Here is a 57,671-nt window from a genome sequence, read left to right on the forward strand (position 1 = left end):
ACAGTGCCTTATTGGACCGATCAGATATGGGAGCCTTAACCCTGGATGAAGAGAAAAAACTTGCTCAATTGCGAGCAAGCATCCCCCAAACCATCCGTAGTGATTGGTTTAACCGCAGGGCTAGGAACCTGAATGTTACCAATCAATTAATAGGTCTTAACAAAAAGGGTATTGTCGACTACATGGCCCTTACTCGGGATGATTGTGCGGTTTATTGCGCCAGTCACCATGACTTCCGTAGGCTGCAGGACGCATTTAGGGGACTACCCCAAAGCCAATTTGTTACTTTCCCTGGGGCCGATGAACTGGGTATGGTATTGTTGACCCGGGTTACCAATGAATTGGCCAAGGTCACACCAAAAGTGTATATTCAATATGCACCGGGGGCTGGGGGCAACACTCTGCCTGGGTATGAAGACCAACCTTTATCTGCCACACTTCTGGATCACATTATTGCAGCCGGCGGCATTACTGTGGCAAATCCCTCCGAAGCAGACCTTATCCTAGGAGTTAATAGCCCGGAAAATGGTGTCACTGGAGAGGCGGATGCTGCCCACAATATTATTCAAAACAGGACCAGTACTGCCAAATTTGTGGCAATTCTTCAAGATTTTCTGCAGCAGAATAAAAATGTTGCCGTTGCTGATATTGCCTTTTCCAATGGGGCTGATAATACCCTCATGGACCTGCTGGAAAAAGAAAAAATGCTGCCCAATCTAAAAGCCTATTCCGGCTGGAATACCTGTAGTAACAGTGTTGGCTATGCCCTGGGCCAAGGTATGCTGGCTGATTATATGGATGTTGAGCTGCAGCAAAGGCTACTGTTCATTAGATATTTGGACGACTGGGCTTATCAAGCAGATATTCGTCAAGCCATTGAAAGAGAAATCCTTTTCCCCTTGGGCTATGACCGAAATAATTTAGGCCCACTGGAAGCTAAGGTAAAGGAAGAAATACAGACGCGGTTACAGACCTTTGCTGATAACCATAATTTTAATGTTAAGATACAAGAAACTTCTCTGCCCTGGCATCGTGCCTTTAATATTAAGATTGAGATAGAAACTTAAAACCTTGAGATCCTTGGCTATCGCTTAGAAGACAAAATTATAATAAAGGTACTTATATCATTAAACCTATCCCTAACATACATTTAAACAAAGGGAGTGTCGCTGGCTACTTAAAAGTAGTTCGCGACACTCCCTTCTTAATTTATCCCAAAACTAATCCGCACTCCTATTCAAAAAGGGTATTCCATTAACTAATTAATCGAAGCTTACGGTTCTTTATGGCACTACAGTTTGGCTGCTTGCACTTGCCGCTGCCATAGGGAGCAGACCAATGGCCAGTATAGCACCTTAATATATAAAAGTGGCAGATATGATCGTTCAATTGCAAATCTCGGAGCGTGTAACTCAAAGGGCCATTTGTTAGAATCAATATTCCTTTACTAAAGGTTTTTCCCGTCTTTCGTCTAAATAATAGTTAAATATAAACTTTGGAGGTGCTTTATGCGAAGAGACATCTATTCCTGATTTTTTGGGGTTTGTTAATAGCCCTTTTTCCCTTTATGTCATCCTATATTTTTTGCATTGTTAGATTGTCTATAAATAGAACAACTGTTTGATGAGGAAGTTTCGATATGATAGAATACCCGGATATGCGAAGAAAGCAATAGAAAAAGACAAAATAATCCTAGAGCTTTTGATATCAACTGCAAATGTTAGGACGAAAAATAGGGCTTGTTTCATTAAGTTTGTTTTAAGCACATTATTAAGTGAATTGGTTAATCATTAATACATAAAAAGGAGAAAATGTACTATGAAATTACATAAAATATTTGCATTACTCGTAGCTCTTATATTAATTACTTTAACTGGCTGCGGCAGTACGGAAACAGTAAAAAAGGAACAGGATGAAAGTACCAGCATCGTATTTGCAGACAAAATTTTTGAAAGTTACGCAAGGCAAATAATTGGCAAACTATCAGGTGATCTTACTAAAAAGGACTTTGAAGGCATTAAGCAAGTGGAATTTGGAATAGGGAATATAAGTATATCATATCATCCATACAACTCTGAAGCTGAGGCACCTTTCGATAAGATTGATCTTGGCCCGATTGATGAGATTGAACTTCCGAAGTCTTCAGAAGACTTTAAATATTTTACTAACATGGAGAAACTCAATGCTTCATTCATACCTACTAAAAATATAGAATTTGTAAGCCATATGCCTAATTTAAAATACTTAAAATTAACTGACGCTCCAAATGATTTATCGCCTCTCAAGGAATGTACTAAGCTTGAATATCTGTCTTTAGATTTTAGTCAGGTTACGGATTTTTCACCATTGAGTTCATTGGGCAATTTGAAGGCTATTGATATGATTGGCGGTACTAATGAGAGTGAAATAGAGGGTAAGATAAAAGCGGTAATCCCTAATGTTGAAATAAACTAACTCATGCTTCCCATTTTACTGATATCTTAAAAGCAAAAAATTTATCAGTATTTTAAGATTTATTAAACTAATTGATTGTCTGTATTATAGAGCATCATTTTATAAGGAGATGGGAGCATGATGGATTATTTAACACTTGTAAAAAGGGCCATTGAAAAAGACCAGGATGCCTGGAGTGAAATTTATAACAGAACCTCCAATATGATTTATTTTACTTCATATTCCATACTAAAAAACAAGGAAGATGCCCTCGATGTTATGCAAAGCAGTTACATAACTGCCTTCAGCAAAATAGGGCAGCTTAAAGAGGCCGCTTCTTTTGAAGCGTGGCTCAAAAGAATCACGGTAAATAACTGCAAAAATTTATATAAGAAAAAAATGCCCAATTTATTATGGACAAATGAAAATGACGCGATGACCTTAAACAACATGGAAGAGCAGCGCGAAGACTTTCTTCCGGAGGACTATATAGTAAATCAAACAAAGCGACAGCAGATAATGGAAATAATTAATAGACTGCCTGATGCACAGAGAATTACCGTCCTACTCTTTTACTATGACGAACTATCCGTTAAGGAAATCGCTCAAATAACGGAATGCAGTGAAAGTACTGTGACGAGCCGCATAAGCTACGCAAAAAAGCATATAAAAAGCGAGGTAGAAACACTGGAGAAAAGAGGAGATAAGTTATATGCAGCAGCCCCAGTACCTTTCCTGGCAAGGCTATTTGCAGAAGAAGCAAAAGCAACCCAGGTTTCTCTTCAAGACAGTGCATCTGTATGGCAACAAATCCTCTCTTCAATCCATGAAAGCAGTATCTCCGCTGCCTTACAATCGGGCGTTCAGTCAACCACCTCAGCCCAACAATCCATTTCTGGGATGAAAGGAAATCTTATTTCACGGATAGCCGGAGGTTTTGCCAAGCTGAGCGCACCTGCCAAAATAGTTTTAGTAGGAGCAGTATCTGTTGGAATTATGGTGGCCACTGTGGCCATGGCCTTGGGAGAAAAAGCTTCCAACCTTACAGCAGTTCAGGCAGTTGAGACGAAGGTCGAAGAGCATCAGCCTGCCCTTGGAGTTCTGGTAGACAAAGTTTATGACAATGCGGGATATTTTAGGGATGGTGTTTGTCCTGTAAATGTTCACGGCAAGTGGGGAGTTATTGACACTGTGGGCAAGTTTATAATGGAACCCCAATGGGACTACATGAGCCTTTGCTCCCAGGATGGTTACTTGATGGTCGGAAACTACCTTGGAGAGACCGAGTCTGGCGAAGGTACATATATAGAATGTGGATTTATCGATATAAAAGGCACTACGGTTGTTCCGATGCAAAAGTCTATAGTTGAGCCTGCCATGGTCTTTTTAATCGATGCAAAATACCTGGGAAATGATGCCTTTTCAATCTATACTTACGATAGAGGACTTATTTATTACGACAATGGCGGCAATGAAATCCCTCCTGTAACAACCGAATATGCCCCGGAACTTCAATATATCACTATAAAAGAGGAAAAAGGCGATGAACATCAGTGGGGTATTGCCGATAAAGAAGGTAATGTAATTATAAGGCCTCAGTACACCATGGCCTTCAGCATGGGCGGCGGCTTTTTTGTAGTCAACGAGGGCGGACCGGTCGGTGAGTTTGCACAGGGAGGTACCTGGAAAATTATCAATGAAAAAAATGAACTTGTAATGGATCTTGGGTCTGACAGCTTCTATTATGTCCAAGGTGAACCAGGACACGGATGGGGAGAATCTTTTCCTCTGCATACTCCCATGGGGACTTTAATCGTAGGAGCAGTTGAAAAGAAGAATGAAGGTGGGCAAAAACTTCTTGAACAGTACACCAACCTGACAAGGACTGAATTCCAATCAATTACGGCATCTTCCAGTCTTTCACCTGCCGCATCGCATACCTATGGGCCTCAAAATGTTGCCGACGGCAATGACTTAACTGCCTGGGTGGAAGGAGTTAAGGGAAATGGAGAAAACCAATGGCTTCAGCTTTCAGGCGATGGAAAAGCGCCAATTAAGACTATAGTTATCAGCAATGGGTACTGCAGCAACAAGGAGACTTACCTGAAAAACAGCCGTGTAAAGGAGATGGAACTGGAATTTTCCGATGGAACAAGCCATGTTGTAAAACTTCCAGACAGCATGTATGAATATACTCTCGTGAATCTTCCCCAGGAGGTGTCCACAACCTCAGTAAAATGTACCATTTTAAGCGTATACCCCGGAGAAAAATACACTGATACCTGCATTAATGAAATCGCCTTTTTTGGAGAGAAGGTGGCAGGGCGGGAGAACGGTGGGACTCATCCCCTTGCCAATAGTGCCCATTCGGATAGTAGGGGTACGCAGGCCAATGCAAAAGAGGGAAAAACCCCCACAGCAGCCCTAATGGGCGATCCAAAAATGTATGCAGCCTATTATGAAATACTACAAAAGAGAATCGATGAATACGGCACACTGCCGCCTGGTCTTTACGATGCTGGGGTCAACTTGGCTGCTATTAACGGTGTTGCCTTTGCTACTGTATTAAATTTTGATGAAAATAGTACCGAAGAACTACTTATTTTCTATAACAATAAAGAATCCAACGGCAGCCCCTATAGCTATGAGGTCTGGGGCTATAACGGGTCTGCGCATTTAATAGCAAAGGAACAAGTCAATGCTTATGGTGGAGGGCGAGATGAGTGGTGTCATCTTGAAGTATACAAACAAGCTAAGAATTCCTATGTTGTGAATGACTTGTTCCATAAAGTATATGAAGACAGATTTCAGGATAGGGACAGTTACCATGCGGAGAACCATTATACCTACAGTACTATAGTAAATAACAAGTGGATAACAAAAGAACTACATCATTCTAGTGAAAACTATTATTCTTGGAATGATAACGGATTAGAGGAGAAAAAACGTGATCCATCCGAGTATGAAAATAGACCTATTCCTTGGGAGGGGGCTGAGTGCATCTTTTCATTTGACGCATATTACTATTCTGATGAGTATGCGGAGCAATTGCAGAAGGTTTTGAATGAGCTGAAAAAGTATAAGTCATAATTACCGATAGTGATGTCAGCGAAACAAAAGAATAGCTATATGCGACGCATTCTTCTCATAATGCAACACTTGCAAACAGCTAACGCCAAAAATCAAAAGGCCCTTGTTCTTGCCAAATAGGCAAAACAAGGGCTAACATTAGCTATTAACTTTGCTTTTTTCCAGTAAACCATAGGCCATACTATCAGCCAAAGCTTGCCAACTTGCTTCTATAATATTGGTAGAAACCCCCACGGTACCCCAGTTCTTTTTGCCATTTCCGGTCTCGATAAGAACACGTACCTGGGCTTCGGTTCCGGCCTTTTCTTCCAGCACACGAACTTTATAGTCCAGAAGACGCATGCCGGCCACTTCTGGATAGATCGTTTCCAAAGCCTTTCTTAAAGCGTTATCCAGAGCATTTACTGGGCCATTGCCCTCGGCTGCAGTATGAACTATTTCTTCGCCTACCCTCAGCTTAATGACTGCCTCTGAATAAATGGGGTTCTGTTCCCTCATCTCTAGAATAAGCCTCATGCTTTCCATTTTGAAGGGTTCTTTATAGCCATTAATAGCCTTGCGGAGCATTAGTTCCAAGGATCCTTCTGCAGCTTCAAACTGGTAACCACGGTGTTCCATGTTCTTTAGCTGTTCCAGTACTTGCCGTCCTTCTGGGCTGCTTTTGTCCAGATGGAGTTCTTTATATTTGTAGAGGAGGTTGGAGATACCTGCCAGCTCAGACATCAGCACACGCCGCACATTACCCACCAGTTCAGGTGGCATATGTTCGTAGGTTCCGGGTTCCTTCATTAACGCACTAACATGGATACCACCCTTATGGGCAAAGGCGCTTTCACCCACAAAGGGTTGATTAGCAACTGGGTTTAAGTTGGCCAGTTCATATACATACCTAGAGAGTTCTGTCAGGTAGGCTAGGTTACCCGCTGGAATAGAAGTGTATCCCATTTTAAGGGTAAGGTTTGGGATGATGGAGCATAGATTGGCATTGCCACAACGCTCCCCTAAGCCATTGATGGTTCCTTGTACCTGTGTAACACCTGCTTGCACCGCCATGATGCTATTGGCCACAGCCATTTCCCCATCATTATGGGCATGTATACCCAGTTCCACTCCAGGCAATTCTTGGGCCACATGGCTTACGGCCTTGTAAATTTCCTGAGGCAGATTACCGCCATTGGTATCGCAGAGAATCACCGCCTCTGCTCCCCCTTGGACTGCCGCCTTCAAGACTGCTAAAGCATATTCCTCATTGGCCTTGTATCCATCAAAAAAGTGCTCACCATCAAAGAAAACAGTCATACCTTTACTCTTTAAGAATGCTACAGATTCTCTGACAATCCGCAGATTTTCTTCAAGGGTAGTATTTAGGGCCTTGGTCACGTGGAAATCCCAGGTTTTGCCGAAAATTGTTGCTACCTTTACGCCAGCTTCCAGTAATCCATTTAAATTGGCGTCTTCGCTTGGTTCCACACCGGGTTTACAAGTGCTGCCAAAGGCTGTAACCTGAGCATTCTTTAAGCTATGGTGTCGAATCCGATGAAAGAATTCCATATCTTTGGGATTGGACCCTGGCCAACCCCCTTCTATATAATGGAAGCCCAGTTCATCTAGCCTTAGGGCGATCTTAACCTTATCCTCTGCCGAAAGGCTTACCCCTTCACCCTGAGTACCATCTCGCAGGGTGGTGTCGTATATTTTAACTGTCCTTAAATCCCCAATTTCAACCACCTCATATTAGCTTATACTGTATTCTTTGGGTCGGCCATGGACCCAAGGCGCATGGCTTGACCCGATATTCTTAACCTATAGCCTTTATTATGGCATCGGTCATCTCAACGGTGCCTAACTTCGTTTTTCCTGGTTGCAGGATATCACCGGTACGGTATCCCTGGGCCAAAACCTGATCCACAGCCTGTTCAATGGCCGCTGCTTCTGTGTCTAAGCCAAAGGTTATACGCAGCATCATGGCAGCCGATAAAATAGTGGCAATTGGGTTGGCTAAATTTTTACCGGCGATATCTGGGGCTGAACCATGAATAGGCTCGTATAGGGCCACCTGCCCCCCCAGACTGGCAGAGGGCAACATGCCGATGGAACCAGTAAGCTGAGAAGCTAGGTCTGTGAGAATATCCCCAAACATGTTCTCGGTGACCATCACGTCAAACTGTTTAGGATTACGTACCAACTGCATGGCACAGTTATCAACATACATATGACTCAGCTCAACGTCGGGATACTCAGTGGCCAAACGTTCAACTACTTCACGCCATAGGCGGGAGCTCTCCAGAACATTGGCTTTATCCACAGACATCAATTTTTTATTTCTCTTTCTGGCCATTTCAAAGCCCAAGCGGGCTACCCGCTCAACTTCCGCAGTGGTATATTCCAAAGTTTCTACTGCTTTTTGTCCGCCATCGGGCAATTCTTCCCGGCGTTTCTCTCCGAAATAAAGGCCACCAGTTAATTCCCGGATAATTAAGACATCCAAGCCAGAAACCAATTCTTCCTTTAATGGTGAAGCCTCGGCTAAGGCCGGGTTTACCACCGCAGGCCGTACATTGGCATAGAGACCTAATTTTTTACGTAGGGGTAATAAGGCACCCCTTTCTGGTCTTAAATCCGGTTCCAGGTTATCCCATTTGGGGCCTCCCACTGCACCAAGTAAAATAGCATTGCTATTCCGGCAAACTTCTAGGGTTTCTTCCGGTAGAGGGTGCCCGGTGGCATCATAGGCAGCTCCGCCTATGAGGGCTGTTTGGAATTCAAACTGCCGCTGATACTTCTCCCCAATGACCTGTAAAACTCGTACTGCTTGAGGAACGATTTCCGGCCCGATACCATCACCGGGCAATAGAGCTATTTTATACATCTTGATTCACCCGTCCTTTAACATAGCTGATTAGTCCACCGGCATCGATGATTTTCCTCATAAAATCAGGAATAGGTACCGCTTGATAGGTCTTACCGGTGGTTTGGTTAGTAATGGCACCGGTTTCAACATTTACGGTAATAACATCTCCCTCATTTATTTCATCAATTGCCTCAGCACATTCAAAGATGGGTAATCCAATATTAAAGGAGTTTCTATAAAATATCCGCGCGAAGGATTTTGCAACCACACAGGAAACTCCTGCGGCTTTAATGGCGATAGGAGCATGTTCCCGGGAACTACCACAACCAAAGTTTTTACCAGCCAGCATAATATCGCCAGAACCTACTTTGGAGGCAAAGGTAGGATCGCCATCTTCCATGCAGTGTTTAGCCAGCTCAACCGGATCGGAGCTGTTTAAATAGCGTGCTGCAATAATTATATCGGTGTCTACGTCGTTGCCAAACTTCCATACTTTACCTTGTAGATTCATTTACAGCACCTCCTCAGGATGAGAAATATGACCAGTCACGGCACTGGCTGCAGCCACAGCTGGGTTAGACAAATAGACTTCACTTTCGGGATGACCCATACGACCTACAAAGTTACGGTTGGTGGTTGAAATGCAACGTTCACCCTTGGCCAGAATACCCATATGCCCTCCCAGGCAAGGTCCGCAGGTGGGTGTGCTTACCACAGCACCGGCATCCAAGAAGATTTCAAAGAGGCCTTCCCGCATAGCCTGACGGTAGATTTCTTGGGTTCCCGGGATAATAATTAATCTTACGCGTTTATTAACCTTTTTCCCCTTCAGTACTTCCGCTGCTATTCTCAGGTCTTCCATCCGACCGTTGGTGCAGGACCCAATCACTGACTGATCAATATCCACATGGCCAGCTTTACTTACAGGTCGTGCATTTTCTGGCAAATGGGGGAAAGCTACCTGAGGTTCAATATCTGCTACATTGAACTCAAAGACTTCTGAGTACTGAGCATCGGGGTCACTGGTGAAGAATCTATAGGGGCGTTTGGTGCGGCCTTCTACATATTGCCGGGTAATTTCATCCGGCTGGATAATACCGTTTTTACCTCCAGCTTCTATGGCCATGTTGCACATGGTTAGGCGACCATCCATGGATAACTGGCTAATGGCTTCCCCACAGAATTCCATGGCTTTGTACAAGGCACCATCCACACCGATTTTACCAATGGTATAAAGGATTAAATCCTTTCCACCAACATATTTGCTTAATTTACCGTTGAAAATAAACTTCATGGATTCAGGTACTTTGAACCAGGTCTCACCCAGGGCCATGGCAGCAGCCAAGTCGGTACTACCCACCCCAGTGGCAAAGGCTCCCAAAGCACCATAGGTGCAGGTGTGGGAATCAGCTCCGATAATGACATCACCAGGTCCCACTATACCCTGTTCCGGGAGTAAGCAATGTTCAATACCCATCCGACCAACTTCAAAGTAATTTGTTAGTTCCTGGTCATGGGCAAAGTCCCGTACCATCTTAGCCTGCTCGGCAGATTTAATATCTTTGTTCGGTGTAAAGTGGTCAGGTACCAGAGCCACCCTCTCTTTATCCCAAACTTTTCCCAGGCCAATCTTATTGAATTCTTTGATGGCTACTGGTGCGGTAATATCATTAGCTAAAACTAGATCGACCTTGGCATTAATTAGTTCTCCGGGTTTTACCCCTTCTTTGCCTGCTGCTGCTGCTAAAACTTTTTCTGTTATGGTCATTGGCACGGTACTTCACCCCTCTTGTTGATGATCTCTACTTCATGTCGTAGATTAATTTATTTACTGCATTTACATAGGCCTTAGCTGAGGCCTCTAGAATATCAGTGCTGATACCACGTCCGGTATATATCTTTTCATTTTCGCCACACCGAAGCTTTACTGTCACGTCGCCCAATGCATCTTTACCACCTGTAATGGCATTAAGGGCATAGTTTACTAAAACACAGGAAAGTCCGGTAATTTTGTCCACGGTTTTATAAATAGCATCCACAGGACCATCTCCACAGGCAGCCTCTTCTTTTAATTCCTCACCGCACCTAAGTCCCAAGGTAGCAGTAGGTACAACAGAAGTACCAGTGGAAATATGCAGGTATTCTAACACATAGGTATCTGGAATATGCTTTATCTCGTCTTCCACTATGGCCTGTAGATCTTGGTCAGCAATTTCCTTCTTTTTGTCAGCTAAAACCTTAAACCGACTAAAGGCAAGATTTAATTCTTCTTCATTTAAACTATAACCCAGTTCCGCCAAACGATCTTTGAAGGCATGTCGCCCAGAGTGTTTACCCAAAACCAGATTGTTCGCTATAATCCCCACCTGTTCGGGATTCATTATCTCATAGGTGGTTCTTTCCTTTAGTACACCATCCTGGTGAATACCGGATTCGTGAGCAAAGGCATTCTTCCCCACCACAGATTTGTTAGGTTGCACAGGCATACCAGTCAAGGAACTTACTAACCGACTGGTCCGATAAATCTCCTGTGTGTTTATGCCTGTTATTAAACCATAGTGATCTTTCCTAGTATGCAACCCCATAATCACTTCTTCCAGAGCAGCATTACCAGCCCTTTCTCCAATGCCGTTAATGGCACCTTCCACCTGTCTGGCACCGGCTCCCACTGCAGCCAACGAGTTTGCCACAGCCAAGCCCAAATCGTCATGGCAATGAACACTGACAGTGATCTTATCCATACCTGGGGTATTTTCTATGATGTATCTAATGAATTTGGCATATTCTTCAGGTGTGGTATAACCCACGGTATCCGGTATATTAATTACTGTTGCACCGGCCTTGATAACTTCTCCAAAAATTCTACAAAGGTAATTCTGATCTGAACGGGAGGCATCTTCCGCAGAAAACTCTACGTCGGAGGTGTACTTTTTGGCATGTTTTACAGCAGCCACAGCAGCCTCAATAACCTGTTCCCGATCCTTCCGCAATTTATATTTCAGATGAATATCAGATGTAGCAATAAAAGTATGAATGCGTGCTTGTTCTGCGTCTTTTAATGCTTCCCAAGCACGATCAATATCTTTAAAATTTGCCCGGGCCAAGCCTGCTACGGTAACTCCTCTTACTTCCTTGGCCACAGCCTGCACAGCAGCAAAGTCACCAGGGGAGGTAATGGGAAAACCAGCTTCAATTATATCTACGCCTAACCGTGCCAACTGCCTGGCTATTTGTAGTTTCTCATTTAAGTTTAAGCTGACCCCCGGAGATTGCTCGCCGTCTCTTAGGGTCGTATCAAAGATATACACCTGGTTGTTCAAACCATTCCCTCCCATATTTTATTATTCTATATCTACCGCATCACATATAGCTTTGCCAGCCATTACCATTGGCAGAACATTTTCATCGGGGTCAATGGAACAGTCCACCAAAACCGGCCCCTTTTCTCCAAAGGCTTCAGTTAGTGCACTTTGTAGTTCTGCTTCTGTTCGAACGGTTAATCCCTTAAAACCATAAATTTTAGCCAGTGAAGCAAAATCTGGTACAAAGGAGAAATCCACTGCTGTATAACGCTTATTACAATAAAACTCCTGTAATTGACGAACCATGCCCAGACGCTGGTTATTCAAAACGAATATTTTAAGGGGTAAGCCCTGTTCTGCGGCTGTGCTCAGTTCATTTAAAGTCATTTGGAAACTGCCGTCACCAGTTACTAGAACCACTGTTTCATCTGGTCGGCCAATTTGTGCCCCAATGGCACTGGGTAAACCAAAGCCCATACAGCCCAACCCACCAGAAGTAACTAAATCTCTGGGACCAGTAAAGGGATAGTGTTGGGCTACCCACATTTGGTGCTGGCCCACGTCAGTGGCGATAATGGCTTTACCAGCGGTATGCCGGTGAATTTCTTCTATAATATGTTGGGGCTTAAGATGATCGCCCTGAGCCATATATCTAGGTCCAAACTCTTCCTTCCAGGCAGCAACTTGTGTATTCCAAGCAACGTTTTGTTTTTTATCTATCCGAACTAGTAAAGCCTCCAGCACCTTCTTAGTATCCCCTACAATGGGAAGGTGTGATAGGACGTTCTTGCTAATTTCCGCTGGGTCAACATCTACATGGATAACCTTTGCGTTAGGAGCAAAGCCGCCAATTCTGCCAGTAACCCGGTCATCAAAGCGTGCTCCCAAGGTAATTAGCAAATCGCATTCAGTAACTGCCAAGTTGGCTGCTTTGATACCATGTAATCCCAGCATACCTAAGAACAAGCGATGATCACCGGGAAAAGCCCCCAGTGCCATGAGGGTAGAAACCACCGGCGCATCAATGGTTTCTGCTAACCACAACAGTTCTTCCGAAGCATTGGCATTAACAACACCGCCACCCGCGTAAATGACGGGTCGCTCAGCTTGCATGATCATTTTAGCTGCTTGATTAATCTGGGCCACATGCCCTTTAACAGTTGGTTTATATCCCATCAGTTCTACATCTGCTGGATAGTTAAAATTAATAAGAGCCGAAGCAACATCCTTTGGTAGGTCAATCAACACTGGTCCCGGTCTGCCAGTACGAGCGATATGAAAGGCCTGTTTCATAATCTTAGGCAACATTTTGGGATCTTTGACTAGGTAATTGTGTTTAGTAACAGGAATGGTAATCCCGGTAATATCTACTTCTTGGAAGGCATCTGTTCCTACCTGGAAGGTGGGAACCTGCCCCGTAATAGCAACCATGGGAATGGAATCCATATAAGCATTAGCTAATCCAGTGACAAGGTTTGTAGCACCGGGTCCTGAGGTTGCCATACATACCCCCACTTTACCGGTAGTCCGGGCATAACCACTGGCCCCATGGGCCGCCCCCTGTTCGTGCCGGGTTAATATATGCTTGATCTTGCTGTTAATTAAGGCATCGTAAACAGGGAGGATGGCACCACCAGGATAACCAAAAACGATTTCTACGCCCTCCATTTCCAGGCAGCGAACCAAAGCTTCGGCACAAGTAATTTCCAAAGCAATCCCTCCCGTTCTAGTCGTCAGCCATCAGCCATCAGCCGTCAGCTTAACGCTTTTTAATATACTTTCTATTTTATAAATCCTATTACATTTTATTCCCTTAGGCAGTCCCACCATCAACTACCAACCTAAGCAGAGGGCTGATGGCTGATAGCTGATGGCTAGATCCTAAAGAAAATCTAAATAGCTACTACTTCTTCAGCCAAGACATCATGCCACGGAGTCTTGCACCAACTTCTTCAATCTGATGTTCCTGTTCCATTTTACGAATAGCACGGAACTGTGGTGTTTTTACTTGGTTCTCTAACATCCAGTTGCGAGCAAAGGTACCATCCTGGATCTCCATCAGCACCTGTCTCATTTCTTCACGGGTTTCTTCTGTGATGATACGAGGTCCAATCATGTAATCCCCATATTCGGCGGTATTACTGATGGAATATCTCATTCTGGAGAGACCACCCTCGTAGATTAAGTCAACGATTAGTTTCATTTCATGTAGGCACTCAAAGTACGCCATTTCCGGTGCATAACCAGCTTCTACCAGAGTATCAAAGCCAGCTTTAATTAATTCGGTAACGCCTCCACAGAGTACAGCCTGTTCACCAAAGAGGTCAGTTTCGGTTTCTTCTTTAAAGGAAGTTTCGAATACACCGGCTTTTGTGCAGCCAATGCCCTTGGCATAGGCCAGAGCAATATCTTTAGCTTTACCAGTGTAATCCTGATGCACAGCAACCAGCCCAGGAACTCCATTGCCCTCTTGATACATACGTCTTACCATATGGCCAGGGCTTTTGGGGGCCACCATGAACACGTCTACATTCTTAGGTGGTACAATTTGTCCAAAGTGAATGTTAAAACCATGTGAGAACATTAATGCTTTACCTTCACTGAGGTAGGGTGCAATTTCCTCTTCATAAACCCGACCTTGAATTTCATCGGGCAGCAGAACTTGAATGACATCAGCTTGGGCGCAAGCATCGGGAACTGTGGCTACTTGCAATCCATCAGCCTCCACTTTATTCCAGCTAGCGCTGTCTTTACGTAGACCAACCACCACATCTAAACCACTATCTTGAAGGCTCTGGGCCTGGGCATGACCCTGGCTACCGTAACCTAAAACAGCAATCTTTTTACCTTTTAAAAACTCCAAGTTTGCATCTCCATCGTAGTAAACCTTAACCATGATTTTTAGTCCTCCTCTTTTGTCCTTGTGATGTTAGTATATTTAGCACCCCGGAGCATAGCTACTTTACCGGTACGTACTAATTCTTTAATGCCGAAGGGGCGTAGAGCCTCTTCAAAAGCAGTGATTTTTTCTTGATTGCCAGTACATTCCAAAGTAAGATTTTTGTGGCCGTAGTCAACGATATTGGCTCGGAAGATCTGGGCTATTTGCATAATTTCATTCCGATTACCGTTGTCAGCACTCACCTTAATCAGAACCATTTCCCGGTCCACATGAGGATTAGAAGTAATATCGTTTATCTTGATGACATCCACTAACTTGTGTAGTTGCTTATTTACCTGCTCCAGTACCCGTTCATCCCCCTCAACCACAATGGTCATGCGGGAGATGGCTGGATCATCGGTGCGGCCCACTGCCAAACTATCAATGTTATAGCCACGTCGACTAAATAGGCCCGCTACCCTGGCCAATACGCCAGGACTATTTTCCACTAATACCGCCAGTGTATGATACATTTAGCCACCCCTTTTCTAATCTAACATTTCATTTAGCGCATTGCCCGGTGGGACAAAGGGCAATACGTTTTCCTCAGGTTCAATCACAAAATCCATTAGTACAGGTTTACGGGATTGGATTGCTGCCTGGAGTACTTCAGCAACTTCGGATTTACGGGTTACTTGATATCCTTCTGCATCATAGGCTTCGGCCAATTTAACAAAGTTGGGACTTTTCATTTCCACGTAGGAATAACGTCGATTATAAAGGAGCTCTTGCCACTGACGAACCATACCAAGGTAGCCATTATTCATCACTGCAACGTTTACTGGTAGATCATAATCCACTGCGGTGGCTAATTCTTGAATATTCATCTGGATGCTGCCATCGCCGGCAATATCAAATACTGTTTCCTCAGGACAGGCCACCTGAGCACCGATGGCGGCGGGAAAGCCATAACCCATCGTACCTAATCCCCCAGAGGAGATAAATGAACGTGCTTTGGTGTAGGTGTAGTAATGGGCTGCCCACATTTGATGCTGGCCCACCTCGGTGGCAATTATGGCGTCCCCCTTGGTTTGACGATAGATTTCCCTGATCACGTGTTGGGGTTTCAGGTTTTCACCGCTTTCATCAAATTTTAGAGGGTATTCCTTTTTCCACTTATCAATTTTTTCCTGCCATGCTCCGGCTATTTTAGCTTGAACCCGTTCCAGCAGTTGGTTAAGTACTAGCTTTACATTTCCCACAATGGGAACATCTACTCGTACATTTTTACCAAGCTCTGCCGGGTCAATATCAATGTGTATAATCTTGGCGTCGGGTGCAAATGATTCTACCTTACCTGTAACTCGATCATCAAAACGTACCCCTACAGCAATTAACAAATCACATTCGCAGATAGCGAAATTGGCATATTTTGAGCCATGCATGCCCAGCATACCCAAAGCCAACGGATGATCTTCAGGGAACCCACCTAACCCCATCAAGGTGGTTGCCACGGGAGCCATCAAGGATTCAGACAGCTTCTTCAGTTCTTCCTGGGCACCGGCGCTGATAATCCCCCCGCCGGCATAAATAACCGGACGCTCACTTTCTGCAATGGCTTTAAAGGCCTTGTTAACAGCCTCCTCACTGGCCTTGCCTGGAGGTCTATAGCCAGCCAGTTCCACGGGACCATTACGATGATAATCCATTTCTCCAGCTGAAACATCCTTGGGCATATCAATCAGTACTGGTCCAGGTCTACCTGTGGAAGCAATGTGAAAGGCCTCTTTGACTACCTTTCCCAATTCATTAATATCTTTCACAATGTAGTTATGCTTCGTTATGGGGAGGGTAATACCAGTGATATCTGCCTCCTGAAAAGAATCCCGTCCCAGCATGGAGGTAGGTACCTGACCGGTAATGGCCACCAAGGGAATCGAATCCATGTATGCGTTGGCAATCCCTGTTACTAGGTTTGTGGCCCCAGGACCCGAGGTTGCCAAACAAACTCCGACCTTACCAGATGCCCTGGCATATCCATCGGCCGCATGGGCAGCCCCTTGTTCATGACGGCATAGTATATGGCGAATATCTGAATCATAAAGTGCATCGTAAATAGGTAACGCTTGACCTCCAGGATAACCAAAAATGGTATCCACGCCTGCTTCTTTTAAACTATCAAGTAATATTTGTGCACCGGACATTCTCATATTCAAAAACCTCCAGTTCGTCCTCGTTTATACTCTATTCAACACCGCCCCTTTTCCGGCGGAGGAAACCTTCTCGGCATATCGGGCTAGATAGCCCTGGTTTACTTTTGGCTGAGGTACCTGCCACTCTGACATCCTACGCTTGATTTCTTCCTGATCTAGTTGTACTTCCAGTCGATAATTGGGGATGTCAATTTCCACAATATCCCCGTCTTGTATGACGGCGATAAGACCCCCTTCCGCTGCTTCCGGGGAGATATGCCCGATGGAAGCACCCCGTGAAGCTCCAGAAAAACGACCATCTGTTAAAAGAGCCACTTCTTTATCTAATCCCATACCAGCCAGTACTGATGTGGGTCCTAGCATTTCTCTCATACCAGGCCCTCCCTTGGGCCCTTCATAACGAATAACCACAACATCACCTGGCTTTATTTTGCCACCGGTAATGGCTGCATTGGCAGCTTCCTCTCCATCAAAGACTCTGGCGGGACCAGTATGCTTTAACATCTCTGGTGCCACAGCAGCCCTCTTTACCACAGCTCCATCCGGTGCCAAATTCCCCCTCAGGATGGCTAGGCCACCGATAGCACTATAGGGTTCCTTGACACTACGGATAACATTGCGATCCTTCACCTTGGCTTGTTCTAATAATTGTTCAACTGTCAAGCCGCTGACGGTCATAATGTTCAGATTAATCAGATCATTATGATTTAATTCTTTCATTACTGCCTGAATTCCTCCAGCAGCATAGAGATCTTGTATATGATGTTCTCCCGCCGGGCTAAGTTTACACAAGTGGGGAGTTTTTTCGCTGATTTCATTTATCAAGTCTAAGTCCAAAGTAATACCTGCTTCATTGGCAATGGCCGGTAAGTGTAAAACGGTATTGGTAGAACAACCTAAGGCCATATCCACAGCCAAACCATTTCGGAAGTTCTCCATGGTCAGTATATCTCTGGGTTTTAAATCTTCCTTGACCAGAGCCACTGCCCTCATACCCGCTGCCTTGGCCAGTCGTCTCCGGGCTGCAGAGATCGCCGGGAAAGTACCATTGCCAGGTAAGGCCATACCAAGGGCTTCCGTTAAACAATTCATACTGTTGGCAGTAAACATACCGGAGCAGGAGCCGCAGCCAGGACAAGCATTGTCTTCTAGTTCTGCCAATTCTTCCTGGGTCATACGGTTAGTTACAACGGCCCCAACAGCTTCAAACATTTGACTCAAGGAAACATCCTTATCTTGAAACCTGCCAGCCATCATGGGTCCGCCACTTACTACAATGGCTGGTATATTAAGTCTAGCCGCTGCCATTAACATACCGGGAACTACCTTATCGCAGTTGGGTATTAAGACCAGACCGTCAAAGGGATGGGCTTGGGCCATAATCTCTATGGAGTCTGCAATAATTTCACGGCTAGCGAGGGAATATCTCATGCCCGGATGCCCCATAGCAATGCCATCACAAACAGCAATCACTGGAAATTCTATAGGTGTACCACCAGCCATTCGAATACCAGCTTTGGCAGCCTCTGCAATATCCCGCAAATGCATATGGCCCGGAACAATCTCGTTAAAGGAATTGACCACCCCGATCATGGGACGGGATATCTCTTCATCTATCATGCCCAAGGCCCGAAACAAACTACGGTGCGGTGCCCTTTCCAAACCCTTTTTCATCGTATCACTGCGCATAACATTTACCTCCCGGTGAGTATTGAAAAAATAAAAACCCCTCGATCTCTGGCATCAACGCCAGGGACGAGAGGTTAAACCTTCCGCGGTACCACCCTGATTGCTCTTACGAGCCACTCATGCAACAATACAGATCAACTGTAACGTGCGACTTTACTAACGGGTTTATTATCCCGGCCCCAATTACTCGTAAACCTTTCACAGGGGCAGCTCCTGGGTGAGCACAGTATGTCATAGGCACCGGCTTCCACCAACTCCGGCTCTCTTTGGCCTTGTTTCAAACTGTTGTCCCGATCTCAGCTATTAAATATAAATTACTAAAAGTATAATTACTTAGCTGACAACTGTCAAGAAATAATTTCTGAAAATCGGGTTGATTTCATCAAGGTGTACGTAAACTAAAAAACCCCTCGTTCTCTGGCATTATGCCAGGGACGAGAGGTTAAGCCTTCCGCGGTACCACCCTGATTGCTCAATAGAGCCACTTTGCACATAGTCACAATATTCTGAGTTGTGCAGATTTGGTAACGGGTTCTTTAACCCGGCCCCACCTACTAACCAAAGGTTTTCGGGGAGGCAGCTCCAGGGTGATAAGTTAATCTGACATTGGCACCGGCTTTCACCTTTCCCGGCTCTCTGCAGCCCTGTTTCAAACTCCCAATCCCTATCAAAGCTGTTCACATTTGAAGTACATTTATAGTATATTTTTTAACCATGTTTCTGTCAAGAAGATTTTTAGCCAGTAGCTTTAGCTTTTAGCTGTTAGTATTAGGGCCGTGGGCTGATGGCTACAAAGATAACCATTGAATCCATACATGCCCAAATAATTGCTAATGGCTAACAACTAATGACTAATGGCTAAAGACTACCCAGTCTTTCTCTGGTTCTTGTTATGGCCTGCTTAACTGCCTCCGGTGCCGGGCCTCCTCGCACTTTACGGGCAGCAGCACAGTATTCTACCCCTATAGCAGCATAGATATCTTCTTCGAAAACCGGAGACAACTGTTTATATTCATCAAGCGTTAATTCTTCCAAAGACTTTTCTTGCTGCAGACAATAAAATACGGCTTTACCGACAATTTCATGGGCCTCCCGGAAGGGTACTCCTTTTTTGGCCAGATAGTCGGCAACATCGGTAGCATTAGTAAAACCTCCACGAGCGGCTTTGGCCATGTTCTCTTTACGTATCGACATGGTGGCAATCATGGGGCGGAAGACTAATAGGCAGCCTTTAACTGTATCTATAGCATTAAAAAGGGCCTCCTTGTCCTCCTGCATATCCTTGTTATAAGCCATGGGCAAACCTTTAAGCATGGTTAATAAACCCATCAAGTTGCCATAAACGCGACCAGTTTTACCTCGTATCAGTTCAGCTACATCTGGGTTTTTCTTTTGGGGCATAATACTGGATCCCGTACTGTAAGCATCATCCAAATCGATAAAGGCAAACTCACCGGTGGCCCAGAGAATAACCTCTTCGCAGAAACGACTGAGGTGCATCATAATTAAAGATGCATCGGCACAAAATTCCACCGCAAAATCTCTGTCACTGACAGCATCTAGAGTGTTATCACTTACCTGGGCAAAGCCCAATAACTCTGCCGTGTATTCCCGATCCAGGGGGAAGGTAGTACCTGCCAGAGCTCCAGAACCCAACGGCATCACATCGGTACGTTTATAACAATCCGTAAGCCTTTCTATATCCCGTATAAACATCTGGGCATATGCCATCAGATGATGGGCCAAGGTTATGGGTTGAGCCCGTTGCATGTGGGTATAACCAGGCATTACCGTATGGGTGTGTTGTTCTGCCAGACCTAATAATGTTTCCACCAGTTCTTTCAAAAGAGCCTGGATTTCCATAATTTCATCTTTCAGGTACATCCGTATATCCACAGCCACTTGGTCATTCCGGCTGCGTGCAGTGTGCAGTTTTTTACCCACCGCTCCAATTTTAGCCGTTAGGAGCTGCTCTACATTCATATGGATGTCTTCAGCAGCTACATCAAACTCCACTTTGCCTTGCTCAATTTCATCTAAAATCTGGTTCAAACCAAGGACAATTTGTTTTGCTTCTTCTACGGATATAACTCCCACCTTACCCAACATGGTGGCGTGGGCTATACTACCCCGGATATCCTGCTTGTATAGTCTTTGATCAAAAGAAATGGAGGAATGAAAATCCTCCACTAAACTATCGGTAGTTTTTTGGAAACGACCACCCCAAAGTTTCATGCTTTTTCGCTCCTCTTCTGTATTGGCCTTGAGCCATGGGTCATCTATATTTCTTAGCCATCAGCCTTCAGCCGTCAGCTTTCAGCTTTTTGCATGTATGCTTTGGGGTTAGGCTGTGACTTCCGGGATATATATTCTTTAAATTGTATCTTATCCATGTACTAAAAATTTTATGGCAAAAGGGACAGTCCATGGCCCATGGTCACCAGCTAAAAGCTGATGGCTATTACCTCAATCCTGCTTTTTTCTCCATCAGTGCCCTTACCTTTAGGGGTAGACCAAAGAGATTAATAAAGCCCTCGGCGTCAGCCTGGTTGTACACTTCATCTCGACCAAAGGTAGAAAGTTCTTCATCATATAGGGAATAGGGAGAAGTGCTTCCCGCTGGCATAATATTGCCTTTATATAGTTTTAACTTAACAGTACCACTGACTGTACGTTGGGTGCTGTTCACAAAGGCATCTAAAGCTTCCCGCAGGGGAGCAAACCAAACACCATCGTAAACTAATTCCGCATAGCGAAGAGCAAGCTGTTCTTTATAATGCAAGGTAGCCCTGTCCAGGGTCAATAATTCCATCTCCCGATGAGCATAAACCAAAATTGCTCCGCCTGGGGTTTCATAAACACCCCGGGATTTCATACCTACCAAGCGGTTTTCTACCATGTCGACAATACCAATACCATTGGCCCCACCGATAACGTTTAGTTTTTCTAATAGGCTGATGCTATCCAGGTGTTCACCATTGAGGGAAACTGGAGTGCCCTTTTCAAAGCCAATTTCCACATAGGTGGGCTGCTCCGGAGCATTTTCCGGGGGAACTGTGAGCATCAGCATATCATAGGAAGCCGCATTGGCTGGACTCTCCAATTCTCCACCCTCATGGCTGATGTGCCAGATGTTACGATCCCGGCTGTAAATGCTTTTCTTAGTAACAGGTACCGGAATGCCCCTTGCTTCTGCATAATCAATGGCATCCTCCCGAGAACGGATATCCCACTCCCGCCAGGGAGCAATTACTTTCAAATGTGGGGCCAAAGCTTTAACACCAAGTTCAAAACGAACCTGATCGTTACCCTTGCCAGTGGCACCGTGGGCAACTGCCACAGCTCCCTCCTTCTCAGCGATTTCCACAAGCTTTTTAGCAATCAGCGGACGTGCAAAGGAAGTACCTAGCAAGTATTTTCCCTCATAGATAGCCCCAGCCCTCAGGGTTGGCCAGATGTAATCTTCAACAAATTCCTTGCGCAGATCTTCAATATATATCTTGCTTGCCCCGCTCTTAATGGCCTTTTCTTCCAAAGGAGCCAGTTCCTCTCCTTGTCCAAGGTCTGCGGTAACAGCAATAACTTCATAACCATAGTTTTCTTTCAACCAGGCAATAATAACAGAGGTATCTAAACCTCCAGAATAGGCCAATACAACCTTTGGCATTGTCAAAAGGACCCCTTTCAAAAAAGCTTTTTGCATATTGTTTTCGACATATTATTTTATATTCCTACTGATACATAAACATTTATTACCATCGCTTTTTAGCTTTTAGCTTTTAGCTTATAGTTCGTTAGACTAAGGGCTAATGGCTAATAGCTAATGGCTTATTTCTGCATCAACAGGGCCATGACGGCTTTTTGAGCATGTAGGCGGTTTTCTGCCTCATCCCAAACCACTGAGTGGGGTCCATCTATAATATCTGTTGTAACTTCTTCTCCCCGGTGAGCCGGTAAACAATGTAGAAAGATAAAATCTTCTTTGGCATAGGAGCACAATTCAGTGTTTACTTGATAGCCAGCAAAGGCCTTTTCCCTCTCCCTTTGCTCGGCTTCCTGGCCCATGCTGGCCCAGACATCGGTGATCACCACATCGGCCCCCTGCATGGCTGCTATCGGATCAGTACCTATTTCAATTTTTGCACCAGTGGACTGGGCATCCTGTATTGCCAATTGTACAACTTTAGCATTAGGTTGGTAACCCTCTGGCGAAGCTATGGCGATATCCATACCTACCTTAGCACAACCATACAACAATGAGTGGGCGATGTTATTGCCATCCCCAACATAGGCCAATTTTAACCCCTTTAGAGTACCTTTGTGCTCTTCAATAGTCAAAAGGTCAGCTAAAATTTGGCAGGGGTGCGTTGAATCAGTCAACCCATTGATTACCGGTATCTCGGCATATTTGGCCAATTCCTCCACTTCGCTCTGGGCGTAGGTACGGATCATAATACCGTCAACCATACGTGACAATACCCGGGCTGTATCTGCCACAGACTCCCCACGGCCCATTTGAATATCCTTGGGACTCAGGAATAGCGGATAACCACCCAGTTGGTACATCCCTACCTCAAAGCTAACCCTGGTACGGGTAGAGCTTTTCTGAAAAATCATAGCCAAGGTTTTACCCTGTAGGTAAGGATGAGGGATGCCGGCCTTTTGCATGGCCTTTATTTTCTTGGCTTCCTGTAAAATCAAGCTAACTTCATCAGCAGTATAGTCATGCAGGGTAAGAAGATCCCTGCCCTTTAATAAACTACTTATCTTTTCCATACTTATAACCTCACATTTTAGCATTTAGTCGTTGGCTGCCCAACGGTGACAGGCACTTGCTCGCTTGTAACGTTAGCTAAGTTTGCAGGTTTTTGCTGCGGCAAGAGCCAGGCGACTAGGTTCATTATGGTTTTTAGCTTTTAGCCGTTAGCCTTTGTTTTTTGTCTTTGATCTAGTGGCTAATAGCTAATAACTAACAGCTAAAGGCTAGTTCCCATAGCTCCTATTAGTATATCAAGGGCCTGATCAACCTCATCCCTATTGATGATCAAAGGAGGCAGGAAGCGCAGTACATTGACGTTGGTGCAATTGATTAACAGTCCCTGCTCCAGGCACCGGGCAACAATATCTTTGCCTTCTATGGTTAGTTCCACGCCAAGTATTAGTCCCAATCCCCGAACTTCTTTTACATAGGAAAATTTGTTCTTTAAACTACTCAATTTATCTTTAAAATAATCTCCAATTGCTTGGGCGTTTTCCAGCACTCCTTCTTGAAGCAAAGTTTCCATTGCTGCCAAAGCTGCACTGGAAGCTAAGGGGTTACCCCCAAAGGTGCTAGCATGGTCGCCTGGCTGAAAAACCTTGGCCACATGGTCTTTGGCCAACATGGCCCCAATGGGAAAGCCTCCCCCCAGTGCCTTAGCTAGGGTCATAATGTCTGGTTCTACCCCGTAATGTTGATAGGCTAAGAATTTCCCTGTACGCCCTAAACCAGACTGGACTTCATCAAAGATCAAGAGTAATCCCTTTTCCTCACAGAGCCTTTTGACTCCCATAAGGTAAGAAGGGTCCGCTGGAATAACGCCACCTTCCCCCTGTACTGGTTCTAGCATCACAGCACAAGTGTGAGGCCCTAGGGCCTGCTCTAAAGCATTTAGATCATTAAAGGGAACATAAGTAAATCCTTGTGGTAGAGGCTCAAACCCCTTTTGATATTTGGTCTGACCTGTGGCAGTAATGGTTGCCAGAGTACGACCGTGAAAGGAATTGGTAGCAGTAATAATCTCATACTTCTCTGGGCCATAGTGCTGCTTGGCATATTTCCTTGCTAGTTTAATTGCTCCCTCGTTGGCCTCGGCACCACTATTACAGAAAAAAGCTTTATCCGCACAAGAATTTTCCACCAAGAGTTTGGCTAATTTTACTTGAGACTCAATCCAGTAAAGGTTTGAGCAATGCAATAAGGTCTGGGCCTGCTTGTTAATGGCTTCTACTACCCTCGGGTGGGTATGTCCTAAGGAATTAACCGCAATGCCACTAACAAAGTCTAAATATTGACGACCCTCTGCATCCCAAACCCATGCCCCCTTACCCTTTACCAGGGCCATGGGCAAACGTCCGTAGGTATTCATCACATATTGCTGACCCATTGCCATTATTTCTTGATTATTCATCTTAACACCTCTTTTTTAATCAGCAACCACCATGGTCCCGACCCCTTTATCAGTAAATATCTCTAGCAGGATGGAATGGGGTACCCGGCCATCCAGAATGTGTGTGGTGGACACTCCGCTTTCAATGGCATTCATGCAACATTCTACTTTGGGTATCATGCCGCCTTGGATAATACCCCTCTCAATTAAGGTCTTTACGTCTCCCAGTTTAACAGTGGAGATTAAAGATTCCTTATTCTCACGATCCTCTAAAATCCCCTCAACATCCGTAAGGATGATCAATTTATCCGCCTTTAGTGTTGTGGCAATGGCACTGGCTGCAGTATCGGCATTTATATTATAGGTCTCCCCATCACTACCTACACCTACGGGGGATACAACCGGAATATAACCCTCTTGAATAACAGTTTCCAACAGTTGAGGATTGATTCCCGTCACTTCACCCACAAAACCAATGTCCTGTTGATCGCTACTATATTTTTTACTTGCCAGCATCAAGTTAGCATCCTTGCCAGACAAACCAATACCACGGCCGCCAGTGCGATTAATAAGGGCAACAATTTCTTTGTTTAGCTTACCCAGCACCATTTCCACAACTTCCATGGTGGGTGCATCCGTGACCCTGAGTCCACTGATAAAATGAGATTCTATACCCAATCTTTTTAACATACCGGTAATTTCTGGCCCACCACCATGCACTACCACCGGGTTAATACCAACAAACTTCATAAGAACCAGATCTGTAATCACAGCCTGTTTCAATTCTGCATTTATCATGGCATGACCGCCGTACTTAATGACCACAGTCTTACCATAAAACTTTTTTATATAGGGTAAAGCCTCCACCAGAATACTAGCCTTCTCCAGTGCACTTAACATTATAAACTCTCCTTCTCCAAACTTCCGTGACCTAACGGTTTAGCCATCGCAAATTAGGTGCGATAACTCCCATTTATCCTGACGTAGTCATAGGTTAAGTCACAGCCCCAGGCTGTGGCTGAATAATTGCCGGATTTCAGATTTACTGAGACCGTAACAGGATCCTGCCCAAGCATTTGGGCAGCTAATTCCTCATCAAAGGGTACCGCTCCCCCATCCTTCGATACCAGAACTTCCCCCAGAAAAATATCTGTTTGGGTTGGTTCAAAATTTGCACCGGAATATCCTAAGGCACAGAGTATGCGACCCCAATTGGCATCTTTTCCAAAGACCGCTGCTTTAAATAGGTTGGAACCAGCCACAGAACGGGCCGCAAGTCTAGCGTCATGCAAAGTGGGGGCACCAGTGACCTTTATCTCAATTAAACGGGTAGCACCTTCACCATCCCGGGCTATTTTTTTAGCCAAAGTCGTACAAACATTTAATAGTCCTTGATAAAAAAGCTCAAAATCCTTTGAATCCATCTGAATTTCCGAATTACCCGCCTGGCCATTAGCCAGTGTTAGAACCATATCATTGGTGCTGGTATCACCATCTACTGTAATCATATTAAAGGAATGATCCACAGCTCTTTTCAGGGCAATTTGCAGTACTTCACTGCCAATGACAGCATCGGTGGTGATAAAACATAACATTGTTGCCATATTGGGGTGAATCATACCAGATCCCTTGGCCATACCGCCTATGGTGATAACCTTTTCTCCCATGGGTATCTGAATGGCATGCTCCTTGGGGATTAGATCAGTTGTCATAATCGCTTGGCAGGCCAACCCATGGCCTTCTTTACTGAGTGCAGAAACCATCTGTGGTACTGCCTTGACAACTTTATCTACTGGCAGGGGTACGCCAATAACACCTGTGGATGCTACCAGCACATAATCTTCAGGTATATCTAGGCCTACAGCAATGGACCGGGACATTTCTAGGGCATCAGGCATACCCCGCTCGCCAGTGCAAGCATTGGCATTGCCTGCATTGATAATTACAGCCTGCCCTGTGCCACCAGCTACCCTTTGTCGGGTTAACTCTAGGGGAGCAGCCTTCACTCTGTTGGTGGTATAGACACCAGCTACACTTGCTGGCACCTCGGAATAAATCAAAGCCAGATCTAACTTTTCATCCTTTTTTAAACCAGCAATCACACCACTGGCTAAAAAGCCCTTAGCAGTTGTAACTCCACCGTCTATCTCTTTTAAGTTAACAGCTTCTGTCATTCTCTCTTCCTCCTATGGATACATCCCTGCAAAATCCAAGGCTGTTTCTTCTGGTAGATTATACATTACATTAAGATTCTGTACGGCCTGACCGGCAGCACCCTTTATCAAGTTATCAATGGCGGATAAAACAATCACCCGCTTTGTCCGGGGATCCACTGTCACGGAAATATCGCAGTGATTGGTTCCTGCCACTGACTTAGTTGCCGGGTACATACCTACCGGTAGCACCCGAACAAATCGTTCTCCCCGATAGAACTGACTATATACCTCTGTAAGTTCCTCTGTGGTTATGTGCTTGGTTAGTTTTGCATAAATTGTGCTAAGAATTCCACGAATCATTGGTGTAAGATGAGGCGTAAAACTAACTGTAACGTGATTCCCGGCTAATTGGGAAAGTTCTTGTTCAATTTCTGGTGTATGCCTGTGGGTAGCCACTCCATAGGCTTGAAAGTTATTAGTAGTCTCCGAATAATGTGTTTTTAGACTTAAACCTCGGCCTGCACCTGATACACCGGATTTTGCATCGATGATAACTGTTTCTGTATCAATCAGCTTATTGGTAAGCAGGGGCGCTAAACCCAAAATAATACTGGTTGGGTAACAACCCGGGTTGCCAATAATCGAGCTTTCCCTAATTTGGTTCCGATATAATTCCGGCAGCCCATAAACTGCAGAAGTTAATAACTGTTGTGCTGTATGCTCAGTTTTGTACCAAGACTGATATACCTCTACTTCTTTGATCCGAAAATCTGCTCCCAGGTCAATAAACTTTTTCCCCTTTGCTATTGCTTCCAGAGCCAAAGGCATGGCATGCCCATGGGGTAGTGCTGTGAAAATCACATCACAACGAGAAACTAGCTCCGAAATATTTAAATCCTCCAGGATATTATCAACAATACCATACAAATGGGGAAATACTTCCCACATTTGCTTTCCCGCATAGGTTTGGGAAGTAAGCATAGTCAACTTAACCTGTGGATGGCGTGAAAGTAATCTTACAAGCTCTGCACCTGCATAACCAGTAGCACCCACCACTCCGACCTTGATCATATTTGTTTCCTCCTATATTTAGGCAAGTATTTATAATATATATAATTTAGATTTTTATACAATCATATTTATAATTATACATTTGGTTGCATAAAATACAATACCCTTTATACATTATTTTTTAGGTCACTTGGGGTCCAGCTTGTCCTTAAAATTTACTGGCTAGAAAATGATTATTTACTGTAAAATAATCTTGTAAAAAAAGTAAAACAACAGGAGGGTCTTCAGTTGCAAACATTAACCTTCGGCCACGAGAAACTTGGCCCAATTGTTTTCCAAGGCGAAGCCGAAAACAGTCTGATTTATGACCGGAAAATTATCCAGGAAATTTTCACCAAGGGAATTGAGTACCTTGTATCGGAGGAGTTATTAACTACCACCGACCAATGGACAATGCAATGTCTCATCGACCAAATGGAGGTAGGGATTGATGAAAATCTTATGTCACAGTCTTTAATAAGCTACCAAGTTAACCAAGATAATGGTGAAATCCTTCGAATATCCTATTTTATTTTCCCGGATACCTCCCGCATCCCTGTGGTGGATATGATTAACACCTTCCTTGATGACCTATGCCAAATCATAGTTGCGGTGAAATATCCGAAGGAAAAACCACACGGTGCAAAATGGGCCGAGTATGCTGAGTTTCTACTACCCTCCTACTACAGCCCAGAAATCATAGACTAATCAGTCATGGACCATGGGCAAAGACCCTTGAGCATAAAACATGCACCAAGGCCCAAGGGTCATGGTCCAAGGCTATATTAAACATTCCCCAGATGCACATACTTCAATTTCTTTTTTGCTATATCATAGGCTTGTTGCATTGTCTTTAGAGGAGTTGGTGGTAAGTTAAATTTGTAGTTAGGAAAGTAGCGCGAAAAGTGTACCGGAATTCCCGGGTTTAAATTAGCCACCCAATCCACCAGTTCTTTAATCTCGTCAGGAGAATCATTTAATCCCGGTACCAGTAGAGTTGTTAATTCTATATGGCATTCTTTATGGGCAATTTCTACTGTTCTTTTAACAGGTTCCAGTTGGCCTACACAATTCTCACGGTAGTAGTCATCTGTAAAACCCTTAACATCAATGTTCATGGCATCGATATAAGGAAGCAGCTTTTTTAGGGGTTCTTCCCTTACATAGCCGTTGGTAACCATGACATTTTTCAAACCCGCTTCCCTGGCTAGGCGGGAGGTATCATAAACGTATTCATACCACATAAAGGGTTCTGAATAGGTATAGGCAAGCCCTGTGCAGGGTATTCCTTTCTCCCGTTGTTCTAAGGCGAGTTTCACAGCTTCGGGGGGTTCTAAGTGGATGGTATGTGGGTCTCCCTGGGCTATTTGCCAGTTTTGACAAAAACCACATCTTAAGTTACAACCTACAGTGCCCAGGGAGAGAATAAGAGTTCCGGGATAAAAATGATAAAGTGGTTTCTTTTCCATGGGATCCAGGGCATAGGATGACACTTTTCCATAGTTTAGGGTATATAACACCCCGTTTTGATTTTCCCTTACTCTGCAGAACCCTTTATGACCTTCCCGTATGCTGCACCCTTTGGGACATAATTCACAAAAAAGTAACCCATCTTCTTTTTGGTGATAAAACATTGCTTCTTGCATATGTTAAAGCACTCCCACTTTACTCTTTCTTAGCTATATCGAATAACCTCAAATCTTTCTAACTCTACCTCTTCTTCCGGTCCGATACCAGCCTTCTGTTTGGCAATGGCCACCTGTTGCTGAGGAGTATCCACCCCTTCCAAATCAGGTAGAAGTAAGCCACTTTTTGAGTTCTTTCGCACTATCACGCCATATTTCTTCACATCTAATTGATTCAAACCATTGATGGCCTCTGGGGGCATTAAAACATCTACCGATACATTTAATTCATCCAGTTCATCTAAACGAACGGGGTAAAACCGAGGGTCTTGGGTTCCTGCACTGACAGCATTGTAGGCTACTTCCTGGACAATGTTTTTCCTGGTGGGGCCCATGGTACCAATGCAACCCCTCAAGTTCCCATCCTTTTTAAGGGACACAAAGGCTCCTGCTGCTCCGGCAAATTCCTTCGGTATGTCATAACTGGCCGGGTCCTTCCATTGCTCCTTAATGTAGCTTTCCAGGCTTTGCCGGGCCACCTGTACTAAGTAGCTCTCCTGGTGCCGCATCGAAGCAAGTTTCTGCTTACGTTCTTGCTGCAGGATTGATAATATTCCCCTTGTAGAGTCAGGCCCAGTGGGTACCAAAGATGCCACCATATAACCAACCCCAAAGGGCCCTTCGTAGGATAAAACCCCGCTTTTACATGCTAAACCGTCTAAGGCCCCCAACATCATAGTAATTGGCCTTAGACCGCATTCCCCAGCCCGCTCACACAAATCTTCCTCCAGACTTAACAGACCATATACATCCATAGCTTTAATCAATGAGACTATAGCCTGGTCAAACTCTTTGCCTTTTTCATCGTAACCTGCCGGTGCTTCTGGGGTCAGACGGTGAGATAAATCACCACTGGCAATCACCGCTACCTTGGTCTGATTAACTTCAGCAGCTTTTTTTACAGCTACGCCAAAGCTATATAATTTTTCCGAAGAAAAAACCCCCATTGAACAGGGGACTAAGGGTAGGTGAACCTCTGCCTTTGCTAGGAAATAAAGAGGTACCATAAAACCATGGTCCAATGCTAAAGTTATACCTAGTTTATGGGAAAGTTTTTGATCCACTTCAACCACAGGCAAACCTAATTCTTCAGCCTGCCAGCCTATTTCACTACCCAATTCCTTATCATATTGAAAGTCTAACGATACCTGAGCTGCCCCAAAGGCTCCAAAGTCTCCCTTTGTTTGAGGCATGGCATTGACAGCAATGGCATCACCAAAAACGGTGGCGTGTGGTGATATCATCACCAGTGTCTCTGCTCCACTTTCTTTTATTAATCTTCCCAGTTCTAGCATCGCTGCACGGGTAGACCGGATGATATTAGATTCTTCCCCTCCCACTTCAGGTAAAGCAATGGGGGGATGAGGCATAATACCACAAAATACAACAGGCATAGGAATCCCTCCCTAGCATAGGATATATTTTAATAACGTTTATATGTTCAGTTATTTTTATCGCTATTTTTACGTAAAATGGATATTTTTATGTAAGCCCAGAAAATCACCCCGGGTAAAAGTTCGGGTGAAAATGTTAAAATCCTGCCTTTTCATTCTGACCGGAAGGAAGAAAAATTAACTGTGTCGAACCTACTGTATATAAAAGGGGGGGTTTTATGATAGATCGAATCATGTCCACCCTGTTTAAGGCTTCTGAGAACATGAGAATAACTCCTGGAAAACAGGTTGATAAAGCACAGCAAAAACCCTTTACTATGGACGAAAGCATCCTTGCTGAAGCTAAACAAACTGTTAAAGTTAATCGTTCTTCAGAATCTAAACCAACAGAACCCACTAACGTCTCAGACCGTCAGGATCAATTATCCTACGTACCTCTACCATTGCGTAGTTCTCACTATGAGAATGCCCGTTTTTATCTAAAGATTAAAGATCTAGCAACTAAGTCTGACGCCAATGGCCAATCTAAGTTGATTTTTCATGTTAATACAGATACTTTGGGCTCTTTATGGTTTTCCCTATCTACTCAACCGGGTTTATTATCAGTACAGTGCATTACAGAAAGCAATACTACGGCTGAAGTATTTCGGAACAATTCCTTAGAGTTACAAAAATCTCTAGTGGAAACAGGTTACCAAAATGTCATTGTGTCTTGTCGGATACAGACTGGTATTAGAGGCATTGCTGATATTGATCCAGATTTTTCTGCCACTGAAACCTTTTCTTTATTAAATGTGCAGGTGTAATCATGAAAAAAAAGAAAGAACGGGTGGCCGCCGCCCTACGTTATCAGCATGGTGAGGATCAGGCCCCTAGGGTAGTTGCCATAGGAAAGGGTGATATGGCCACAGCCATTGAGAGGCTTGCTAAAGATCACAATATTCCACTTTACCGGGATGAAACCTTAGCTCGTACCCTTACAGAACTGGGCATAGGGACTGAAATACCTCCAGAGCTGTATGAAGCGGTAGCAAAGATTTTAGCCCACGTAATGACCTTGGATAAAAAATAAAACCGACCCCATCGAAGTGCACACCCAAATGCTAGATTTGTCTAACATTTGAGTGGAGTGCATTTCAGTGAGGTCGGTTTGGTTATTTAAAGATATTGTTATTTTAATCACCTAGCAGGTAAAGTCTGAGCAGGAATTTGCGATGCTATTTTCCTAAGGGCATTTATTGCATAATCAACTTCATCAGGTTTATTAAAATATGAAAAACTAAAACGAACGAGCTTCTCATCAAAGGACCCCAAGGTATGGTGGGCATCGGGGGCACAGTGCAGACCAGCACGGCAGGCGATATCGTACTCTTTATCCAGTCTATCTCCCACCTGTCCTGCCTTATAACCATCTATTCTAAAGGATACTACTGGGACCCTGTTATCCACATTAGGATGCCCGTATATGTGGAGTCCCCCGATCTCTTTAGCCATTTCGAGAAATTTTTTTGTTAAGGACATTTCGTGTTCTCGTATCTTGGCCAGACCAACTTTACGTATATATTTTACACCCGCCCCTAAGCCTGCAATACCCACTGCATTTAAGGTACCACTTTCGTATTTCTCAGGCATCATCTCTGGTTGGGTTGGTGTTTCTGAACCACTTCCGGTACCGCCTTCCCTCAGTGTAAGTAACGGTACCCCCTCCCGAATATAAATCCCTCCGGTACCCTGAGGACCCATTAGGCTTTTATGTCCTGGAAAAGTAAGCATGCTAATATTAAACCTCTTAACATCAATATCTAATAGGCCTGCTGTTTGAGCTGCATCCAGGATAAAATACAAATTGTACTTGGCAGCAATTTTTCCTACTTCTTCTACCGGCATAATGGTTCCAGTTACATTGGAGGCATGGGTCATTACAATGGCACGGGTATTGGGTCTAATGGCCCGCTCAATTTCCTCAACATCGATATTTCCTTGCTGATCACAATTTATTTTTGTAACCTCAACTCCGTAGGCCCGCAATGTATAAAGGGGCCTAGTTACTGAATTATGTTCCATAGAACTGGTAACAACATGCTCTCCGGGTTTTAGTAAACCCTTGATGGCTAGGTTTAAACTATCAGTGGCATTTAAGGTAAAGATTATTCTTTCCCGTTTATCTACGTTAAAAAGCTCTGCTAAATGCTGCCGGGTCTCATCTACGATTTTATTTGCCATAACGGTCCGTTTATGTCCTGCACGACCAGGACTGGCTCCTATTTCCTGAATGAAGTGTTGCATTGCCTGCCACACTTCCGGAGGCTTAGGCCAGGACGTTGCAGCTGAATCAAAGTACACCATAATATTGCCCCCCTCAAGCAAAAGATCAAAGGCTCAGAGCAGCATAACTGCACTATCTTGCTAAAAACCAATGCCTATTTACTGTTCCATGATATGTATTTTTTTATTCTCCAGTGACTAAATTAACTGTTCCTTTTCGCTCAAAACAAAAAAGAGACGTAACGAGTTTTTGTTTCGCTAGGTCTCTTTTGGGGCAAATATTTTTAAGTCACCCTGACTTTATGGTGCTGGAATGTGATGACCCGGTTGTTGCTGAAAAGTTTTTATTATTTCTTTGTTGTAGTCATCAGTATTTTGCTGATCACTTGATACTTTGTCGGAATAATATTTGATTATTCCTGCTGCAATACTCCAAGCTACCCTACTTTGATAGAGGGGATCCCTAAGCAACTCTTCTTCTTTGTGGTTTGTAATAAAACCGATCTCCACAATGGTTGCCGGCATTTTGGTTTTTCGCAGGGCAAAATAATCTACTTGTTTGGCCTTTCGGGTAGTATTTTTTAGTGACCCTGTCATTTCCGATTGAATGCATTCAGCTAAGCTTTTACTATCTTCTGAGCCAGGTTGCGAAAATACCTGAGCCCCATGTTCCCTTGGACCTGTGTAGGCATTACAGTGAATACTTATATATAAGTCTGCATTTTTTTCATTGGCCATATCGGTTCTCCTAGTTAAATCCTGCTGTTTTTTGCTTTTCCAACCAGATGACGAGCTATCACTTAAATCTACATCAGTTTCCCGTGTCATAATCACTGTAGCTCCCATTTGTCTTAATACAGTGGCTAGTTTTTTTGAAACTTCTAAATTTATCTCTTTTTCAGGAACACCACTAACACCTATCTTTCCCGGGTCCCTGCCCCCATGTCCTGGATCTACGACGATAATTTTATTAGCCAATACATAGGACATAGCTGCTATATTTTTTTCTTCCCACCTATCAAGGGCTATCTGAACCAACTGAAAGGCAAGGACACCAAACATAGCTAAACCTAATAAATACCTCTTCTTTATTTTAACGGCCCGAATCAAAGCCACTGCATACCCTCTCCTTTTTGAACATGTAATCTTACTTAGAAAGGATATGCATGCAAACTGGAAAATAGAATATTTTTAGGTACAAATATCCATTAGCTTTTAGCTTTAGTTTAGGCCTTTCTATTACTGTTTAACAACTGTGCTGAAAAATCTTATTTTCAAACTTACTGGTACCGTTCACAGTGTGTGAAGCTAATTGCTAATAGCTAAGGGCTAATAATAGCTAAAAAGGAAGGCCCAAGGCCTTCCTTTGCTTCGCTGATATTAACGTTTGGAGAACTGAGGAGCACGACGTGCTTTCTTGAGACCGTATTTACGACGCTCTTTCATACGAGGGTCACGGGTTAAGAAACCAGCACGTTTTAATACAGAACGTAGATTGGGGTCAGCTTGTACCAGAGCACGAGCAAGACCATGCCTTGCAGCACCTGCTTGACCGCTTACACCACCACCGATTACCTTAACAATTACGTCAAAACGTCCGGCAGTATTGGTTAACTCTAAGGGTTGACGAACAACCATATCTAAAGTTTTACGACCAAAATAGTCTAATACTTCTTTATTGTTTACTAAAACCTTGCCTTCGCCGGGAACCAGATAAACTCTGGCCACAGCATTTTTACGACGGCCTGTTCCGTAAAACTGTACTTGAGCCACAATATTTCCTCCTTCCGGTAAAGATCTTAAAAATTAGAAGTTCCACACTTCTGGCTGTTGAGCCTGATGGGGATGCTCGTTACCTGCATAAACCTTCAGCTTTTTAAACTGCTGATCTCCTAAACGGTTATGAGGTAGCATACCTTTAATGGCTCTCTCCACCATTAGCTCAGGGCGCTTATCCATCATGGTGCGGTAAGGAGTTTGTTTCAAACCGCCAGGATACCCACTGTGCCGGGTGTACATTTTTTGATCCAATTTTTTACCGGTAAGGATTACCTTATCAGCATTAATTACAACCACATGGTCTCCGGTATCTACGTGGGGTGTAAACATAGGTGTATGCTTGCCACGCAGGATACGGGCAGCTTCTACTGCAACACGACCAAGGGCCTTTCCCTCAGCATCTATGACATACCACTTCCGCTGTACATCAGCTGGCTTGGCCATAAACGTAGTCTTCATTTATCCGTTACCCTCCCTTAAAGCCTGTGCCAGCTTACGATAACGGGGCGGGAATCGCAACTGGCCACACATAAGTGTATTTTAATCCAAACATATACCACTGTCAAGTGGAAGCACATTACTTTGTCGATGGAAGGTATTTCATTGTTTAGCTATTAGTCCTTAGCTTTTAGCTGTGTGAAAACTTCAACTACATACTAAGGATATTGTCTTATTGCTAATGGCTAGACCCAAAAGGAATGCATCATTAGCCTAATACTCCACTTCCATCAAACACAATCCCTGGGGTGGTGCTGTAAAGCCTGCCAATTTACGGTTTTTGCCCTGGATAATCCCTGGCATATCCTCTGGCTTTATTTTTCCGATACCAAGGCCAATTAATGTGCCTGTAATTATGCGAACCATATTGTATAGGAATCCATTTCCCCTAACGTACAGATGAATGATCGGTAATTCTTCAATAATTTCTGCTCGGAAGATTGTTCTAATAGTATCCTTTACTGGTGTACCCTGAGCTTGAAAACTTTTGAAATCATGACTTCCCAGTAGGTGCAGTGCACCCTTCCGCATGGCTTCCACATCGAGTTTCCTTGGTTCATGGTAGCAATATAGTCGATGAAAGGGCGAGAGAACTCTATGGTTATAAATAGAGTAGCGATAGGTCTTTGCACTGGCTGAAAACCTGGCATGGAAGTCCATTGTTACTTCCTCTGCCTTAACAATTCTAAGATCCAGGGGCAAAAGGGCATTCATGGCTAAATGAATCTTTTCGATGGGAATTGGCCATTTATCACTACGAAAATTCACAACCTGACCTTGGGCATGAACTCCTGCATCGGTACGACCAGCCCCTATGACCTGAATTGAATTTTTTCCTAGGGTACTTAGGGTGCTTTCCAACACTTCCTGTATGGTTGCCAATCCAGTTCCCCGTTGCTCCTGGAAACCGTGATAATTTGTACCATCATAGGCCACGGTTAATTTGATATTCTTCATTTAGTTCCTCCATCGACCTAAAATCGACAAATATTTCAGGGGTCTGACCCCCATAGATTAGGTCCAACGGTCAAAGCTTACCGTAACCAGTGCAGCAAACACTAGCAGCAGTATCAGAAAATCAAACGGCTTATATCGATACTGCTTTAGACTTGTACGACCTTGATCTCCCCTATAACAGCGAGCATCCATTGCCACAGCCAACTCGTCTGCTCTCCTAAGGGAACTAGCCAGCAGAGGGACTAGTAAGGCCACAGAGGCCTTTAATCTTTGTCCAAGGTTTCCTGTAGCAATACTACCTCCCCTGGATTGTTGAGCCTTCATGATAATCTCAGCTTCCTCCAACAATGTGGGAATAAATCTAAGGGCTATGGTTAGCATCATTGCTAATTCATGAACTGGTAACCCAATGGTCTTAAAGGGGTGGAGAAGTTTTTCCATGGCTCCCGTAAGATTCACTGGTGTTGTGGTCATGGTAATAAGCATAGTAGATAGAATAAGTAGGCTTAAACGGTAAATTAGTCTTAACCCTAAGAAAAAACCCTCACGGCTTACTGTAAAAATGCTCCACTGCCATAATGTTTCTCCAGGATAGGATATAGACTGTAGGATCAAGCTAATTATAAGGATCAACCACAGGAATTTCATGCCTCGCAGGAAAGCTGAAAGCGGTACCTTAGCTAGTACCAAGGCCAATAGTACAGGAGTAGCCCCTGCAATATAACTCAGCGATTGATTAGCTAGCAGTACTGCTGCCATAATGAGCGGCATGGCTAACAGTTTAGCCCTAGGATCCATCCGGTGCATTATAGAATCTCCGGGATAATACTGGCCAACCGTGATGTTTGAAAAAAGGGACAAATCGTTCTTCCTTTCCTCTTCTTAGTCGTTAGCTGTTAGTCTTTAGCTTTTAGCATAACGGCCATGGGCCATGAGCCGTGGGCCTTAGTCTTGTAGGGGCCGACCTCTGGTCGCCCGTTCTCTGGTTGCTCCATAGTTTTTCATCTTCTGATGGTGCTGTGAGTCATAAGTTAAAGACCCCCTAAGAAAAACAAGCACAAAAAGCCCAAGGCTCATGGCTCATGCTCACGCCCATGGCTCTCTTCTAAGGCCTTAAGCTGAGGGCTGACGTCTGTGACTAATAGCTAATGGTTAACAGCTAAAACGACCCATGGACTTCAATATCTTCCCCACTTCCTGTTCAGCCTCTTTAAGGGTAGTCATTTCTTTGCTGGATAACCCCTTAGCCCTTAGAGACGTGGCAAGTTCCGTTGCGAAGGGAACTCCAAGGCCCATGGCCTCTAGTTTTTCCCCCTGGCAAAACACTTCCTTAGGTGTACCCTCCATAACTACCTTCCCCCGCTGCAAAACCGTGACTCGGTCTGCTCGATGAGCTACTTCTTCCATATCATGGGTGACCAACACAATGGTTATTCTTTCTTTTCTACACAAGTTAGAAAACATATTCATTAATTGTTTCCTTCCCCGGGGGTCTAGGCTGGCTGTTGGCTCATCCAGCAATAATATTTTAGGTTCCATAGCTAAGATACCCGCTATGGCTACCCTACGTTGTTGTCCACCACTAAGCTTAAAGGGTGATATTTGAAAATATTCTTCTTCTAGCCTTACTTTATCCAATGCCGCTTTTACCCTGCGGTCAACTTCTGTTTGATCCAAGCCAAGATTTTGGGGACCATAGGCTACATCGTTCCAAACTGTGTCCTCAAACAGTTGTTTTTCCGGGTATTGAAAAACTATGCCCACTTGACGCCAAAGGTGAGTACGATTTTTCTTATCGGCCAAATCTATGCCTGCTATGCTTATTTTGCCTGTTCCTGCAATTAGCCCTGCCATAGCCTGTAGTAGCGTGGATTTGCCTGATCCCTGGGAACCAATGATAGCCCTAAACTCTCCCTCTAGAACTGAAAGACTCACATCGCATAGGGCCTGCCGTTCCATAGGAGTTTTTGGAGCATAGGTAACGTTAAATTTGTTGATTTCAATTATTGGAGACATAAATATTCTACCCAATCCTTTACACCCAAAGGAACATTAGGAACAACCAGACCCTTTTGTTTTATCCTTTTAGCTAGCTCCGCAGCCGGGGGGAGTTCTAATCCTATATTAGCCAGCAGTTCAATATTAGCAAAACATTCTTTTGGATCTCCCTCTAGGGCTAGTTTCCCTTTTTCCATCACTATAATTCTATCTGCCATTACTGCTTCTGACATATCATGGGTAACTAGCAAAAGAGTTTTATTCATCTGTCTTAATCTATGTAATTCCCAAAGAACTCTTTTTCTACCCCCAGGGTCTAACATCGAAGTCGGTTCATCCAAGACCAACACCTCTGGTTCCAGGGCAAGTACTGAGGCAATGGCTACTCTTTGTTTTTGCCCGCCAGAAAGCCTGTGAGGAGGAAAATCCAACAAATGGGATAATTCCATTCTTTCACTAATTTCATTTATACGTTTTTTCATCTCTACTGGCGGAAGTCCTATATTCTCCAGGCCAAAGGCAAGTTCTTCTTGCACCAGAGCAGCCACCAGTTGGTTATCCGGGTTCTGAAATACCATGCCTACTTTTCGCCTGATCTCCCAAATACTTTTTTCATCACTGGTTACTAACCCATCAACAATTACTTTTCCCTTTGTTGGTATTAACAAACCATTTAATAGTCTGGCCAATGTAGACTTTCCGGAACCATTAGGTCCTAGTATAGCAATCATTTCACCTGGATATAGCTCTATACTGATATTCTCCAGAGTATAGGCAGTACTTGCCTCTGGATATCGATAATAAATATTCTCAATCGATATTATAGGATTTCTCATAAGGCCTCACAGCATCATTTGTTCTTAGTATAATATTACGTTTTAGAAACTCGCAAAGAATTAACCCACTTGCAATGCGAAGGTGCTAAGCCATACCCTAAAGGGCATGTAGTATTAGTGCCCTTTAAGGTACCATTTCGTCCTTAATTTGTCTATGTATATATGAAAGCTTAATTCTCTAGGATATGGCAAAAAGCCCCAGGGTGACCGAAGCATCGGTTAATCCCCGGGGCTCTTTTGCCTTCACCTTTAGGCAAGGCGAAACGGAAACCACACAATCCCGGGGTTTCCGCCAATTCTTTTACGCCATGGAATTATACTAGTTCCAACAGCACCATTTCAGCTGCGTCACCCCGGCGATAACCCACTTTGATAATACGTGTGTATCCGCCTTGACGGTCAGCATATTTGGGAGCGATAGTATCAAATAGTTTTTTGACTACATCTTCTTCATAGATGTATTCTAAGCACTGGCGGCGGGCAGCCAAGTCACCCTTCTTGGCAACAGTTACCAGCTTGTCAGCAATGCTTCGCACATCTTTAGCTCTGGGTCCGGTGGTTTCAATCCGTTCATCCCGGAATAAAGAGGTAACGAGGTTTCTCAGCATCGCTTTGCGATGGCCAGTGGTTAAACCAAATCTACGATAGCCCACAATTCGTCCCTCCCTTACTCGTCATCGGTCCTAAGCGACAGGCCTAGTTCGTGCAATTTATTAATTACTTCTTCCAGCGACTTCTTGCCGAGGTTACGTACTTTCATCATATCCTCTTCATTACGCTGAATCAGTTCTTCTACAGTGTTGATGCCAGCCCGTTTCAGGCAGTTATAGGAGCGTACTGACATATCAAGTTCCTCAATGGTCATCTCTAGGATCTTGTCCTTCTGCTCCTCTTCTTTTTCTACCATAATTTCAACATCATTAACTGTCTCTGTTAAACCAATAAACAGTCTGAGATGTTCATTTAATATTTTGGCAGATAGGCTGGTAGCCTCGTCCGGTCGGATACTGCCGTTGGTCCAGACCTCAAGAGTGAGCTTGTCATAATCCGTTATTTGACCTACACGGGTGTTTTCCACATTGTAGTTCACCCTACGTACCGGTGTATAGATGGAATCGACAGGTATAACCCCTATAATGTGCTCACCCTTTTTATTCTTCTCTGCTGAAGAATATCCCCGGCCCTTGTTTACAGTAATCTCCATAAACAGCCGTCCACCGGTGTCAAGGGTTGCCAGATGTAAGTCAGGGTTCAATATTTCAACATCGGCATCAGTAATAATATCACCGGCAGTGACGGGACCTTCGGTTTGTGCTTCCACCCGAAGAACTTTTTCCTCGTCGCTGTGAATCTTAAGGCAAAGATTTTTCAGGTTTAGAATAATATCGGTAACATCCTCCTGAACCCCTGGAACTGTGGCAAACTCATGCAGTACACCCTCGATTTTAACGGATGTAACAGCAGCCCCAGGCAGGGAGGATAGTAGAATCCTGCGCAGAGAGTTGCCCAGGGTAATACCATAGCCACGCTCTAGAGGTTCTACTACAAATTTACCGTATGTGTTATCCTCACTCTGTTCTACTATCTCAATCTTCGGCTTTTCAATTTCCAACAATTCGGTAACCCTCCTTTGGCCGGACCGGAACTAATATACCGACCAATTACCTGGAATACAGCTCGACAATTAAATGCTCTTCAACCGGAGCGTCGATTTGATCCCGGCTGGGTAATGCAACAACTCTGCCTTTAGCTTCTTGTCCGTCATACTCCAACCATGCTGGAGGAGTACGATCAGCTGATCTCTCCATCAATTCTTTAACACGAGGAGATGCTTTGCTCTTTTCACGAACAGCAATTTCATCGCCAACACGAACTTGGAAAGAAGGGATGTTTACCTTTTTACCGTTTACGGTAAAGTGGCCATGAAGAACCAGTTGTCTTGCCTCTACGCGAGAAGCTCCCAGACCTAGACGGTAAACTACATTATCCAAGCGACGCTCTAAAAGACGTAACAGGTTTTCACCAGTAACACCTGGTTGACGTTCTGCATGTTCGAAATAGTTGCGGAAAGGTTTCTCCAGTACGCCGTAAATACGACGTGCTTTCTGCTTTGCACGCAATTGAATACCATATTCAGAAACTTTTTTACGACCTTGACCATGTTGTCCGGGAGCATAACTACGACGGTCAATAGCACATTTACCGGTGTAGCAACGGTCTCCCTTTAAATACAGTTTTAGGCCTTCACGCCGACAAAGGCGGCAGTGTGGACCAGTGTATCTTGCCATGGAAACTCATGCACCTCCCTAATTACACTCTCCGGCGCTTAGGCGGCCGGCAACCGTTGTGAGGAATCGGAGTAACATCTTTAATCATGTTAACTTCCAGACCAGCAGCCTGCAGTGAACGAATAGCAGCCTCACGTCCGGAACCAGGTCCCTTAACTGTAACTTCTACTTCTTTTAAACCGTGTTCCATCGCGTCTTTGGCAGCAGCTTCTGCAGCCATTTGGGCGGCAAAGGGAGTGCTTTTACGGGAACCCTTAAAGCCAACCTGACCAGCACTGGACCAGCCAAGGGTATTGCCCTTAAGGTCGGTAATGGTTACGATGGTATTGTTAAAGGTGGACTTAATATGGGCCACACCTTGCTCAATATTTTTCTTGTCTTTACGTTTAGTTCTTACTTGGCGACGAGCCATGTTTGTTCTTTACCCCCTCTCGCCTTACTTCTTCCTGCGTGCACCAACAGTCTTCTTAGGACCCTTACGGGTACGAGCGTTGGTTTTTGTACGCTGGCCGCGAACAGGAAGTCCGCGACGGTGCCTGAGGCCACGGTAGCATCCAATTTCAATCAGACGCTTGATATTGAGGGCAACTTCTCTGCGAAGGTCACCTTCAACCTGAATATTTTTATCAATATAGTCTCTGAGCTTATTGACTTCTTCTTCAGTTAAATCTTTCATTCTAGTATCCGGATTTACTCCGGTTTGAGCTAGAATTTTTTGAGCAGTTGGCTTACCAATGCCGTAGATATAGGTAAGAGCTATTTCTGCTCTTTTATCTTTCGGCAGGTCCACCCCGGCAATACGTGCCATATTACGAATACACCTCCCGTGTTACCCTTGCTTTTGCTTATGCTTGGGGTTTTCGCAGATAACCATAACCTTACCTTCACGGCGGATAATCTTGCATTTTTCACAAATCGGTTTTACCGATGGTCTGACTTTCATAATGTAACCCTCCTTTGGGGGATCTTGTTTACTTAAAGCGGTAAACGATGCGACCCCGGGTTAAGTCATAGGGAGACAGTTCCACCGTAACCCTGTCGCCAGGTAGTATACGGATAAAATTCATACGAATTTTTCCCGATACATGTGCCAGTACCTTATGTCCGTTCTGTAGCTCTACCCGAAACATAGCGTTTGGGAGCGGCTCTAATACTTTGCCTTCTACTTCTATAACATCATTTTTTGACATTGCTCTTTACCCAACCTCCTTAACCTTTGAGTAAAGGTTACTCCTGGAGCTTTCTTATCATTTCAGCCATTTCTGACATGATATCTGCATTTGTTATCTTTATTTGGGCAGCTAGCTTTGTTCCGATTACTTCTGAATATAGCTGGTAAAATTTAAGATGCTTAATATTCTTTCTTTTGGGTTTCTCTATGCCACGATACTCCCCATCGGTTACAGTTACAAAACTATTGCCTAAAACGTTAACAACCAGGTAGTACCTTCCCACATCACGCCCTTGGGTCGAACTTACCAGTTGCCCGGGCCTCACTTCCTCAATCAAACCTTGCACCTCCAACACCTCTCCGTGCCTCGGTCTTCTAAAGTTTTGTTAGAATCTCTGGCGTATCATCGGTTATGGCGATTGTGTGTTCAAAGTGAGCTGACAACCTTCCGTCAAGGGTTACGACCGTCCAATCATCATCAAGGGTGCGTACCTCAAAGGTACCCAAGTTTACCATTGGTTCAATTGCTAATGTCATTCCTTTTTTAAGCCTGGGCCCCCGGCCAGGAGGACCAAAATTAGGTATCTGTGGATCCTCATGCATTTTGGCTCCTATACCATGCCCCACATAGTCCCGAACAACTGACATGCCCTGTTTCTCGACACATTTTTGGACGGCATTAGAAACGTCGGAAAGGCGATTACCTTCCACTGCTTGAGTAATGCCGGCATATAATGATTCTTCGGTTACTCTTAACAATTCCTGAGCCTCTTGACTTATGGTTCCTACCGGTACTGTTAGAGCACTGTCACCAACAAAACCATTTATTACCGCACCACAGTCAATGCTAATAATATCCCCATTTTCCAATTTTCTTAAACCGGGGATTCCATGAACAACTTCATCATTCACAGAAGTGCACAGGGTTCCGGGGAAACCGCCATACCCTTTAAATGCCGGTTTAGCACCTTTGCTACGAATAAAATCTTCTGCCTTGCTGTCAAGTTCCTTGGTAGTAATGCTAGGCTTAACCATACCCTTGAGAATTTCAAAGGTTTCAGCAACAACCCGTCCGGCATCCCGCATATAGTTTAGTTCGCGCTCATTTTTTATAGTAATCATTTGTTTCACCCGCTATTTCAAGAAGCCTTGGTAACTCCGCATCAGCAGGTGTGATTCAATCTGCTTCATCGTATCTAAAGCAACACCTACGACAATCAAAAGTGCGGTGCCACCGAAGTATACGTTAGGAATACGGGTTAACGCTAGTATTACGTTTGGTAAGATAGCAATCAGCGCTAGGAAGATTGCCCCAGCCAAAGTGATTCTACTCATAACTTTACTAATATATTCTGCAGTAGAGCGTCCCGGGCGTAGTCCAGGGATAAACCCTCCGTACTTTTTAATGTTTTCTGCCATATCAACTGGGTTCATAATTACCGCTGTGTAGAAGTAAGTAAAACCAATAATCAATAGGGCATAGAAAATACTGTTGAGAACTCCACCCCAGGCAAACCACTTTAGGTACCAAGCAGCAAATGCATTGCCAGAAAACCATGATGCAATTTGACCTGGGAACATTAACAGTGATGATGCAAAGATAATTGGAATAACGCCAGCCTGGTTTACCTTTAAAGGCAGATGTGAGGTTTGACCGCCGTACACACGACGTCCCACTACACGCTTGGCATATTGTACAGGAATACGTCGCTGACCTTCCTGCACATAAACAACAGCTGCAATCACCAGAATTCCAATGATCACGAGAACCAGAACACTAAAGATGTTAATAGTTCCAGTCTTTAGATACTGACCGATATTGACCATAGCTGATGGAATTCTGGAGACTATACCAGTAAAAATCAGTAATGATATACCATTGCCTATTCCCTTATCTGTGATTTGCTCACCAATCCACATTAAAAGCACGGTACCAGCAGTAAATGTAATGGCCACTGTTAGGTAATTTAAAACACTGGGATTAGCCAGAGCACCCTGCAGAGCCATGGTCATACCAATAGCCTGAACAAAGGCTAAAACAGCTGTAAAGTATCGGGTATATTGGGTGATTTTTTTACGCCCCTCTTCCCCTTCCTTTGCTAATTTCTCTAAATGAGGAATTACCACAGTAAGGAGCTGCATGATAATAGAGGCGTTAATGTATGGGGTAATACTCATCGCAAAGATACTTGCGTTTTTGAATGCTCCCCCAGAGATGACATCAAAAAAACCAAGCAATTGACCAGTTTGCAGTAGCTTGGCAAATGCCTCCGGGTTAACTCCAGGTACCGGTATGTGGGCACCCACCCGGAACAAGAAAAGCATTGCCAGGGTAAAAAGCAGCTTGCTCCGCAGTTCGTCTAGTTTGAACGCAGTTGTCAGGCTGTTTAACACCCTTAGATCACCTCGGCTTTTCCGCCTGCAGCAGCAATCTTTTCAGATGCCGTTTTACTAAAGGCATGAACTTTTACGGTTAAAGCTTTTTCTAGGGTGCCATCCCCCAAAATCTTCACACCGTCGCCGATCTTCTTTATTACACCTGTTTCTAATAATAACTCTGGAGTTACTTCAGTGCCAGCTTCAAAAACATTCAACTGATCTAAGTTGATAGCAGTAATCTGCTTCTTGAAAATGTTTGTGAAGCCCCTCTTGGGGAACCGGCGTTGTAAAGGCATTTGACCGCCTTCGAATCCAGGACGTACACCGCCGCCTGATCTAGCCTTTTGACCCTTGTGACCTTTGCCGGCAGTTTTACCTAAACCGGAGCCGATACCCTGACCCTTACGGGTTGGCTTTGTTCTTGCACCGGGAGCTGGTCTTAATTCGGAAAGATTCACCGGTACACCTCCTTTAGGCTTCCTCGACCTTGACTAGGTGAGAAACTTTATTGATCATACCCCTAATATTGGGGCTGTCGGTTTGTTCTACTATACTATTGGTCTTACCCAAGCCAAGGGCGCGGACAATTTTCCGCTGTGCCTCAGGCCTGCCGATAAGACTGCGTACTAGCGTAATTTTCAGCTTGGCCATTGTCCGTCCCCCTATCCTAATAATTCCTCTACGTTTTTACCGCGTAGACGTGCCACTTCTTCTGGGGTCTTAAGCTGCTTAAGCCCTTCCATGGTAGCGTTTACCATGTTGTTAGCGTTATTAGAACCTAATGATTTTGTTAAGATATCTCTTACACCAGCCAATTCTAGGATGGCACGTACGGGACCGCCCGCAATTACTCCAGTACCTTTAGCAGCTGGCTTCATTAGAACTTTTCCGGCTCCAAAGCGACCTTGAACTTGGTGGGTAATAGTTGTTCCATTTAAAGGAACTTCTATCATGTTTTTCTTAGCATCTTCAATTCCCTTGCGAATAGCTTCAGGAACTTCCGCGGCTTTACCTAAGCCGGCACCCACGTGACCGTTACCGTCGCCAACTACCACCAGAGCGGAGAAGCTAAAGCGCCGACCACCCTTAACAACCTTGGCAACACGGTTAATATAGACAACCTTTTCGGTTAGTTCCAGCTTGCTGGCATCAATTCTTGCCATGTGTCGTTGCTTCCCTCCTTTAAGATCAGACTAAAAGTCTAATCCTGCTTCTCTGGCACCCTCTGCCAGAGCTTTTACACGACCGTGGTAGAGGTATCCTGCACGGTCAAATACTACTTCCTTAATACCCTTTTCCAGGGCCAGCTTGCCGACTAAATCGCCAACAGCTTTGGCAGCTTCAACATTGCCACCATTTTTCACTTTTCCTTTAAGTTCCGGCGATAGGGTTGAAGCGGCAACCACGGTCACGCCAGTTTCATCATTGATGAGTTGGGCATAGATATTATTTAGGCTGCGGAAAACGTTAAGACGTGGTCTTGCCGCGGTGCCCAAAATTTTATTCCGGACTCTAAGACGACGCTTTGCACGTATCGCTTTACGGTCAGGTTTGGTAAGCAACCGAGTTCAACTCCTTCCCTATTTCTTGCCTTTACCGCCGGCTTTACCGGCTTTGCGGCGAATGTTTTCGCCTTCGTATTTAATACCCTTGCCTTTGTATGGTTCGGGTTCACGAACTGCACGGATATTGGCTGCTAACTGCCCTACAGCTTGCTTATCGCATCCCTTAATAGCAATCTTAGTTGCTGCAGGAACTTCGATTTCAATGCCAGCCGGGGGCTCTATTTCAACCGGGTGAGATTTACCGATGGTCAGCACCAGCTTATTACCCTGCTTGGCAGCGCGGTAACCAACACCAACCAGCTCAAGATTACGCTGGAAGCCGTTGGTCACTCCTACTACCATGTTGTTTAACAGGGTGCGGGTTAGACCATGTAAAGCTCTGTGGTTTTTTGCATCACTGGGACGCTCCACCACCAGATTGCCTTCCTCCAGTTTAATGATCATATCCTGGTGGAATTCCTGTTCCAATTGGCCCTTGGGTCCTTTAACGGCTAAAACGTTGCCGTTCATTTTTACATCAACACCTTGGGGCACTGGAATAGGCTTTTTACCAATCCTGGACATCTGTCACACCTCCTGTTACGACGCTTACCAGACGTAGCAAATAACCTCGCCACCGAGTCCGTTTTGACGTGCTTGTTTGTCGGTCATAATACCCTTTGATGTGGATACAATGGCGATACCTAGCCCACCTAATACCTTAGGGATTTGGTCTTTCTTTGCGTATACACGCAGACCGGGCTTGGAAATTCTCTTCAGTCCAGTGATAACGCGTTGTTTATTTACACCGTACTTTAGATACAGTCTAATAGTTCCTTGTTTACCATCTTCAATTGTTTCGTAGTCTTTAATGTAGCCCTCTTGCTTCAGGATCTCAGCAATAGCCTTTTTTACATTGGAGGCCGGGGCTTCTACCTTATCATGGTAAACAGTGTTAGCATTGCGAACCCTTGTTAAAAAATCCGCAATGGGATCAGTCATGACCATGTGATGCAACCTCCTTCCTGATTACCAGCTGGCTTTCTTTACTCCCGGAATCTCCCCACGATAGGCAAGCTCACGGAAGCAAATACGGCAAATACCAAACTTTCTCATATAACCATGGGGGCGACCACACAGTTTGCAACGATTATGTCCGCGCACCGTAAATTTCTGTGGTGCGTTGGCCTTATTAATCATGGATTTTTTGGCCACCGAATTACCCTCCTTTACCGGAAGTTAGCTTACTTAACAAAGGGAATGCCCATAAGTTTCAGTAGCTCTCTGGCTTCTTCGTCAGATTTGGCAGTGGTTACGAATGTAATATCCATACCACGCACTTTATCAATTTTATCATATTCAATTTCTGGGAAAATCAGTTGTTCTTTGAGGCCCATTGTATAGTTACCACGGCCATCGAAAGACTTATCTGATACCCCACGAAAATCTCTTACCCGGGGCAGCGCAACGTTGAACAGTCTGTCAACAAATTCATACATGCGCTCGCCACGCATTGTTACTTTAGTACCAATGGTCATACCTGCACGCAGTTTAAATGCAGCGATTGACTTTTTGGCTTTGGTAGTAATAGGACGCTGACCTGTAATAGCCATCAAATCGCCTACTGCAGCATCAACAGCCTTGCTGTTTTGAACTGCTTCGCCCAGGCCAACGTTGATAACAACTTTTTCAAGCTTAGGAACCTGCATGATATTCTTATAACCAAACTTTTGCATTAAAGCTGGTTGAACTTCGCTCAGGTACTTATCCTTTAGCCTTGCCACGTTTTTTCCTCCTTTCCGAGCTCTTGTTAGCTGAGTGTTTCACCGCAATGTTTGCAAATACGCTCTTTATTGCCGTTGTCCAGAACTTTCTTCTGAATACGCGTTGCTTTATTGCATTTATTGCAGAACAGCATAACGTTGGAGCTATGGATGGGGGCCTCTTTTTCCACAATACCTCCTTGAGGCATTTGTGGAGTGGCCTTCCGGTGGCGTTTAACAACGTTAACGCCTTCAACAATCACACGGTTTTTAGCAGGTTCTACGGTAACAACTTTACCCTTTTTACCAGCATCCTTACCGGTAATTACCATAACAGTATCGCCCTTGCGAACGTGAACTTTCGGCATGTAGTTCATACACCTCCCGATTAAGAAGTGAGAGGGGATTTTAGGGTTGGATCGTATTAATCTCCTACCACTCTTACCTCTTGCTTAATCCGACTAGATAACTTCAGGTGCAAGTGAAACAATTTTCATAAAGTCTTTTTCACGCAACTCCCGGGCTACGGGTCCAAAGATACGTGTTCCCCTGGGGGTTTTGTCATCTTTGATGACAACAGCGGCGTTTTCATCAAACTTGATGTAAGAACCGTCTGGACGGCGTACTTCTTTGTTAGTGCGTACAATAACGCACTTAACTACGTCACCCTTTTTAACAACGCCGCCGGGTGTAGCTTCCTTTACAGAAGCAACAATAATATCACCAACACTGGCATAACGACGCAGGGAGCCTCCCATGACACGAATGCACATTAACTTTTTAGCTCCTGTGTTGTCTGCAGCCTTTAAGATCGTTTGAACTTGAATCACGCAAAAAACCTCCCTTCGTGCCCGGTATTAGCCAAATCTAAAGTTGTTCGGCCCTTTCCAGGATTTCTATCAGACGCCAACGCTTATCCTTGGAAAGCGGACGGGTTTCCATGATACGTACAGTATCGCCAATGCGACAGCTGTTTTCTTCATCATGGGCTTTGAATTTTGTAGTCTTACGAATGGTGCGGTTATAAAGCGGGTGGCGAACACGATCTTCAACAGCAACAACGATAGTCTTATCCATCTTGTCGCTGACTACTTTACCTTGACGAGTTTTGCGCATGTTACGCACTTGTTCCACCATCGTACCTCCTTCCTGGTCGATGACTATTTCCACAACTATGCTTATCGAATACCTAGTTTTCTTTCGGTTTCGACGGTCTTTAAGCGAGCAATATTACGCTTAACATCTTTAATCTTCATGGGGTTATCCAATTGTCCGGTTGCCAATTGAAATCTTAATTTGAAGAGTTCATCTTTGGAGTCATCTATCTTCTTAGCCAGCTCGACATCAGAAAGATCTCTGATTTCCTTAACTTTCATTGGCTTCACCTACTTCCCCACGTACTACAAACTTGCATTTAACAGGAAGTTTATGCATAGCTAAACGCATAGCTTCACGAGCGATAGGCTCGGCAACGCCTGCTACTTCAAACATAACACGACCTGGTTTAACAACAGCCACCCAGTGTTCTGGAGCACCTTTACCGGAACCCATACGTGTTTCAGCTGGTTTCTGGGTGATCGGCTTATCTGGGAATATGCGAATCCATACTTTACCACCACGTTTAATATAACGAGTCATGGCAATACGAGCAGCTTCGATTTGACGGTTTGTAATCCAACCAGCCTCTAGAGCCTGGATTCCGTATTCACCGAAACTTACCTCTCTACCGCCCTTAGAAACGCCTCCGTTACCACGGGGACGGTGCTGCTTGCGGTATTTAACCCTTTTCGGAATAAGCATCGGTTACTCGCCTCCTTGACCGGCTGCGGGTTTTTTCGCTTCCGGTAAAACTTCTCCTTTATAGATCCAAACTTTTACGCCAATTTTACCGTAGGTAGTATTGGCCTCAGCGAAGCCATAGTCAATATCAGCACGCAGAGTGTGAAGGGGCACTTTGCCTTCACTATACCATTCAGTGCGAGCGATTTCAGCACCGCCCAAGCGGCCACTGCAGGCAATCTTGATACCCTTGGCACCCATTCTTAGGGAGCGCTGTACAGTTTGCTTCATGGCACGACGGAATGCAATCCGCTTTTCCAACTGGGAAGCAATATTTTCTGCCACCAGTTGTGCATCAGCTTCCGGAGTTTTAATTTCAACAATATTTACGTGAACCTGCTTAGCAGTCATTTTCTCAAGCTCTTTACGTAAAGCTTCTACTTCTGCACCACCGCGACCAATAACAATACCAGGTTTGGCAGTGTGAATGGAAATTTTCACGCGGTTAGCTGCACGTTCAATCTGAACTTTAGCAATACCTGCTTGATATAGCTTGCGCTTAATATATTCACGAATTTTAACGTCCTCGATTAACAAATTGGAGTAATTGCGTTTATCAGCAAACCATTTACCATCCCAGTCTTTGATTATGCCAATACGCAAACCCTTTGGGTTAACCTTCTGGCCCACGCAATTATCCCTCCTTTTTATCCGAAACCACTACGGTGATGTGGCTGGTCCTTCTTTTTATTATGTCAGCCCGTCCCATAGCCCTAGGCATCATGCGTTTTAGGCTGGGACCTTGGTCAACGAAAATTTGGGATACTACTAATTCATCTTTATCCATATCATTATTGTGTTCCGCGTTAGCAGCGGCAGATTTAACCACTTTGGTCACTGCAGCGGCAGCCTTATTCGGGGTATAACGCAGAATGGCCAATGCCTCTTCTACTTTTTTGCCACGAATTAAATCAACTACCATGCGGGCTTTACGCGGGGACACACGGATAAATTTTGCGATAGCTCTCGCTTCCATCGTTTATCCCCCTTACTTAAGTCCAGTGGACCGTTCTGATTTATCAGCGTGGCCTCTGTAGGTACGAGTAGGTGCGAATTCACCTAATTTATGTCCAACCATATCTTCAGTAACATATACTGGGATATGTTTACGCCCATCATAAACAGCAATGGTGTGGCCGATCATCTGTGGGAAGATGGTGGAGCGGCGGGACCAGGTCTTAAATACCTTTTTTTCGCCTTTCTCATTCATCCCTTCAATTTTCTTCAGAAGGTGATCGTCTACAAACGGTCCTTTTTTTAGAGAACGAGCCATTATGAACCTCCTTCCGGATCATGGTCATGTTCCATATTCACGGGGCCGGGTGTGTTGTTGGCCCTGTACTATTTCTTATTACGATGTTTTACAATTAAGCGATCGCTTTTCTTTCTACCACGGGTCTTAACACCCATAGCCAATTTACCCCAAGGAGTAGATGGATTGCGACCGATTGGGTTACGGCCCTCACCACCGCCGTGTGGGTGGTCAACAGGGTTCATAACTTTACCACGTACGGTAGGTCTAATACCTAAGTGGCGAGAACGACCAGCTTTACCTATGGTAATATTCTCATGCTCAAGGTTTCCAACTTGGCCGATTGTTGCCCGGCATTCTTGCAATACTAGGCGCATTTCACCAGAGGGTAAACGCAGGTTTGCATATTTACCTTCTTTGGCCATTAATTGCGCAGAGGTTCCAGCAGAGCGAACAATTTGAGCTCCAGCACCGGGGTGCAATTCAATGTTGTGGATCATGGTACCAACAGGAATGTTCCGTAATGGTAAGCAGTTACCTACTTTGATATCCGAATCTGGACCGGATACAACAGTTAGGCCAACTTCCAGACCTACAGGAGCTAAAATATAACGTTTTTCACCGTCTGCATAGTTAAGAAGAGCAATACGTGCCGAACGGTTGGGATCATATTCAATAGATGCAACCTTAGCAGGGATGCCATCTTTATTGCGTTTGAAATCGATTAAGCGGTACATCCGCTTATGGCCACCACCCTGGTGCCTAACAGTCAGTCGGCCCTGGGCGTTGCGTCCCCCGGTCCTCTTTATGGGCTCTAGCAAAGATTTTTCAGGATCAACCTTGGTAACCTCGCTAAAGTCGGGAACAGTTACAAACCGGCGGCCAGGTGAGGTAGGTTTAAAATTTTTAACTGCCACCTGGGCTTCCCTCCTTACAGTCCTTCAAAGATCTCGATCTTGTTGCCTTCTTTTAAGGTAACAATGGCTTTTTTACGGTCAGGGGTTTTGCCAGTGAATTGACGAACGCGCTTTAATTTGCCTTTAACGCGCATGGTGCTCACCTTTTCCACCTTAACCTTGAAAATTTCCTCAACAGCCTTTTTAACTTCGGTTTTGTTAGCATTGAGATCTACAATGAAGGTGTATTTATTCTCTGCTAGCAAACCAGTACTCTTCTCAGTTACCACCGGCTTGATGAGGATATCGCGTGGGTTTTTCATTACGCCAGCACCTCCTCAATTTTAGCAACGGCATCTTTGGTGATAACCAGCTTGGTGTATTTTAATAAATCGTAAACGTTTACTCCATCAGCTTTAAGAGGCTTTACACCTTCAATATTTCTAGCAGATTTTTCAACATTTAAGTCACGTTCAGCAGTTACTACCAAGGCTTTATCAGCCTTTAGATTGCTCAAAATACGTACCATTTCTTTGGTCTTAGGAGCATCTATGGTCAGGCTGTCTAACACAACAATGTCCTGATCTAATACCTTACTAGAAAGGGCTGACTTGAGAGCTAGACGGCGCACTTTCTTGGGCAGAGAAATAGCATAGTCACGAGGATGGGGACCAAAGACAATACCACCCTTACGCCAGATCGGAGATCTGCTGCTACCAGCTCTGGCACGTCCGGTGCCCTTTTGACGCCAGGGTTTGCGTCCGCCACCGCGTACTTCTGATCTAGTTTTTGTATCGTGAGTACCTTGGCGTTGGTTGGCCAACTGCATGTTTACTGCTTCATGCATGACATGCTCATGGGGTTCAATGCCAAAAACTTCGTCTTTGAGCTCCACTTCGCCAACTTGTTCGCCGTTGATGTTATATAAAGCTACTTTAGGCATTCGTTCACAGTCCTCCTTTCGCTGCGTCACCGCTACTTAGCTTTGACGCTATTCTTAACCAGTAATAGGCCACCCCTAGGTCCGGGCACTGCACCTTTAATAGCAATTAGGTTGCGTTCAGAGTCAACCTTAACTAATTCAAGGTTTTGAACGGTTACACGTTCAACTCCATAGTGACCGGGAAGTTTTCTACCCTTAAAGGTACGAGCAGGGCCTTTTGCTGCGGAGGAACCGGGCCGACGGTGATACTTAGAACCATGGGCCATAGGTCCACGATGGAAATTGTGACGTTTGATACCACCGGCAAAACCTTTACCCTTGGAAGTTCCTACAACGTCCACCTTTTCGCCCTCAGCGAAGATGTCCGCTTTAATTTCTTGACCTACTTCAAAAGCATCTAGGTCATCCACTTTGAATTCCCTCAGAAAACGTACAGGACGTACACCAGCTTTGGACAAATGGCCTTTGGTGGGTTTGTTCAGTAAGTTTTCACGTTTTTCACCAAAGCCCAATTGGATAGCACTGTAGCCATCGTTTTCGGGAGTTCTCTTTTGTACTACCAGACAAGGACCTGCTTCAACAACGGTAACAGGAATTGCAATACCTGCTTCGTTAAAGATCTGGGTCATGCCAACTTTTTTGCCAAGAATACCTTTTGGCATGGGGAAACACCTCCTGTTATAGTCAGAGGTTAGAAGCTCTGGTACCCCAGGCTCCTAACATACACTGCGGGGTCAATTAAAGTTTAATTTCAATATCCACGCCGGCAGGTAAGTCCAAGCGCATTAGAGCATCTACAGTTTTTGGAGTGGGCTCAAGGATATCAATTAAACGCTTGTGTACACGCATTTCGAATTGTTCCCGGGAATCTTTATTAACATGGGGGGAACGCAAAATGGTGTAAATGCTCTTTTCAGTTGGTAGGGGTACAGGACCTGCTACCTGAGCACCAGTCCGCTTAGCTGTATCTACAATTTTAGTGGCAGACTGATCTAGCATTTGATGATCAAAGGCTTTTAGCCTAATTCTAATCTTTTGGCTTTTCATTTACTAACTCTCCCTTCGTCCGATTTGCGGACTGCTCCATGAAAATTACCTCAGAATACGAGCAACCTTCCACTTCATCGCTAGTCATTTTCGAAGTTCTGCGTTCGTGTTTCGAGGTTCGATCCGGGTATTTCTCCCGGGTCTTCTTTAACCTCGAACTTCGAACTTCGAATCCCGAATTTCTAAATTATGAACGGATACCAGTTACAACGCCAGCACCTACGGTACGACCGCCCTCGCGGATAGCGAAGCGCAGACCTTCTTCAATGGCGATGGGTGTAATCAGATCTACATCTACTTTAATGTTGTCACCAGGCATTACCATTTCTACACCTTCGGGCAGCTGTACGATACCGGTAACGTCAGTGGTGCGGAAGTAAAACTGAGGACGATAGCCGTTGAAGAAAGGAGTATGACGGCCGCCTTCTTCTTTGGTCAGTACGTATACTTCAGCACTGTATTTGGTGTGGGGGTTAATGCTGCCGGGTTTAGCTAATACTTGACCACGCTCAATTTCCTTACGATCTACACCACGCAGCAGAGCACCAATGTTGTCTCCAGCCTGAGCAAAGTCCAGCAGCTTGCGGAACATTTCTACACCAGTTACAACAGTCTTACGAGGTTTCTCGTTCAGACCTACGATTTCAACTTCGTCTTGTACTTTTACTTGACCACGCTCTACACGACCGGTAGCAACGGTACCGCGACCAGTAATGGAGAACACGTCTTCTACGGGCATCAAGAACGGCTTATCTACAGCACGCTCAGGAGTAGGAATGTAAGCATCTACATTGTCCATTAACTCCCATACCTTGCCACACCATTCGCATTCACGCTTACCACAGCCACATTCCAGTGCTTTCAGACCGGAACCTGCTACAATGGGGGTGTCATCGCCAGGGAATTCATAGGAGCTCAGCAGTTCGCGAACTTCCATATCTACCAGTTCGAGCAGTTCAGCATCATCAACCATGTCGGCTTTGTTCAAGAATACTACGATGTAAGGAACACCAACCTGACGAGAGAGCAGAATGTGCTCACGGGTTTGGGGCATTGGGCCGTCAGCAGCGGATACAACCAAAATAGCTCCGTCCATTTGAGCAGCACCAGTGATCATATTTTTAACATAGTCAGCGTGACCAGGGCAGTCAACGTGTGCGTAGTGACGATTTGCAGTTTCATATTCTACGTGTGCAGTGTTAATAGTAATACCGCGTTCACGTTCTTCAGGAGCGTTATCAATTTCATCGTAACGTTTTACAGCAGCACCACCGGAAGTAGACAGTACCACGGTGATAGCAGCAGTCAGAGTGGTTTTACCATGGTCAACGTGACCAATGGTTCCGATGTTTACGTGGGGTTTAGTACGTTCATATTTTGCCTTTGCCATTCTATTACTTTCCTCCTTGCACCTTTGGAAAATATCTTATTGATTAACCGTTGCGCTTAGCAATAATTCCTTCGGCAATGTTCTTGGGTACTTCATCATAGTGGTCATGCTGCATGGAATAAACACCACGACCTTGGGTTTTAGAACGCAAATCGGTAGCATAACCAAACATTTCTGCCAGGGGAACAAAGGCAGTTACAATCCTGGCATTGCCGCGTTGACCCATTTCATCGATACGTCCACGACGGCTGTTTAGGTCACCAATAACGTCGCCCATGTACTCTTCGGGCACTGTTACTTCAACCTTGAAGATGGGCTCCAGCAAAACTGGGTTTGCCTTCTGGGCACCATTTTTGAATGCCATAGAACCAGCAATCTTAAAGGCCATCTCTGAGGAGTCTACTTCATGGTAAGAACCATCGTAAAGGGTTGCCTTGATGTCCACCATCTGATAGCCTGCTAATACACCGTTTTCCATCGCTTCCCGAATTCCGTTATCAACCGGAGCAATGTATTCTCTGGGAACTACACCACCCACAATCTTGTTAACGAATTCGTAGCCTGGGCCACCTGCTTCCAGGGGTTCCAGTTCAATCCAGACATGTCCGTATTGACCTTTACCACCAGACTGGCGAACAAACTTCCCTTCGGCCTTAATAGCTTTACGAATGGTTTCTTTGTAAGCAACCTGTGGACGTCCTACGTTGGCCTGAACTTTAAATTCACGCAACAGACGATCTACAATAATTTCCAGGTGTAACTCACCCATACCAGCAATAATTGTCTGACCAGTTTCCTCATCGGTACGCACCTTAAAGGTGGGATCCTCTTCAGACAGTTTGCTTAAAGCCACACCCATTTTATCCTGATCCGCCTTAGTTTTAGGCTCGATGGCTACGTGAATAACTGGGTCAGGGAATTCCATGGACTCCAGAATAATTGTGTTTTTCTCATCACAGAGTGTATCTCCGGTAGTAGTATCTTTCAGACCAACTGCCGCAGCAATATCACCGGCATATACCTCAGGAATCTCTTCCCTGTGATTTGCATGCATCTGAAGAATACGACCAATCCGTTCTTTTTTACCCTTTGTGGAGTTGAAAACGTAGGAACCTGATTTTAAAGTCCCGGAATATACCCGGAAGTAACTGAGTTTGCCTACGTATGGATCAGTCATGATTTTAAAAGCCAGTGCCGCAAAGGGCTCTGCATCACTAGAGATCCTTTGGTCTTCAGCACCAGTATCAGGATTTATACCCTGAATCGCCGGAACATCAGTTGGAGCCGGCAAATAATCTACAATTGCATCCAACAGAGACTGAACACCTTTGTTTTTAAAAGAAGAACCACAAATTACCGGAGTGATTTTAACTGACAGAGTGGCTTTACGAATAGCCAGCTTGATTTCTTCTTCTGTCAGTTCTTCGCCTTCTAGGTACTTCATCATCAGTTCTTCATCAGATTCAGCCACTGCTTCCAGCATTTTTTCACGGTATTCTTCAACTTGCTCTACCATATCTGCTGGAATTTCAGCTTCTTCACTATTTGTGCCCAGGTCATCAATATACATGATGGCCTTCTTAGTTACCAGATCCACAATACCTTTAAAGCGATCTTCGCTACCAATAGGTAATTGAATCGCTATTGGGTTAGCGCCCAGACGATTTTTGATCATGTCCATGCCGTTAAAGAAATCGGCACCAACACGGTCCATTTTGTTGATATAGGCAAGTCTGGGTACACCGTACTTATCAGCCTGTCTCCAAACAGTCTCAGACTGGGGTTCTACCCCACCGACCGAACAAAATACAGCCACAGCACCGTCTAATACCCGTAGCGAACGTTCTACTTCAACAGTAAAATCCACGTGCCCGGGTGTATCTATAATATTTACACGGTGATCCTTCCATTGAGCCGTGGTTGCAGCAGAGGT

General features: G+C 44.6%; 66 protein-coding genes and 2 other annotated features (2 of these 68 only partly in view). Of the genes, 6 read left to right on the forward strand and 60 right to left on the reverse strand.

Annotated elements, in window-relative coordinates; genetic code table 11:
- From ACYQ03_RS00805 to ACYQ03_RS00815, 3 genes are all read left to right on the forward strand, one after another.
- Window positions 1-1,067, forward strand: partial view of a DUF4127 family protein gene (locus ACYQ03_RS00805; RefSeq protein WP_459906930.1) — the 3' portion only. The gene continues 526 nt to the left of window position 1, outside the view; 1,067 of the gene's 1,593 nt are visible here — the last part of the coding sequence; its start codon lies off the left edge, out of view; the stop codon is at window positions 1,065-1,067.
- Between the two features lie 751 nt (window positions 1,068-1,818).
- Window positions 1,819-2,454: a hypothetical protein gene (locus tag ACYQ03_RS00810; protein WP_459906932.1), complete on the forward strand. Its 636-nt coding sequence runs from the start codon at window positions 1,819-1,821 to the stop codon at window positions 2,452-2,454.
- Between the two features lie 117 nt (window positions 2,455-2,571).
- Window positions 2,572-5,523, forward strand: coding sequence for a sigma-70 family RNA polymerase sigma factor (locus tag ACYQ03_RS00815; RefSeq protein WP_459906934.1), 2,952 nt, complete (start codon window positions 2,572-2,574; stop codon window positions 5,521-5,523).
- 138 nt (window positions 5,524-5,661) lie between these two features.
- On the opposite strand, the gene cimA is transcribed toward ACYQ03_RS00815, so the two are convergent.
- From cimA to argC, 17 genes are all read right to left on the reverse strand, one after another.
- The gene (cimA, locus tag ACYQ03_RS00820; RefSeq protein WP_459906936.1) at window positions 5,662-7,251 is read right to left on the reverse strand and encodes a citramalate synthase; all 1,590 of its coding nucleotides are present in this window, start codon (window positions 7,249-7,251) and stop codon (window positions 5,662-5,664) included.
- 70 nt (window positions 7,252-7,321) lie between these two features.
- Window positions 7,322-8,392: a 3-isopropylmalate dehydrogenase gene (gene leuB, locus ACYQ03_RS00825; protein WP_459906938.1), complete on the reverse strand. Its 1,071-nt coding sequence runs from the start codon at window positions 8,390-8,392 to the stop codon at window positions 7,322-7,324.
- Window positions 8,385-8,885, reverse strand: coding sequence for a 3-isopropylmalate dehydratase small subunit (gene leuD, locus ACYQ03_RS00830; protein WP_459906940.1), 501 nt, complete (start codon window positions 8,883-8,885; stop codon window positions 8,385-8,387). The genes leuB and leuD overlap by 8 nt, the downstream gene beginning before the upstream one ends.
- Window positions 8,886-10,148 carry a 3-isopropylmalate dehydratase large subunit gene (gene leuC / locus ACYQ03_RS00835; RefSeq protein ID WP_459906942.1) on the reverse strand — a complete coding sequence of 421 codons (1,263 nt, stop codon included), beginning with the start codon at window positions 10,146-10,148 and terminating at the stop codon, window positions 8,886-8,888.
- Between the two features lie 28 nt (window positions 10,149-10,176).
- Window positions 10,177-11,694, reverse strand: a complete 1,518-nt coding sequence (locus ACYQ03_RS00840; RefSeq protein ID WP_459906944.1) for a 2-isopropylmalate synthase — start codon at window positions 11,692-11,694, stop codon at window positions 10,177-10,179.
- 21 nt (window positions 11,695-11,715) lie between these two features.
- Window positions 11,716-13,386: a biosynthetic-type acetolactate synthase large subunit gene (gene ilvB, locus ACYQ03_RS00845; protein WP_459906946.1), complete on the reverse strand. Its 1,671-nt coding sequence runs from the start codon at window positions 13,384-13,386 to the stop codon at window positions 11,716-11,718.
- Between the two features lie 193 nt (window positions 13,387-13,579).
- The gene (ilvC, locus tag ACYQ03_RS00850; RefSeq protein WP_459906948.1) at window positions 13,580-14,572 is read right to left on the reverse strand and encodes a ketol-acid reductoisomerase; all 993 of its coding nucleotides are present in this window, start codon (window positions 14,570-14,572) and stop codon (window positions 13,580-13,582) included.
- 5 nt (window positions 14,573-14,577) lie between these two features.
- Entirely contained in the window at window positions 14,578-15,090 is a 513-nt protein-coding gene (gene ilvN, locus ACYQ03_RS00855) for an acetolactate synthase small subunit (RefSeq protein WP_459906950.1), read from the reverse strand.
- Window positions 15,091-15,105: 15 nt separating this feature from the next.
- On the reverse strand, window positions 15,106-16,767 hold the full coding sequence (gene ilvB, locus ACYQ03_RS00860) for a biosynthetic-type acetolactate synthase large subunit (protein WP_459906952.1): 1,662 nt from the start codon (window positions 16,765-16,767) through the stop codon (window positions 15,106-15,108).
- A gap of 27 nt (window positions 16,768-16,794) precedes the next feature.
- Window positions 16,795-18,459: a dihydroxy-acid dehydratase gene (gene ilvD / locus ACYQ03_RS00865; protein WP_459906954.1), complete on the reverse strand. Its 1,665-nt coding sequence runs from the start codon at window positions 18,457-18,459 to the stop codon at window positions 16,795-16,797.
- 59 nt (window positions 18,460-18,518) lie between these two features.
- Window positions 18,519-18,766, reverse strand: a binding site (T-box leader).
- A 120-nt stretch (window positions 18,767-18,886) separates the two neighbouring features.
- Window positions 18,887-19,139, reverse strand: a binding site (T-box leader).
- A gap of 178 nt (window positions 19,140-19,317) precedes the next feature.
- A complete protein-coding gene (gene argH / locus ACYQ03_RS00870) occupies window positions 19,318-20,694 on the reverse strand; it encodes an argininosuccinate lyase (protein ID WP_459906956.1) in 1,377 nt (458 codons plus the stop codon).
- A gap of 226 nt (window positions 20,695-20,920) precedes the next feature.
- On the reverse strand, window positions 20,921-22,126 hold the full coding sequence (locus ACYQ03_RS00875) for an argininosuccinate synthase (protein WP_459906958.1): 1,206 nt from the start codon (window positions 22,124-22,126) through the stop codon (window positions 20,921-20,923).
- A gap of 161 nt (window positions 22,127-22,287) precedes the next feature.
- Window positions 22,288-23,235, reverse strand: a complete 948-nt coding sequence (gene argF, locus ACYQ03_RS00880; RefSeq protein WP_459906960.1) for an ornithine carbamoyltransferase — start codon at window positions 23,233-23,235, stop codon at window positions 22,288-22,290.
- A gap of 200 nt (window positions 23,236-23,435) precedes the next feature.
- Complete coding sequence (locus ACYQ03_RS00885) at window positions 23,436-24,629, reverse strand: acetylornithine transaminase (RefSeq protein WP_459906962.1); 1,194 nt, start codon at window positions 24,627-24,629, stop codon at window positions 23,436-23,438.
- A gap of 15 nt (window positions 24,630-24,644) precedes the next feature.
- Entirely contained in the window at window positions 24,645-25,508 is an 864-nt protein-coding gene (gene argB / locus ACYQ03_RS00890) for an acetylglutamate kinase (protein ID WP_459906964.1), read from the reverse strand.
- A gap of 53 nt (window positions 25,509-25,561) precedes the next feature.
- The gene (argJ, locus tag ACYQ03_RS00895; RefSeq protein ID WP_459906966.1) at window positions 25,562-26,782 is read right to left on the reverse strand and encodes a bifunctional glutamate N-acetyltransferase/amino-acid acetyltransferase ArgJ; all 1,221 of its coding nucleotides are present in this window, start codon (window positions 26,780-26,782) and stop codon (window positions 25,562-25,564) included.
- Between the two features lie 12 nt (window positions 26,783-26,794).
- Window positions 26,795-27,835 carry an N-acetyl-gamma-glutamyl-phosphate reductase gene (argC, locus tag ACYQ03_RS00900; protein ID WP_459906967.1) on the reverse strand — a complete coding sequence of 347 codons (1,041 nt, stop codon included), beginning with the start codon at window positions 27,833-27,835 and terminating at the stop codon, window positions 26,795-26,797.
- Window positions 27,836-28,063: 228 nt separating this feature from the next.
- On the opposite strand from argC, the gene ACYQ03_RS00905 reads away from it, so the two are divergent.
- Window positions 28,064-28,522: a hypothetical protein gene (locus ACYQ03_RS00905; protein WP_459906969.1), complete on the forward strand. Its 459-nt coding sequence runs from the start codon at window positions 28,064-28,066 to the stop codon at window positions 28,520-28,522.
- A 77-nt stretch (window positions 28,523-28,599) separates the two neighbouring features.
- Here the strand turns inward: ACYQ03_RS00905 and amrS are convergent, their stop codons facing one another.
- The gene (gene amrS / locus ACYQ03_RS00910) at window positions 28,600-29,460 is read right to left on the reverse strand and encodes an AmmeMemoRadiSam system radical SAM enzyme (protein ID WP_459906971.1); all 861 of its coding nucleotides are present in this window, start codon (window positions 29,458-29,460) and stop codon (window positions 28,600-28,602) included.
- 29 nt (window positions 29,461-29,489) lie between these two features.
- Window positions 29,490-30,893 (reverse strand): AmmeMemoRadiSam system protein A, encoded by a 1,404-nt coding sequence (gene amrA, locus ACYQ03_RS00915; protein WP_459906973.1) that lies wholly within the window; start codon window positions 30,891-30,893, stop codon window positions 29,490-29,492.
- A gap of 218 nt (window positions 30,894-31,111) precedes the next feature.
- Between amrA and fliK the strand changes: the two genes are divergently transcribed.
- Window positions 31,112-31,699 (forward strand): flagellar hook-length control protein FliK, encoded by a 588-nt coding sequence (gene fliK / locus ACYQ03_RS00920; protein ID WP_459906974.1) that lies wholly within the window; start codon window positions 31,112-31,114, stop codon window positions 31,697-31,699.
- A gap of 2 nt (window positions 31,700-31,701) precedes the next feature.
- Entirely contained in the window at window positions 31,702-31,965 is a 264-nt protein-coding gene (locus ACYQ03_RS00925; protein ID WP_459906976.1) for an EscU/YscU/HrcU family type III secretion system export apparatus switch protein, read from the forward strand.
- Window positions 31,966-32,072: 107 nt separating this feature from the next.
- Here ACYQ03_RS00925 and ACYQ03_RS00930 read toward each other — a convergent pair whose 3' ends face one another.
- From ACYQ03_RS00930 to fusA, 41 genes are all read right to left on the reverse strand, one after another.
- Window positions 32,073-33,239, reverse strand: coding sequence for an aminotransferase class V-fold PLP-dependent enzyme (locus ACYQ03_RS00930; protein WP_459906977.1), 1,167 nt, complete (start codon window positions 33,237-33,239; stop codon window positions 32,073-32,075).
- A gap of 219 nt (window positions 33,240-33,458) precedes the next feature.
- Window positions 33,459-34,274: an N-acetylmuramoyl-L-alanine amidase family protein gene (locus ACYQ03_RS00935; protein WP_459906979.1), complete on the reverse strand. Its 816-nt coding sequence runs from the start codon at window positions 34,272-34,274 to the stop codon at window positions 33,459-33,461.
- 264 nt (window positions 34,275-34,538) lie between these two features.
- Window positions 34,539-34,931: a 30S ribosomal protein S9 gene (gene rpsI / locus ACYQ03_RS00940; protein WP_459906980.1), complete on the reverse strand. Its 393-nt coding sequence runs from the start codon at window positions 34,929-34,931 to the stop codon at window positions 34,539-34,541.
- Window positions 34,932-34,964: 33 nt separating this feature from the next.
- Window positions 34,965-35,396, reverse strand: a complete 432-nt coding sequence (rplM, locus tag ACYQ03_RS00945) for a 50S ribosomal protein L13 (protein WP_459906981.1) — start codon at window positions 35,394-35,396, stop codon at window positions 34,965-34,967.
- Window positions 35,397-35,648: 252 nt separating this feature from the next.
- On the reverse strand, window positions 35,649-36,392 hold the full coding sequence (gene truA / locus ACYQ03_RS00950) for a tRNA pseudouridine(38-40) synthase TruA (protein WP_459906983.1): 744 nt from the start codon (window positions 36,390-36,392) through the stop codon (window positions 35,649-35,651).
- A 57-nt stretch (window positions 36,393-36,449) separates the two neighbouring features.
- Window positions 36,450-37,253 (reverse strand): energy-coupling factor transporter transmembrane component T family protein, encoded by an 804-nt coding sequence (locus ACYQ03_RS00955; protein WP_459906984.1) that lies wholly within the window; start codon window positions 37,251-37,253, stop codon window positions 36,450-36,452.
- A 291-nt stretch (window positions 37,254-37,544) separates the two neighbouring features.
- Window positions 37,545-38,408 (reverse strand): energy-coupling factor transporter ATPase, encoded by an 864-nt coding sequence (locus ACYQ03_RS00960; RefSeq protein ID WP_459906985.1) that lies wholly within the window; start codon window positions 38,406-38,408, stop codon window positions 37,545-37,547.
- Window positions 38,396-39,226, reverse strand: a complete 831-nt coding sequence (locus tag ACYQ03_RS00965; protein WP_459906986.1) for an energy-coupling factor transporter ATPase — start codon at window positions 39,224-39,226, stop codon at window positions 38,396-38,398. The genes ACYQ03_RS00960 and ACYQ03_RS00965 overlap by 13 nt, the downstream gene beginning before the upstream one ends.
- Window positions 39,227-39,540: 314 nt before the next feature.
- Complete coding sequence (gene rplQ / locus ACYQ03_RS00970) at window positions 39,541-39,879, reverse strand: 50S ribosomal protein L17 (protein ID WP_333532144.1); 339 nt, start codon at window positions 39,877-39,879, stop codon at window positions 39,541-39,543.
- 14 nt (window positions 39,880-39,893) lie between these two features.
- Complete coding sequence (locus ACYQ03_RS00975) at window positions 39,894-40,841, reverse strand: DNA-directed RNA polymerase subunit alpha (protein WP_459906987.1); 948 nt, start codon at window positions 40,839-40,841, stop codon at window positions 39,894-39,896.
- Window positions 40,842-40,887: 46 nt separating this feature from the next.
- Window positions 40,888-41,514, reverse strand: a complete 627-nt coding sequence (rpsD, locus tag ACYQ03_RS00980; protein ID WP_459906988.1) for a 30S ribosomal protein S4 — start codon at window positions 41,512-41,514, stop codon at window positions 40,888-40,890.
- 22 nt (window positions 41,515-41,536) lie between these two features.
- The gene (gene rpsK / locus ACYQ03_RS00985) at window positions 41,537-41,926 is read right to left on the reverse strand and encodes a 30S ribosomal protein S11 (protein ID WP_459906990.1); all 390 of its coding nucleotides are present in this window, start codon (window positions 41,924-41,926) and stop codon (window positions 41,537-41,539) included.
- Between the two features lie 24 nt (window positions 41,927-41,950).
- Window positions 41,951-42,322, reverse strand: coding sequence for a 30S ribosomal protein S13 (rpsM, locus tag ACYQ03_RS00990; RefSeq protein ID WP_459906991.1), 372 nt, complete (start codon window positions 42,320-42,322; stop codon window positions 41,951-41,953).
- A gap of 21 nt (window positions 42,323-42,343) precedes the next feature.
- Complete coding sequence (gene rpmJ, locus ACYQ03_RS00995) at window positions 42,344-42,457, reverse strand: 50S ribosomal protein L36 (RefSeq protein ID WP_003544690.1); 114 nt, start codon at window positions 42,455-42,457, stop codon at window positions 42,344-42,346.
- A 28-nt stretch (window positions 42,458-42,485) separates the two neighbouring features.
- On the reverse strand, window positions 42,486-42,704 hold the full coding sequence (gene infA / locus ACYQ03_RS01000) for a translation initiation factor IF-1 (RefSeq protein WP_003544696.1): 219 nt from the start codon (window positions 42,702-42,704) through the stop codon (window positions 42,486-42,488).
- Window positions 42,705-42,741: 37 nt separating this feature from the next.
- Window positions 42,742-43,032, reverse strand: coding sequence for a KOW domain-containing RNA-binding protein (locus ACYQ03_RS01005; protein WP_459906993.1), 291 nt, complete (start codon window positions 43,030-43,032; stop codon window positions 42,742-42,744).
- Window positions 43,033-43,060: 28 nt separating this feature from the next.
- Window positions 43,061-43,807 (reverse strand): type I methionyl aminopeptidase, encoded by a 747-nt coding sequence (gene map, locus ACYQ03_RS01010; protein WP_459906994.1) that lies wholly within the window; start codon window positions 43,805-43,807, stop codon window positions 43,061-43,063.
- Between the two features lie 12 nt (window positions 43,808-43,819).
- Complete coding sequence (secY, locus tag ACYQ03_RS01015) at window positions 43,820-45,079, reverse strand: preprotein translocase subunit SecY (RefSeq protein WP_459906995.1); 1,260 nt, start codon at window positions 45,077-45,079, stop codon at window positions 43,820-43,822.
- A gap of 2 nt (window positions 45,080-45,081) precedes the next feature.
- Window positions 45,082-45,522 (reverse strand): 50S ribosomal protein L15, encoded by a 441-nt coding sequence (gene rplO / locus ACYQ03_RS01020; RefSeq protein ID WP_459906996.1) that lies wholly within the window; start codon window positions 45,520-45,522, stop codon window positions 45,082-45,084.
- Window positions 45,523-45,535: 13 nt separating this feature from the next.
- Window positions 45,536-45,715 carry a 50S ribosomal protein L30 gene (gene rpmD, locus ACYQ03_RS01025; RefSeq protein WP_459906998.1) on the reverse strand — a complete coding sequence of 60 codons (180 nt, stop codon included), beginning with the start codon at window positions 45,713-45,715 and terminating at the stop codon, window positions 45,536-45,538.
- Between the two features lie 11 nt (window positions 45,716-45,726).
- The gene (rpsE, locus tag ACYQ03_RS01030) at window positions 45,727-46,227 is read right to left on the reverse strand and encodes a 30S ribosomal protein S5 (protein ID WP_459906999.1); all 501 of its coding nucleotides are present in this window, start codon (window positions 46,225-46,227) and stop codon (window positions 45,727-45,729) included.
- A gap of 30 nt (window positions 46,228-46,257) precedes the next feature.
- Complete coding sequence (rplR, locus tag ACYQ03_RS01035) at window positions 46,258-46,626, reverse strand: 50S ribosomal protein L18 (protein ID WP_459907001.1); 369 nt, start codon at window positions 46,624-46,626, stop codon at window positions 46,258-46,260.
- An 18-nt stretch (window positions 46,627-46,644) separates the two neighbouring features.
- Window positions 46,645-47,193 (reverse strand): 50S ribosomal protein L6, encoded by a 549-nt coding sequence (rplF, locus tag ACYQ03_RS01040; protein WP_459907003.1) that lies wholly within the window; start codon window positions 47,191-47,193, stop codon window positions 46,645-46,647.
- 24 nt (window positions 47,194-47,217) lie between these two features.
- A complete protein-coding gene (gene rpsH / locus ACYQ03_RS01045; RefSeq protein ID WP_459907004.1) occupies window positions 47,218-47,616 on the reverse strand; it encodes a 30S ribosomal protein S8 in 399 nt (132 codons plus the stop codon).
- A 21-nt stretch (window positions 47,617-47,637) separates the two neighbouring features.
- Window positions 47,638-47,823 (reverse strand): type Z 30S ribosomal protein S14, encoded by a 186-nt coding sequence (locus tag ACYQ03_RS01050; protein ID WP_011876617.1) that lies wholly within the window; start codon window positions 47,821-47,823, stop codon window positions 47,638-47,640.
- Between the two features lie 29 nt (window positions 47,824-47,852).
- Window positions 47,853-48,392: a 50S ribosomal protein L5 gene (gene rplE, locus ACYQ03_RS01055; protein ID WP_459907006.1), complete on the reverse strand. Its 540-nt coding sequence runs from the start codon at window positions 48,390-48,392 to the stop codon at window positions 47,853-47,855.
- A 26-nt stretch (window positions 48,393-48,418) separates the two neighbouring features.
- On the reverse strand, window positions 48,419-48,739 hold the full coding sequence (gene rplX / locus ACYQ03_RS01060) for a 50S ribosomal protein L24 (protein WP_459907008.1): 321 nt from the start codon (window positions 48,737-48,739) through the stop codon (window positions 48,419-48,421).
- A gap of 93 nt (window positions 48,740-48,832) precedes the next feature.
- A complete protein-coding gene (gene rplN, locus ACYQ03_RS01065) occupies window positions 48,833-49,201 on the reverse strand; it encodes a 50S ribosomal protein L14 (protein WP_459907009.1) in 369 nt (122 codons plus the stop codon).
- Window positions 49,202-49,238: 37 nt separating this feature from the next.
- Window positions 49,239-49,508, reverse strand: coding sequence for a 30S ribosomal protein S17 (rpsQ, locus tag ACYQ03_RS01070; RefSeq protein WP_459907010.1), 270 nt, complete (start codon window positions 49,506-49,508; stop codon window positions 49,239-49,241).
- A 41-nt stretch (window positions 49,509-49,549) separates the two neighbouring features.
- Window positions 49,550-49,747, reverse strand: coding sequence for a 50S ribosomal protein L29 (rpmC, locus tag ACYQ03_RS01075; RefSeq protein ID WP_459907011.1), 198 nt, complete (start codon window positions 49,745-49,747; stop codon window positions 49,550-49,552).
- Window positions 49,737-50,171 (reverse strand): 50S ribosomal protein L16, encoded by a 435-nt coding sequence (gene rplP / locus ACYQ03_RS01080; protein ID WP_459907013.1) that lies wholly within the window; start codon window positions 50,169-50,171, stop codon window positions 49,737-49,739. Before rplP ends, rpmC begins: the two co-directional genes overlap by 11 nt.
- Window positions 50,172-50,174: 3 nt before the next feature.
- Window positions 50,175-50,840 (reverse strand): 30S ribosomal protein S3, encoded by a 666-nt coding sequence (rpsC, locus tag ACYQ03_RS01085; protein WP_459907015.1) that lies wholly within the window; start codon window positions 50,838-50,840, stop codon window positions 50,175-50,177.
- Between the two features lie 4 nt (window positions 50,841-50,844).
- The gene (gene rplV, locus ACYQ03_RS01090) at window positions 50,845-51,186 is read right to left on the reverse strand and encodes a 50S ribosomal protein L22 (RefSeq protein ID WP_459907017.1); all 342 of its coding nucleotides are present in this window, start codon (window positions 51,184-51,186) and stop codon (window positions 50,845-50,847) included.
- Between the two features lie 12 nt (window positions 51,187-51,198).
- On the reverse strand, window positions 51,199-51,483 hold the full coding sequence (rpsS, locus tag ACYQ03_RS01095) for a 30S ribosomal protein S19 (RefSeq protein WP_459907018.1): 285 nt from the start codon (window positions 51,481-51,483) through the stop codon (window positions 51,199-51,201).
- Between the two features lie 68 nt (window positions 51,484-51,551).
- Window positions 51,552-52,379 (reverse strand): 50S ribosomal protein L2, encoded by an 828-nt coding sequence (rplB, locus tag ACYQ03_RS01100; protein ID WP_459907020.1) that lies wholly within the window; start codon window positions 52,377-52,379, stop codon window positions 51,552-51,554.
- Window positions 52,380-52,393: 14 nt separating this feature from the next.
- On the reverse strand, window positions 52,394-52,681 hold the full coding sequence (rplW, locus tag ACYQ03_RS01105; protein ID WP_459907022.1) for a 50S ribosomal protein L23: 288 nt from the start codon (window positions 52,679-52,681) through the stop codon (window positions 52,394-52,396).
- Complete coding sequence (rplD, locus tag ACYQ03_RS01110; RefSeq protein WP_459907023.1) at window positions 52,681-53,301, reverse strand: 50S ribosomal protein L4; 621 nt, start codon at window positions 53,299-53,301, stop codon at window positions 52,681-52,683. The genes rplW and rplD overlap by 1 nt, the downstream gene beginning before the upstream one ends.
- A 32-nt stretch (window positions 53,302-53,333) precedes the next feature.
- The gene (gene rplC, locus ACYQ03_RS01115) at window positions 53,334-53,963 is read right to left on the reverse strand and encodes a 50S ribosomal protein L3 (protein ID WP_459907024.1); all 630 of its coding nucleotides are present in this window, start codon (window positions 53,961-53,963) and stop codon (window positions 53,334-53,336) included.
- Window positions 53,964-54,039: 76 nt separating this feature from the next.
- A complete protein-coding gene (gene rpsJ, locus ACYQ03_RS01120; RefSeq protein ID WP_003544757.1) occupies window positions 54,040-54,348 on the reverse strand; it encodes a 30S ribosomal protein S10 in 309 nt (102 codons plus the stop codon).
- Between the two features lie 187 nt (window positions 54,349-54,535).
- Window positions 54,536-55,738 carry an elongation factor Tu gene (tuf, locus tag ACYQ03_RS01125; protein ID WP_459907026.1) on the reverse strand — a complete coding sequence of 401 codons (1,203 nt, stop codon included), beginning with the start codon at window positions 55,736-55,738 and terminating at the stop codon, window positions 54,536-54,538.
- A 43-nt stretch (window positions 55,739-55,781) separates the two neighbouring features.
- On the reverse strand, window positions 55,782-57,671 hold the 3' portion of the coding sequence (gene fusA / locus ACYQ03_RS01130; RefSeq protein ID WP_459907028.1) for an elongation factor G. Its footprint extends 189 nt past the window's final position; the window shows 1,890 of its 2,079 coding nt (coding positions 190-2,079); its start codon lies beyond the right edge, outside the window — the gene reads right to left on this strand; its stop codon occupies window positions 55,782-55,784.

The organism is Desulfotomaculum defluvii, assembly GCF_054657375.1.

What these genes read in the sequence shown, in the direction of transcription:
- ACYQ03_RS00810 (WP_459906932.1), top strand. Translation starts at nt 1,819, where the DNA reads ATGAAATTACATAAAATATTTGCATTACTCGTAGCTCTTATATTAATT.
- ACYQ03_RS00815 (WP_459906934.1), top strand. Translation starts at nt 2,572, where the DNA reads ATGATGGATTATTTAACACTTGTAAAAAGGGCCATTGAAAAAGACCAG.
- leuB (WP_459906938.1), bottom strand. Translation starts at nt 8,392, where the DNA reads ATGTATAAAATAGCTCTATTGCCCGGTGATGGTATCGGGCCGGAAATC.
- leuD (WP_459906940.1), bottom strand. Translation starts at nt 8,885, where the DNA reads ATGAATCTACAAGGTAAAGTATGGAAGTTTGGCAACGACGTAGACACC.
- ilvC (WP_459906948.1), bottom strand. Translation starts at nt 14,572, where the DNA reads ATGGTTAAGGTTTACTACGATGGAGATGCAAACTTGGAGTTTTTAAAA.
- ilvN (WP_459906950.1), bottom strand. Translation starts at nt 15,090, where the DNA reads ATGTATCATACACTGGCGGTATTAGTGGAAAATAGTCCTGGCGTATTG.
- ilvB (WP_459906952.1), bottom strand. Translation starts at nt 16,767, where the DNA reads ATGAGAATGTCCGGTGCACAAATATTACTTGATAGTTTAAAAGAAGCA.
- ilvD (WP_459906954.1), bottom strand. Translation starts at nt 18,459, where the DNA reads ATGCGCAGTGATACGATGAAAAAGGGTTTGGAAAGGGCACCGCACCGT.
- argH (WP_459906956.1), bottom strand. Translation starts at nt 20,694, where the DNA reads ATGAAACTTTGGGGTGGTCGTTTCCAAAAAACTACCGATAGTTTAGTG.
- ACYQ03_RS00875 (WP_459906958.1), bottom strand. Translation starts at nt 22,126, where the DNA reads ATGCCAAAGGTTGTATTGGCCTATTCTGGAGGTTTAGATACCTCTGTT.
- argF (WP_459906960.1), bottom strand. Translation starts at nt 23,235, where the DNA reads ATGGAAAAGATAAGTAGTTTATTAAAGGGCAGGGATCTTCTTACCCTG.
- ACYQ03_RS00885 (WP_459906962.1), bottom strand. Translation starts at nt 24,629, where the DNA reads ATGAATAATCAAGAAATAATGGCAATGGGTCAGCAATATGTGATGAAT.
- argB (WP_459906964.1), bottom strand. Translation starts at nt 25,508, where the DNA reads ATGTTAAGTGCACTGGAGAAGGCTAGTATTCTGGTGGAGGCTTTACCC.
- argJ (WP_459906966.1), bottom strand. Translation starts at nt 26,782, where the DNA reads ATGACAGAAGCTGTTAACTTAAAAGAGATAGACGGTGGAGTTACAACT.
- argC (WP_459906967.1), bottom strand. Translation starts at nt 27,835, where the DNA reads ATGATCAAGGTCGGAGTGGTGGGTGCTACTGGTTATGCAGGTGCAGAG.
- amrS (WP_459906971.1), bottom strand. Translation starts at nt 29,460, where the DNA reads ATGCAAGAAGCAATGTTTTATCACCAAAAAGAAGATGGGTTACTTTTT.
- amrA (WP_459906973.1), bottom strand. Translation starts at nt 30,893, where the DNA reads ATGCCTGTTGTATTTTGTGGTATTATGCCTCATCCCCCCATTGCTTTA.
- fliK (WP_459906974.1), top strand. Translation starts at nt 31,112, where the DNA reads ATGATAGATCGAATCATGTCCACCCTGTTTAAGGCTTCTGAGAACATG.
- ACYQ03_RS00925 (WP_459906976.1), top strand. Translation starts at nt 31,702, where the DNA reads ATGAAAAAAAAGAAAGAACGGGTGGCCGCCGCCCTACGTTATCAGCAT.
- ACYQ03_RS00930 (WP_459906977.1), bottom strand. Translation starts at nt 33,239, where the DNA reads ATGGTGTACTTTGATTCAGCTGCAACGTCCTGGCCTAAGCCTCCGGAA.
- rplM (WP_459906981.1), bottom strand. Translation starts at nt 35,396, where the DNA reads ATGAAGACTACGTTTATGGCCAAGCCAGCTGATGTACAGCGGAAGTGG.
- truA (WP_459906983.1), bottom strand. Translation starts at nt 36,392, where the DNA reads ATGAAGAATATCAAATTAACCGTGGCCTATGATGGTACAAATTATCAC.
- ACYQ03_RS00960 (WP_459906985.1), bottom strand. Translation starts at nt 38,408, where the DNA reads ATGTCTCCAATAATTGAAATCAACAAATTTAACGTTACCTATGCTCCA.
- ACYQ03_RS00965 (WP_459906986.1), bottom strand. Translation starts at nt 39,226, where the DNA reads ATGAGAAATCCTATAATATCGATTGAGAATATTTATTATCGATATCCA.
- rpsD (WP_459906988.1), bottom strand. Translation starts at nt 41,514, where the DNA reads ATGGCAAGATACACTGGTCCACACTGCCGCCTTTGTCGGCGTGAAGGC.
- rpsK (WP_459906990.1), bottom strand. Translation starts at nt 41,926, where the DNA reads ATGGCTCGTCGCCAAGTAAGAACTAAACGTAAAGACAAGAAAAATATT.
- rpsM (WP_459906991.1), bottom strand. Translation starts at nt 42,322, where the DNA reads ATGGCACGTATTGCCGGGGTGGACCTGCCGAAAGATAAAAGAGCAGAA.
- rpmJ (WP_003544690.1), bottom strand. Translation starts at nt 42,457, where the DNA reads ATGAAAGTCAGACCATCGGTAAAACCGATTTGTGAAAAATGCAAGATT.
- infA (WP_003544696.1), bottom strand. Translation starts at nt 42,704, where the DNA reads ATGTCAAAAAATGATGTTATAGAAGTAGAAGGCAAAGTATTAGAGCCG.
- map (WP_459906994.1), bottom strand. Translation starts at nt 43,807, where the DNA reads ATGATTACTATAAAAAATGAGCGCGAACTAAACTATATGCGGGATGCC.
- rpmD (WP_459906998.1), bottom strand. Translation starts at nt 45,715, where the DNA reads ATGGCCAAGCTGAAAATTACGCTAGTACGCAGTCTTATCGGCAGGCCT.
- rpsE (WP_459906999.1), bottom strand. Translation starts at nt 46,227, where the DNA reads ATGGCAAGAATTGATGCCAGCAAGCTGGAACTAACCGAAAAGGTTGTC.
- rplF (WP_459907003.1), bottom strand. Translation starts at nt 47,193, where the DNA reads ATGTCCAGGATTGGTAAAAAGCCTATTCCAGTGCCCCAAGGTGTTGAT.
- rpsH (WP_459907004.1), bottom strand. Translation starts at nt 47,616, where the DNA reads ATGGTCATGACTGATCCCATTGCGGATTTTTTAACAAGGGTTCGCAAT.
- rplX (WP_459907008.1), bottom strand. Translation starts at nt 48,739, where the DNA reads ATGCCGAAAGTTCACGTTCGCAAGGGCGATACTGTTATGGTAATTACC.
- rpsQ (WP_459907010.1), bottom strand. Translation starts at nt 49,508, where the DNA reads ATGGTGGAACAAGTGCGTAACATGCGCAAAACTCGTCAAGGTAAAGTA.
- rpmC (WP_459907011.1), bottom strand. Translation starts at nt 49,747, where the DNA reads ATGAAAGTTAAGGAAATCAGAGATCTTTCTGATGTCGAGCTGGCTAAG.
- rplP (WP_459907013.1), bottom strand. Translation starts at nt 50,171, where the DNA reads ATGCTTATTCCGAAAAGGGTTAAATACCGCAAGCAGCACCGTCCCCGT.
- rplV (WP_459907017.1), bottom strand. Translation starts at nt 51,186, where the DNA reads ATGGAAGCGAGAGCTATCGCAAAATTTATCCGTGTGTCCCCGCGTAAA.
- rpsS (WP_459907018.1), bottom strand. Translation starts at nt 51,483, where the DNA reads ATGGCTCGTTCTCTAAAAAAAGGACCGTTTGTAGACGATCACCTTCTG.
- rplW (WP_459907022.1), bottom strand. Translation starts at nt 52,681, where the DNA reads ATGAAAAACCCACGCGATATCCTCATCAAGCCGGTGGTAACTGAGAAG.
- rplD (WP_459907023.1), bottom strand. Translation starts at nt 53,301, where the DNA reads ATGCCTAAAGTAGCTTTATATAACATCAACGGCGAACAAGTTGGCGAA.
- rplC (WP_459907024.1), bottom strand. Translation starts at nt 53,963, where the DNA reads ATGCCAAAAGGTATTCTTGGCAAAAAAGTTGGCATGACCCAGATCTTT.
- rpsJ (WP_003544757.1), bottom strand. Translation starts at nt 54,348, where the DNA reads ATGAAAAGCCAAAAGATTAGAATTAGGCTAAAAGCCTTTGATCATCAA.
- tuf (WP_459907026.1), bottom strand. Translation starts at nt 55,738, where the DNA reads ATGGCAAAGGCAAAATATGAACGTACTAAACCCCACGTAAACATCGGA.